Below are 57,671 nucleotides of genomic sequence, written 5' to 3' on the forward strand. Positions count from 1 at the left end.
TTCCTTTCGTTGTAGATGGCCGTCATGTCTTGGCAGTGTCCGAGGTCTTCGAGAAGAAGGAGTTTTTCGGCCGCGTCGTACCCCAAAATTTTAGGGATATGGGCGCTTACGGCGTTTTTTCTAACGGCCTGGTAGAAGTTCTTTTCGGCGCTTATGCGATCCAATGGGGCCGGGATTTGCCTGTATTTGTTGACGTAGGGCCTTGATTGTTTGGCGATAAAGGACCTTTGGTTCGTGTTGATCCTGATGACAACATTCATGTTGCCTTCGCCGGGTGCTTCGACCGATTCGATCTTTTCGCCCGAATTGAGCCAAGAGTTGACCGATAGAAAATATTCTAACTCAGGTATGGGGGTTGAAACGTCTATTGCTTTCAAAACAAGAGTTTTATGCAATATACCTCCAAAAAACAAAAAAATCCTTACGAATCGCAAGGATTTTTTGTGGTGCCTCCAGGAATCGAACCAGGGACACATGGATTTTCAGTCCATTGCTCTACCAACTGAGCTAAGGCACCATCCCGATAAGGGGCTGCAAATATAATTTCAATTTTGCGATATCCAAACATTTTATGAAAAAAAAGGTAGATCGTCTTAGCTCTTTTTTTGATCTTTGTTATATGAACTTAATAGTGGATGTGGGAAACACTTCGGTAAAACTTGCGGTTTTCGATAATGGTACCGTTATTTTTTATCAAAAGGGAGACCGCGAAAACCTGGCCGGACAGGTGAAAAAAATATGCGAGGACTATCCGCAAATTTCGTACGGCATAGTCTCCGCGGTGGGTGAACTCGACCGTAAGGTAATTGCGGTCTTAAAGGTGTTCTGCGAAGTATATGAGCTCACGCAAAGGTCGCGGACGCCCTATAAAAACTCCTATGCCACCCCCCATACCTTGGGGGTCGATAGAATGGCCTTGGCCACCGCCGCGTTTTATGGCAACCCCAAGGGAAACACTTTGGTGGTCGATGCGGGCACCTGTATCACCTACGATATGGTGAACGACTACGGGGAGTATTTGGGCGGGGGCATTTCCCCGGGGCTCCATATGCGCTATAAGGCCTTGGAGGCGCAGACCGCAAAGCTGCCGCTCTTAACGCCGAAGGTCCCCTTTGACCTGATAGGAAATTCGACCGAAAACAGTATTCACAGTGGGGTCGTCAATGGCATCTGTCACGAAATCGACGGTGTTATAGGGGATTACCGTGGGCGTTTTCGAGATTTAACAGTTATTTTAACAGGGGGTGACGCTTCATTTTTGTCAAAACGGTTAAAAAATACCATATTTGCGGATTCCAAATTTCTCCTAAAAGGGTTGAACTATCTGTTGGAATACAACAAGCATTAAATGGTCAGAAGAATAGTTTTTGTTTTAGTGTGCCTTGCCACATGGGGTTCATATGCCCAAGATGGTACCGTTTCCCCATATTCGTATTTCGGTCTGGGTGAAACCAGTGCCAATGCTACGGTAGAGAACCAAATGATGGGCGGTATTGGGGTATACGCCGATAGTATCCATGTCAACCTGAAAAACCCGGCGGCCTATAGCAAGTTGGGGGTGAGATTCGGGGAAGATTTCGGGATCACCACCTACACTGCGGGAATTTCGCATAAGGAGACCCGTTTGGAAAGTTTTGGCGACAAACAGAGCAGTGCCGTAACCAATTTGGATTATCTCTCCTTGGGTTTTAGCCTGAAAAAGGGCTTCGGCGTGGGCTTTGGCGTAATGCCGTATACTTCGGTCGGTTATAATTTTGTCGACGAGCGGGGTGCAGAGGGTTCGCGGATAATCAACGAGTATAGCGGGGATGGTGGCTTGAGCCGTCTGTATCTTTCCCTGGGTTACGAATTGTTCAAGGACTTCAGTATCGGGGTTTCGGCCAATTATAGCTTCGGGACCATTGAAAGCATTAGGGTGCAGAGTACGGAGGGTGTCCAGTATGGGATAAAGGACGAGCGTAGCTCAAAAATTGACGGAATTGATTTGAACTATGCGGTTTACTACACGCCCCAAGTGGGTGAAAAGCATACCTTGTATACATCCTTGCGCATTAATACACAGGGCAACCTTTCGGCCAGGAACACAAGGCAGATCGGCTCGTTCTCGCTGTTGACGCAGGCCGATGTGGAGGCCATTGATGTAGATTTGGAATCCCAAGGCCTAAAGGAGACCGGGATCACCATTCCTACGACGACGACGTTGGGCGTAGGTTACGGCGAGAACATGAAATGGTTCCTGGGGTTGGAATACAGTTACCAGCAGTTGGCCGATTACTCCAACGTGTTCTTGCAAATAGACAACTTGGTCTACGACGACGCAAGTAGATTGGCCCTAGGGGGGTATTTTATACCTGACCGAAGCTCTTTCGACAGTTATTTAAGTAGGGTGACCTATAGGGCGGGGGCAAGGTACGAAAAGACCGGAATGGTCATTAACGAAAAGGAGGTCAACAACTTTGGCATAACTTTTGGACTAGGTCTTCCGCTAGGTAATAATTTATCGAACCTTAACCTGGGCTTCGAACTGGGAAGAAGGGGTACTACCTCGGCCGATTTGATAGAGGAGAGTTATTTTAAGGTAAATGTAGGCCTGTCTTTGAACGATATCTGGTTTAGAAAGCGCAAGATAAATTAATGCATTAGTGTTGAGGTTTTGTTAAAAAATCGCCTTAATATTTGGCAATGTTTAAAAATAGGTTCAAAAACAACATGTTGGGGGCTATTTTATAAATTACAAATGGCTGGCTTGGCAAAAAATTAGTACATTAACCCCCTCAAAAACGGAAACCTAAACACGGGCGCCAGAACGAAGTATAGTTAAGATTGTTAGCTTTGAACGGTGGGTTGTGTTTGACTTTTTTGAAAACCAATAAAATTGAACAAATGAAAACTAAGATTTACTTCACTGCAATTATGCTTTTCGGGTTCATTGTGGCCGCCAAGGCCCAGGCCCAAAACCCAGAATGTATGACCAACCTTTCCATATATGCGGAGCACGCAAAGGTGAAAAATTACGAGGCTGCGTACACCCCTTGGAAAATGGTCTACGATAATTGTCCCGACCTGAACAAGGCCAATTTTTCGCTGGGTGAAAAGATATTGGAGGATAAAATCGAAAAGTCTTCCGGTGCGGACAAGGATAAGTACATTAAAGATTTGATGGAGCTGTACGACAACAGTGCAAAGTATTTTCCTAAAAGATACACTCCTGCAGTAGTGGCCATCGACAAGGCTTTGCTCATGTACGAAAACAAAATGGGTTCCGATGAGGAAATCTATAACATGTTGCACGATGCGTTTAAGAAGGACCCCAAAAACTTTAAAAACCCTAGGGCCTTGTACCTCTACTTCTCCAGCTTGGTAGACCTGCACAAGAGCGGCAGCAAAGACCTTCAGGAAGTTTTCGATGTGTATGATGACGTAACCGATAAAATCGAGGAAGAGAACAAGCAATTGACCAATGTGATCAGCGAGTTGCTTCCAAAGGATTCCCTTGGAACCTTGACCTCAAAAGAGAAAAGGAAATTGAAGGTGGCCACCACCAACTCCAAATCTTACGGTAAGATTGCCGGTAGTGTCGATTCCAAATTAGGGGCCTTGGCCGATTGTGAAAACTTGATTCCGCTTTACGAAAAGAGCTTTGAGGAGAAAAAAGGCGACATCACTTGGGTAAAAAGAGCGGTGGGCAGAATGTTCAACAAAGAATGTACCGACGATCCCCTGTTCCAAAAACTGTTCGAGGCCCAATTGGCCTTGGAGCCTTCGGCAGATGCCTATGTATATGGGGGTACGCTTAAAATGAAGAACGGCGACTCGCAAGGGGCCTTGGCCGATTTCGACAAAGCCATGAGTTTGGAATCCGACCCGTACAAAAAATCGAACATTGCCTATAAGGTAGCCGTAATCAACAAAAGGAAGGGCAGCAAGTCTACGGCAAGGAAATATGCGCAAATGGCCATCAATGCCAACAAGGCGAACGGTAGGGCCTATCTTTTGATAGCCAACCTGTATGCTACCAGTGCCAACGATTGTGGAAGTACGCCTTTTGAAAAACGGGCCATTTACTGGAAAGCGGCCGATATGGCCAGGCAAGCGGGCCGTGTAGATCCCTCTTTGAGCTCTACCGCTAACCAAGCGGCCAAGAGTTACGCGGCAAAAGCACCTTCCAAGACCGATATTTTCAATTCGGGCATGGCCGGTAAGACCGTTTCCTTCAGCTGTTGGGTGGGCGGCAGCGTAAAGGTGCCGAATCTATAAGATGAAACCATCGTTTAAAAATAACTGTTCACGTATTGCCATGGTATCGATCATGGCAATACTTTTTTCATGTGGTGACAACTACAAAAGATCGGGGCAAGAGAAGGTACCCTTGGTATACCCCATGGGGATAACCGAGAACTTTACCTTGACCTATACCGAGGCCAGGGAACAGTTGGGGTCCGAAGACTCGGCTACAACACGTGTGATAGCCGTTTTGAAAAGTCCCTTGAACAACGATTACGAGAATCTTAAGTTTCCCTACCGTACCTTTCCTAAAGGCCTGCTCATCGATTTTTACAACGAGCAGGGCGACAAGAGCATCATTAAGGCCGATTACGGTATCATTTATTCGGCCACAAATGTGATCGATTTACAGGGAAATGTCGTTATCGAGAGCCATGACGGTAAGAAATTGGAGGCCCCCCAACTCTATTGGGACCAAAGTAGCGATTGGATTTTTACCCAGGAAAAGTTTAAGTATACCAACCCCGAAGACGGAACGGTCATGGATGGGGAAGGAATGGATTTTAACAAAGACCTTAGTTTTTTTAATGCCCATAAGACCTTTGGTCTTATGACGATAAAGGAAGAACCAAAATGATCAATATTTTAAGATATACCGAATACCTTTACCTAGCGGTGTGTGTGTTTTCGGTTTACCGTATTTTTACCGATTGGAATATAGATAGGCAAAGCGCCTACCTCTTTGTATTCTTCGCCGTAGTGTCTATCGGTATGTTCTTGTTCAGGAGAAACTACCGTAAAAAGTTTGAACAGCGAAAACGCGATAATCAGCAGTAGTCTTGGAAACTGCCGTTTTTATAATCGTTCTGTCCCTACTGTTTTCGGCCTTCTTTTCCGGTATGGAAATCGCCTTTGTCTCGGCGAACAAGATCCATATCGAAATCGAGAAAAAACAGGAAGGGCTCTTGGCCAGGGTGTTGACGCGCCTGACGAAGAAGCCTTCGAAGTTTATCGCCACCATGCTCATCGGCAACAACATCGCCCTGGTGGTTTACGGGTTTTTTATGGGCGATGTGCTCATGCATTGGTTTCAGGGTATGTTGCCTACCACGAACAATTTTGTCAACCTTGTACTGACCGATTTTAACCTGGTGCTGCAAACGGTTATTTCTACCTTGATCATCTTGCTTACGGCCGAATTTCTTCCGAAAGTACTGTTTCAGATCTATAGCAATAGCCTGTTAAAGTTTTTGGCCGTCCCCGCCTATTTCTTCTATCTTTTGTTTTCGGTGGTTTCCGATTTCGTTATTTGGGTTTCCGACTTTATTTTAAAGGTGTTTTTCAAGACGGATGGCGATGAGGTGCAACTGTCATTTAGTAAGATAGAATTGGGCGATTACATCAATGAACAAATGGAAACGGTCAACGAGGAGGATGAGGTCGATTCCGAGATCCAAATCTTTCAAAACGCTCTCGAGTTCTCAGAGGTAAAGGCGAGGGAGGTTATGGTGCCCCGTACCGAGATCATGGCCGTTGAGATCAACGAAACGCCCAAGAACCTGGCCAAGCTCTTTACCGAAACCGGATACTCCAAAATTCTCGTCTACAAGGAGACTATCGATAATATTATCGGTTACGTACATTCGTATGAGCTGTTCAAGAAGCCCAAGACCATTAAAAGCATTCTGCTGCCCGTCGAGTATGTGCCCGAAACCATGCTCATACAGGATATTTTGAACGTTTTGACCAAAAAACGCAAGAGTATTGCCGTGGTTTTGGACGAGTATGGCGGTACTTCGGGAATAATGACGGTAGAGGATATTGTCGAAGAGCTGTTCGGCGAAATTGAGGATGAGCACGACACGACCGATTTGATCGAAGAGCGATTGGAAGATGGCAGTTACAGGTTTTCGGCCCGATTGGAGGTCGACTACCTCAATGAGACCTATCGGCTCGAACTTCCCGAAAGCGATGAATATGAGACACTTGGCGGGTTTATCGTGAATAACGAGGGCGAAATTCCCGAAAAGGACTCCGAAATACAGATCAATGGTTTTCTTTTTAAGATTCTGGAGGTCTCCAATACCAAGATAGACCTGGTTTTGCTTCAAATTGACGAAAAGGATTAGCCTTGTACCCCTCTCAAGGGCATTTTATGCCCCCATTGTATGTGGGTGCCGATGAGAAAGCGTAAAGCGCGGGGCGTAAAGTCTTTAATATTCCAAAAGAAAATACTAATTTCGCACACTGATTTTAAAACTCCTTAGATGGCAATTTTAGAGAATATAAGAAAACGGACGACCGTTTTGATTCTTATCATCGGTTTGGCACTTTTCGCTTTTGTGATTTCCGGTGTCTTTACCAACAGCAATATGAGTGGCGGTAAAGTGGGTTCGAGCATCGCCGAGGTAAATGGCGATGAAATTTCGATAGACGATTTTCGTCAAAAGGTCGATTTGGCATCGAGAAGATCGGGGCCAACGGCTTCGACCATGCAGACCGTGAACCAGGTTTATGAGCAAGAGGTACGCAATCTTATTTTGGGGCAACAGCTCGAAGATTTGGGTATCGATATAGAGCAAGACCAGATCCTGAACTATATCGCCACGATCCCGGGGTATTCGCAAAGTCCGCAGTTTCAAGATGAAAACGGCGTCTTTGATCAAAACAAATTCAGGGAATTCATAGCCGAGTTAAAGATCAACAACCCGGCCCAATACGAGCTTTGGTTGCAAGATGAAAAGGCCATTATCGAAAATGCCAGGCAACAGGCCTATTTCAATTTGGTCAAGGCCGGGGTAGGGGCTACGCTCAAGGAAGGCGAGTTCGATTATAAATTGGCCAACGACAAGATCGATATCAAATACGTCCGCATCCCTTTTTCATCCATTCCCGATAGCACCATATCGGTATCTAAGAGCGAGATTCAGGCCTATATCAACGAGCACAAGGATGATTTCAAGCAAGAGGCCGCCCGCGACATCCAATTTGTTTATTTTAACGAGAAGCCTTCGGCCGCCGATGAAAAGGCCGTGGAGGATGAAATTTTAAAGCTGCTCGACGATACCGTTGAATACAATGCCCAAACGGATAGGAACGATACGATCAAAGGGTTTAGGAATACCACCGATATGCTGGCCTTTTTAGACCGCTATTCGGATATCAAGTTCGATACCATATACAGGCCCAAAAGCCAGCTTCCCGTACGCTTCGCCGATACCTTGATGAGCTTGAAAGTGGGCGAGATATACGGTCCTTACCGCGATGGCGACTACTTTAAGGTTTCCAAAATGATGGACCGCAAGGTGAACGGTTCGGTCAAGGCAAGCCATATCTTGATTTCCTATAAGGATGCCCAGGGGGCCGGTGCCGATGTAACACGAAGCAAGGAAGAAGCGGAAGCCGAAGCGAAGCGTTTGTTGCGCGAGGCCAGAAAGAAGGACGCCAAATTCGTAGAATTGGCCAGGGACAACTCCGATGGTCCTTCTGCGCCCAATGGCGGTGACCTGGGGTATTTTCAAGAAGGTATGATGGTGCCTACGTTCAACGACTTCGCCTTTGGCAATAGCGTGGGAACCATAGGCATGGTAGAGACCGATTTTGGTTTTCACGTGGTCAAGATAGACGATAAGCAGGATATAGTCCAAATCGCCACCTTGGCCCGCGAGATCGAGCCTTCCGAAGAGACGATCAACACCTTGTTTACCGACGCTACAAAATTTGAAATGGAGTCCATTTCATCCGACAAGGCCTTTCCTGATTTGGCCAAGGAGTCGGGTTACGTCGTACGCCCCGTCAACCAAATCAAATCTACAGACGAAAACCTTCCGGGCCTATCGGCCCAGAGGAGCATTGTGCAGTGGGCCTTCAACGAAGAAACAAGCGTCGGTGACATCAAGCGTTTCGATTTGCCCAGTGGTTATGCCGTGGTGCAATTGACCAAGGTGTATGAAGAGGGTACCATGTCGGTCGAAGATGCTTCCCCGACCGTATTGCCGATCATCAGAAAAGAGCGCAAGGCGGCCCAGATCATTGCGAACAATAAGGGCAAATCGCTTGAGGAATTGGCCAAGGACAACAACGTAAACGTTTCGACGGCCACTGCACTGAACGTGAAGTCGCCTACCATTCCGGGCGCGGGATCCGAACCCACGGTCGTTGGTACGGCGTTTGCCTTGAACGAGGGAGATACTTCCGAGCTCATAGAGGGCAATACGGGCGTATTCAAGCTTACGGTTACCAAAAAGACCGAAGGGCCTAAATTGGACAATTACAGCACCTATGCCAATGCCTTGAGAAATACAAGACAGGCAAGGGTGAACACCCAGGTCTATCAAGCCTTGGAAGAGGCTTCCGAAATAGAGGACAACCGGGCAATGTTCTATTAGGACTTGAAGAAAATAATACTAAAAAAACGCCCTGTAAAACGGGCGTTTTTTTATGCAATCATTTTTGGGTAGGGAATTACGGTTTTAAAACCCTTTCCATGAAAATAAGGGGGGGTATCTTCATTGCCCGTGGCCAGGATAAAATCGCCTCCCCAGGCCCCCAAGCTTTTTAGGGTGCCGAAATAATCGGGAAACAGGGACTCTTTTACCGTGGGCAATTGGATGGTATCGGAAATCAGCTTTTCGTGCCGTTCAAGGAGCTGCTCGAAGTCGTACAAACGCGTGCAGGCCAAAACATCGCGGGTCAATGCCGATACCTGATCGACCAGGCCCTTTTTGTCGTGGGCCAAATTCCGGTACCTCCGAATGCCTTCACGGCTGTCCTGTTTTTTTTCAAGGTGGACGAAAAAGAGCTTATTTGCAAAGGTGGGATTGAAGGCCACGGTTTCAACGGCCGGTTTTTTATCGATGACCTGATAGGCAATGGGTAAGTGGTTCCGGGCGCAGGCGATATCGTATCCGCTTCCCGAAAAGCCCTTCCACAACAGTTGAAAGGCGTCGACCTGGGCCCATTGGGCCATATTGTTGATCAGGGTGGAGGAGGAGCCCAGGCCCCAGTTTCGTGGAAATTCCAAAAAGGTTTCCACGGCATATCCTCCGGCATCGGCCAGAAAACGGGGGTTCAGTTTTTTGGCCGCGCCCAATAACTTGAGAAGGGTTGCGGCCACGGCATCGTCCGGATACCTTGGGCTGTTCGAAAAGAGGGAATCCCTTTCGAACGATGCCTCAAACCAAGGAGTTCCGTTATGGTCGAGGCTTCGCCACTTTAGATATGGGGCTTTTAGGGGCTCGATTTTCATGGTCTGGCCGAAACGCGTGGGGATCGCAAGGCTCAATGCGCCATCCAATACCGCATATTCCCCCGTTAATAAGAGTTTGCCGTGGCTGTAAAAGTTGTGGCCGTCATTCATTGCGTAATTTATTGAACGCCTTTACCACTTCGTTATGGGTGGCCGTATGTTTTTTAAAGTGGTTTGTCAAGCGGGTTTTTTCGGTGTCGGTAGCGCCCAATTGGTTGAGGATGTTCAAGAGGTGCATTTTCATATGCCCTTCTTGTATTCCGGTAGTTACCAAAGAGCGGACGGCAGCAAAGTTCTGGGCCAAGCCGGCTACGGCAACAATTTGCATCAGCTCGGTGGCCGATGGTTTTCCCAAGATTTCCAAGGCCAGTTTTACCAAGGGGTGTAGGTTTGTCAATCCGCCAACGGTGCCCAGGGCCAAGGGTAGTTCGATCCAAAATTTAAAGATGCCCTTGTCTATTTGGGCATGGGTGAGGCTGGTGTAACTGCCGTTTCTGGCCGCATAGGCGTGCACTGCGGCCTCTACGGCCCTAAAGTCGTTGCCGGTGGCCAACACCACTGCGTCGATGCCGTTCATGATGCCCTTGTTGTGCGTAACGGCCCTGTAGGGCTCCACCTTGGCTATTTCGACGGCTTGAACCATCTTTTCGGCAAACTGCCTTGGCGGCATGTTGTGGCCGATTTTGAAATCGTCGATAGGGCAGCTTACCTCTGCGCGAACGACGCAGTTGGGCACGTAGTTCGACAGTATGCTCATTACTACTTCCATGCCTTTTTCTTCCTTGGTAAAGGGGGCATAGGCCCGGGCTTCCCTTTTCAGGGTTTGGGCGAAACTTTCGAGGCAGGAATTGATAAAATTCGCGCCCATGGCATCCAAGGTCTCAAAGGTACAGTGCAGTTGGTAGTAGCCGTCGAGCTTGCTGGTTTTGTCCCTTAGCTCGATGGCTGAGAGCCCCCCGCCCCTTTTCGTCATGTTCTTGGTAATCGGCAAGGCCTCCTCGATAAGCTTGGGTTTTATCGACTCAAAGAAACTCCACAATTTGCCGGGGTCGCCGCGATGGATAAAATGGACCTGTCCTATTTTTTCCGTACCCAAGACCTCGGTCTTGAAACCTCCCCTTTTCAACCAGAACTTGGCGGCTTTGCTGGCCGCCGCGACCACAGAGCTCTCTTCGATGGCCATGGGTATGGCATATAGCCTGTCGTTGATCATGAAGTTGGGGGCGATGCCAAAGGGCAGATAGAAATTGCTAATGGTGTTCTCTATAAACTCGTCGTGCAGCTGTTGCACCTTTTTATCCTCGTTCCAATAACGTTTAAGCAGTAATTTGGCTTCTTGGGCGTTTTCCGTATAATTGGCGGTCAGCCATTCTATTTTTTGGTCCTTGGTCAGTTTTGAGAACCCCTCTACCGGCTTGATCATAAAGTAAAGTTTCGAAGGCCAAAGATAATGATTAGGTGCGATACACCCATGAATCTTAAATTAGTGCCAATAGGGTTTCTTTTTACAATTGAAAGTTTAATTTTTGTAAAATTATCACTAAACTTGGGTTTTCTATTGACTTTTATAACTGATTATGCGAAAGTACTTTTTTATACTGTTCCCCCTACTTGCATTTTGTAATGTTTTATCGGCACAAGAAAAACAGATAACCGTTGAAGAGGTCTATAGGAATGGGTTCGGGACCGAAGGCTTGGATGCCCTGCGCTCGATGAAAAACGGCAAGCAGTATACGGTTTTGAACATAGACCGTTCGAACGGGGCGACCACCGTCGACAAATACGATTACGCTACCTTGGAAAAGGTCGAGACCATCGTCGGTTCGAACGATTTGCAGGGTGTCCCCGGTTTCAGGGATTATACCTTCAGTGCAGACGAGTCAAAACTGCTTTTGGCTACCGAAGTGGAGCCTATATACAGGCGTTCGACCTTGGGAGTATACTATGTGTACGACATCGAAACCAAGGAGGTGACCAAGGTGGCCGATAGAAAAATCCAGGAGCCCGCCTTATCGCCCGATGGTAAAAAAGTGGCCTACGTGGCCGAAAACAACCTTTTTCTTTTTGATATAAAATCGAAGGAGACCCGACAGCTCACCACCGACGGGGCCAAGAATAAGATAATCAACGGGATCACCGATTGGGTCTACGAGGAGGAATTCGCTTTTGTCAGGGCGTTTGCCTGGAACGCGAACGGAAGCAAAATCGCCTTTCTTCGTTTTGACGAGACACATGTACCCGAGTTTTCCATGGATATATTCGGTACCGGACTTTACCCGCAGCAGCAGGTCTTTAAATACCCAAAGGCCGGGGAAGATAACGCCGTGGTTACCCTGCATATGCTGGATGTCGAATCGGGTGATATCTCACAGGTCGATTTGGGCCAAGCCTATTACATCCCCCGGATCAAATGGATGAACCATCCCGATTACCTCAGTGTCCAGACACTGAACAGGCATCAGAATCGTCTCAAGCTCTACAGTGTCAATGCAAAGGACAAGACCACTTCCGTGCTGTTGGAGGAAACGGACGACGCCTATGTCGATATCAACGACGACCTGACCTTTTTGGCCGATGACAGTTTTATATGGCTTAGTGAAAGGGATGGGTACAACCACCTTTACCTATATAGTCAAGAAGGCAATTTGATGAATCAAATAACCCAGGGCCCCTGGGAGGTAACGAAGTATTACGGTTACGATCAGAACGAAGACAAGGTTTACTATCAATCTACCGAGAACGGCTCGATAAACCGAGGGGTTTACAGCATAGGGAGCAGCGGTATGGACAAAAAGGCCCTCGCAGCCGGGGAAGGGTTCAATTCGGCCGATTTCAGTGCCGATTTCACTTATTTTATCCATACCTTTTCCGATGCGGCCACTCCACCCGTATACACCTTGTACAAGGCCAAAAAAGGTAAAAAGATCAAGGAAATCAAGAACAACGACAAGTTGCTCGATAAATTGAAGGGCTATCAGATCAGCCCCAAGGAGTTTTCGACCATCGAGATCAATGGCAATGAGCTGAACATGTATATGATCAAGCCCAAGGATTTCGACCCCGCCAAAAAATACCCCTTATTGATGTATCAATACAGCGGGCCCGGATCTCAAAGTGTGGCCAACCAATGGATGGGCTACAGGGATTACTGGCATCAGCAATTGGCCTCCGAGGGCTACATTATTGCCTGTGTAGATGGCAGGGGTACGGGTTTTAAAGGTAGGGATTTTAAGAAATCGACTTACTTGAATTTGGTAAAGTACGAAACCGAAGACCAAATTGCCGCGGCAAAAAAACTTAGCGAACTTCCCTATATCGACGAAAACAGGACCGGTATCTGGGGCTGGAGCTTTGGCGGTCATATGGCGACCAACAGTTTGCTAAAGGGCAATGAGGTCTTTGAAATGGCCATTGCCGTTGCCCCGGTGACCACATGGCGCTTTTACGATACCATTTACACCGAACGGTTTTTGCGAACCCCACAGGAGAATCCCAAGGGTTACGACGAAAACTCCCCATTAAACTACCCCGAGCTTTTGAAGGGCGATTTCCTCCTCATACACGGTTCGGGCGATGACAACGTCCACGTTCAAAACTCAATGCGAATGGCAGAGGCCCTTATTCAGGCCAACAAGCAGTTCGAATGGGCCATTTATCCCGATAAAAACCACGGTATTTACGGGGGTAACACGCGAATACACCTATTCAATAAGATGACCGATTTTGTAAAGGAAAATTTATAGGCCGTAGAAGTTGTCGGCCGTGGCCCCAAAGATAACGGGGCCATTTCATTTGTAATACTAAACAAACTAATCAAATTATGCAGGAAGCATTAAAACCAATGCGCGAAAAGGAACTTTTTGGCCATCCGGTAGGCTTGTACGTCCTCTTTTTTACCGAAATGTGGGAACGTTTTTCTTACTACGGCATGCGTGCCATACTGGTATTGTACCTGATAGCCCAAACCACCGATACCAATCCCGGCCTGGGTTGGACGAACGCCGAGGCCCTGGCACTGTACGGTTGGTATACCATGTTGGTGTACGTGGCGTCCATACCGGGGGGGATCATCGCCGACCGCTTTTTGGGCCAAAAGAAGTCCGTCATCGTCGGTGCGGTACTCTTGGTCATCGGGCACGGTATTTTGGCCGTGGAGGCCATGTGGGCCTTCTATACGGGCTTGGGCTTTATTATCTCGGGAGTGGGGATGCTTAAGCCCAATATTTCGACCATGGTGGGCGGATTGTATAAAAAAGGCGACATTCGAAGGGATAAGGGCTTTACCATCTTTTACATCGGAATAAACGTAGGGGCCTTCCTGTCGAGCCTTATTGTGGGTTATGTGGGCGAGGTGTACGGATGGCATTACGGTTTCGGCCTGGCCGGAATTTGTATGTTGTTCGGACTTCTGCAATTCGTCCTAGGACAAAAATATTTGGTCGGGGTCGGCGACTTTTTGGGAAAATCGGAAGATCAGGAAGAGCGCGAATCCCTCAACAGGCCTTTGACCAAAATAGAAAAGGACAGGGTCATCGTACTTATTCTTTCCTTTTTGATGGTAATCGTCTTTTTTGGGGCCTTTGAACAAGCGGGCGGACTCATGAACATTTATGCGATGGACTATACCGACCGTTCCCTTTTGGGCTGGGAAGTGCCGGCTTCGTGGTTCCAGTCGCTCAATGCCTTCTTTATCATTACCTTGGGTACGGCCGTTGCCGGCTTTTGGGCCAGAAGGAAACTGAAGGGAAAAGAGGCCTCGTCCTTGTTTAAAATGATCATGGGGCTCGTCATCATGGGTACCGGCTTCTTGTTTATGAGCGCCGCGGCCACCGAATTCCAGAATGCGGGTTCCTCGGCCATGTATTGGCTGGTTTTGGCGTATTTGTTCCATACGGTGGGCGAATTGAGCCTGTCGCCCGTTTCCCTGTCCTTTGTGACCAAATTGGCCCCGGCAAAGTACGCATCGCTGATGATGGGCCTTTATTTTGCCACCACCGGCCTGGGCAATAAAGTAGCGGGACTATTGGGAGAATCGGCCTCCAAGTTCGGGGAGTTTACGGTTTTTACCGGAATCGCCGTATTCTGTATCCTTTTCGGATTGTTGATCCTTGTGTTTCTAAAGAAACTAAAAGCGCTGACCCACGGTGCGGAAGACAACGAAAGAAGTTTTGGCTAAAGGGGGCACGGTCATTGGAAAAAGATGATCGCCTACAAAAATTACGGATCGAAATAATAGGCTCCCTTTTCGCCGGTGTAGTGGAAAGGGAGCTTTTTCATGGAACAGGTCGACGACCAACGGTCGACATAGCTTCGATAGTTGCTGCCATCGGCAAGGACCACCTCGGGCCGGAGCGAATCGATCAAACGCCCTAAATTGATTTTGGGGGATTGGGTCAAGATGAGAAAATCCACCCCTTCTTCCGCGACGGGATACGCGGCCAGGCTGTCGATTATCAACACCTTTCTCTTGTGCCAATGGTAACTATTCTGAAGGGGACGATACGCGATTTGCTTGATCCGTTCGCCGACCCGGTAGCCTGAAACCAACCGGTCAAGGGCCGTACTATCCCTTGAAAACACCCTTGCCTTCTTTCCGTATCGATAAAGTAGAACCGAGTTTTTGCTTTGGTGGGCCAGGATAAGGGTTTCCTTTTGAGACGTTCTATAGGCCGTAAAGAGCGCCCACATTTGAAAACCGATGATGGCGAGCCCCAAGGTCGCTAGCCGCTTAAAATTTGGCGCACCGAGAAAGGCAATAAGGCTTAAAAGGATAATGTAGCCCAAAAGCAATTGTGCCGAATCAAAGGAAATATGCTTAAAGATAAAGGCCTCGTGCTGTGCCACCCAGGCGATGATCTGGTTCATCCATCGAATTACGGCATCGTAGGCCTCGACCAGAAAATCGGGTAAAATATGGAAGCTGGCCAGAAGAACCACAAGTAGCCCCATCCCGAGTATCAGGCCCAAAACGGGAACAATTATGAGGTTGGAAACAAAAAACAGACCCGGGAATTGATGAAAATAGAACAGGCTTAGGGGGAGTACGCCGCATTGTGCGGCGATACTTACCGAGAGCAATTGCCAAAAATAGCGGACTATTTTGTTTTTCGGATGCCAGAACTTTAATAGCACTGGATAGATCGATACAATGCTAAGTACCGCGGCATAGCTCATTTGAAAGCCCACCTGGAACAATAGGTTCGGGTCGATGACCAAAAGGATAAAGAACATCGATAGGGCCAGGATGTTGAAGGTATTGCTCGGTCGGTTCAGGAAAAGGGCATAGGCTACGAACGAGAACATGGTCACCGCCCTGACAATGGAGGCCGAAAACCCGGCCAGCAGGGCAAAGCCCCAAAGCAGGGCCACAACCAAGGCAAGCTTGAGTACCTTGCCCTTGGGCAGAAGTTCCAGAGGCCGTAGCAGAAACTGAAGGATCAGTAAAAGAATACCGATATGCAAGCCCGATAGGGCCAGGATATGTACGGCCCCGGCGTTTTTGTAATTGGTATAGGTCGTTTCTGAAATATCGCTTCGTTGGCCTAAGAGGAGGGCCTGTATGATACTGAGTTCTTCCTCGCCGAAATTATGGGCCTCCAGTTTTTTGATGATCTTGTCCCTGGTTTCCCAGGCGCGGCCGTACCAGGTCTTTGAGGGGTCGGGTCTTACCCAAAAGGCATCGGGGCGAACCTCAAGTTGATGGATTACCCCAAGATTTGCCATGTATTTGCGATAGTCGAATTGATGGGGGTTAAGGGGAGGACGGATTTCTTGTAACCTACCGTATACAATAATTTCATCATCGATTTTAAAAGGGGTTTGGGTCGGGTCCGGGCGGGTGTTGAGCAAAATTTTGCCCGAAACCTTTTGGTCTCCAAGCGCCTGGGTTACGGCAATATAGCGGTTCGAAAAATCGGTGGGTTTAAGAACTTCCCTTATTTTCAATTGCCAGATCTGACTACCGTCAAGACCCCTTTTTGAATAGTGGTCGGGCCGATTGCCGGGTTGGGCGATGGAAATGGCCAAAATGCCAATGCCAATGGTCAATAGGGAAGTGTTTATACCGAACAGTAAGGGATAGTCGGCCTTTTGGTAGCCCAAGGCCAGGAATAGAAGAAGCACTGCGTTGAGTAGGGTAGGGCCAAGGAGCCCCAATTGGAGGTGCTTGCCCAAGACAATGCCCACGACCAACAGAAAGGTCAGTTTAATGGGAATAAAACGCAAGGGCTTCATTTTGGGTCAAAGAACTCGGGTCGCCTTTACAAAAGCACTGTTCCAATATCCTTCACGCAAGGAAGAGACTATTACGCCCCTCGAAGTTGAGGCGTGTACAAACTTAATTTCGTCGTTTTCAACGGCCACGACCATGCCGACATGGTTGATTCGTTTGGCACGTTTACTGGTCCTAAAGAATAATAGATCGCCCTTTTCCACTTCGTTCAGCCGAATGCGCTTGCCTTCCTCGGCCATATGGTAAGATGTCCTGGGCAGGTCGATGTCGTTTTCGCCAAAGGCCACGTACAGGAGTCCCGAGCAATCCATCCCTTTTTTGGTGGTGCCCCCGTATTTGTACCGGACCCCGGAGTATTTCAAGGCGGTTTTGATAATGTGGTCTGCCTTGTTGTCTTTTGGGGATGAACCCTTTTTGGGTGGCGGGGCTACTTTTTCGGGTGCTTCGGGTTTGGATGCGGCAACACTTACCTTTCTCGTCTTGCTATAGGTGGTTTTCTTTTTGGAAACGCCGCAGCTGGCCACGGATAGTATAAGGAGAATGTAGAGGATTTTGCGCATGGGACCAAGGGATAAGACTTCTCTTGGATATCAAATTTAAGCATTTTCTACAATACGGGCGGCGGCATTTTCGCTGGCACCTTTTCCGCCAAGTACTTTTTCGAGCTCAAAATAGGCTTCGAATTGGGCGGTACGGGCCGGGCCGTCCAAAATTTTGGCCAGTTCAAGCTTGAGCTTTTCCGTGTTCAGATCGCCTTGGATCAGCTCTTTCACCACTTCCTTTTTCATGATGAGATTGACCAACGAAATGTATTCGAGGGTAATGATCCTTTTTGCGATGTGGTACGACAACCAATTGGCCTTGTAGCACACCACTTGCGGCACTTTGAAAATGGCGGTCTCCAAGGTGGCCGTACCGCTGGTGACCAAGGCGGCGTACGATACGCCCAATAAGTCGTAGGTTTTGTTGATGACAAAGCCCACGTTCGAATTTTTTAGGAACGGGGTATAAAAATCTTGGTCAAGACTGGGGGCCCCGGCGATTACGAATTGGTAACCGGCAAAGGAGTCGACCACCGACAGCATTACCGTCAACATTTTATGTACCTCTTGTTTTCGGCTTCCCGGCAATAGGGCGATAATGGGTTTGTCGGGGTCGAGGCCGTTTTGGGCTCGAAACTCCTTGGGGTCGGCGACCCTGTGTTGACCGATGGCATCGATAAGCGGATGTCCCACAAAATGCACGGGAAAACCGTGTTTTTTCTCGTAAAACTCTTTTTCAAAAGGAAGTATCACGTACATGGCATCGATATCGCGCTTGATATCCTTTATGCGTCCTTCACGCGATGCCCATATTTGGGGCGAAATGTAATAATTGGTCTTAAAGCCTTGTCTTTTGGCCCATTTGGCAATTCTTAGGTTAAAGCCCGAGTAATCGATGAACACGATAATATCGGGATCGAACTCGGCGATATCGGTCTTGCAGTAGGCAATGGCCTTCGTTATTTTTCTCAGGTTCAACAGTACCTCCAAGAAGCCCATAAAGGCCATTTCCTTGTAATGTTTGGCCAATACCCCGCCGGCCGCTTGCATGAGGTCGCCGCCCCAACATCGAATCTTGGCCTTGTCGTCCTTCCGTTTTAGGGCCTTGATAAGATTGGAACCGTGAAGGTCTCCCGACGCCTCTCCTGCGATTATGTAATACTTCATCTGTTGGGTTCTGAAAAAGTTCTAAAACACTTTGTAGTACAAAATGACCATGGCGGTCAAAATGGTGGCGATAAGTACCCCTTTTGCCCTTTGGTCGCGGCGTATCCTAAGAAAGGCAAAAAAGGCCAAGAGGTTCAAAATGGCGCCGAGGGCCAAAAGGCTGCCTACATGGCCCTGCTCCACGGCGGCCTCGAAAGTTTCGACGATGCCCAGGTCGGAGAACAGCACGATATAGAGCAAGGTGCCGATGGTGTTGGCGATCAGGCCTACCAGAAAACCGATGATGAGTTCTTTTTTATTGTTTGTTTTCATTCAAGATGGGTTTCAATGTTAATAGCGGTCTTTTTAAAGTTCCCAACTGTTCAATCCCTGTATGGCATGGTGGGCCGTAAGGTCGAATTGGGTCGGAACTACGGAGATATAGTTGTGGGCCAAGGCCCATTCGTCGGTGTCCTCCCCCTTGTCGAGCAACTCGAATTCCCCGGTCAGCCAGTAGTAATCGCGTCCGGAAGGGCTGGTACGCTTGTCGAATTTTTCTTTCCAGTTGGCCCGTGCCTGCCGGCAGATCTTTATGCCCTTAATGTCTTCCTTGCTTGCCTTCGGGATGTTTACGTTCAATACCACGTCTTCGGGGATTCCGTATTTCAAGGCCTTTTTTACGATGGTCTTGATCGCTTCCTCGGCAGCCGAGAAATCGGCTTCCCACGCATAATCGCACAACGAGAAGCCAATGGCGGGAATACCTTCGATACCGGCTTCGATGGCAGCGCTCATCGTGCCCGAATAGATTACGTTGATCGAGGCGTTGGACCCGTGGTTGATACCGCTGACACAGATATCGGGACGTCGGTCGAGGAGCTCTTGAAGCGCCAGTTTTACGCAGTCGGCGGGAGTGCCGCTGCAGCTGTACTCCAAGGGAGCGCCTTTTTCCTTGTCAACAACCAGTTTGGCAGAAAATAAAGTCTCGTCGACGGTTATGGCATGACCCTTTCCCGATTGGGGACTGTCGGGGGCAACGACCACTACATCGCCTATCTCTTTCATATAGCGGATCAAAGAGCGAAGTCCCGGTGCCGTAATTCCGTCATCATTGGTGACTAAGATCAAAGGTTTTTTCATAAGAGATACTTTCTGGCATAAAAATACGTTTTAGAAAACATATCGACCTACGTTCGTTTAACAAAATATTAATGCCCCCTCTTCAAAGGTGGCATGGTTTTTTCAGTATCTTAGGGAATTCATTACCTTTAAGTAAGAATTTGGTTCGCTGTACACGAACGGTAATTAAAAAATCGAAATTTAATTTATATGAAACGAAATCTAGCCTACGTACTCGGGGTAATGCTTATTTCCGTGGCCTCATGTGGATTCACAAATAAGTCTTTCGAAAATGATGATAAGGATAAATTATTGCTCGATCTTATAACCTACGTTCTACAAAAAGGCCACTACGAACCCAAAGATATCAATGACGATTTTTCGGTCAATGTGTTCAACGATTTTCTTGATGTGGTCGATCCCACCAAGCGCTATTTTCTCGATGAGGATATCAAGGAATTCGAACAGTACAAATTTCAGTTGGACGATCAGATCAAAAGCACCGATATTTCCTTCTTCAATTTGGTCTACGAGCGTTTGATGAAGCGTATGCAAGAGGCCAAGGAAATTTACCAAGAAGTATTGGCCACTCCCTTTGATTACTCAAAAAACGAAAAGATCAACATAGACTACGAAAAAATTCCCTTTGCTGCCGACCGAAAAGAACTGAAGGAACGTTGGAGGTTGCAGTTGAAGTACGCTACCTTGGGAACCTACGACTCTAAAATGAGAAGCCTCGGGAAAGCAGGGGAAGAAGAAAACGAGATCGACGACAAGCCCATGACGCCCCAAGAGGCCGAGGAATCTTCAAGGGCATCGACCAAAAAGACCTTGGACGAGTTCTTCGATTTTGTAGACGACCTTGAACGTAAGGATTGGTTCGTGCAATACATCAACACCATTGTCGATGAGTTCGACCCCCATACCTATTATTTCGCTCCCGAAGACAAGGAAAAGTTCGACGTAAGCATGTCGGGCAAATTCGAGGGCATAGGGGCGCGTTTGCAGAAAAAGCCCGAAGGGGCCAAGATCGTTGACATTATTTCGGGAGGTCCCGTTTGGCGTGATGGCCAACTGGAAGTGGGCGATCAAATCCTTATGGTGGGGCAAGAAGGTGAAGAGCCCATCAATATCGTAGGGATGCGGTTGGACGATGCGATTAAATTGATCAAGGGGCCAAAGGGAACCAAGGTAAACCTTACCGTTAGAAAAATTGACGGGTCTTTGCAGACGGTGGCCCTGACCCGTGATGTGGTGGAACTTGAGGAGTCGTTCGCCAAATCGGCCAGCATAATCAAGGACGATAAGAAATACGGCCTGATAGACCTACCTAAATTTTATGTCGATTTTGACGATTATACCGAGCGTAACGCTGCGACCGACGTGGCCAAAGAGGTAGAGCGCCTTAAGGAAGAAGGGGTCGAAGGACTGATTCTCGATCTTCGCGACAACGGGGGCGGGTCTCTAAAGACCGTGGTCGAAATGGCAGGACTTTTTATCAAGGACGGACCCATTGTACAGGTACGTTCCTCAGGCAAGGGCAAGGATGTTTATGACGATAAGGACGAGCGCATACAATGGGACGGACCCTTAGTGATTTTGGTCAACGAACTGTCGGCCTCTGCCTCCGAGATATTGGCGGCGGCGATGCAAGATTACAAGAGGGCCATTGTCATAGGAAGCAAACAGACCTTTGGAAAGGGAACCGTTCAAAACGTCATTCCCTTGGACAATATCGTTCGCAGCAACGAACACGGGGAACTGGGCGCTATCAAACTGACTACCCAGAAGTTTTATAGGATCAATGGCGGGTCTACCCAGTTGGAAGGCGTTAAGAGCGATGTGGTGGTCCCCGACAAATATAGCTATATCGACCTAGGGGAACGAGATCAGGCCAACCCCTTGAAGTGGGATAAGATATCCCCTGCGGATTATAAGCCGTGGGACGGCTATATCGATTACGAACAGACCATTGCCAATAGTACGAAGCGAATGGCGAACAACCCCCAGATCAAACTGATCGAGGAAAATGCCAAATGGTTGAAGTCGAAACAGGACGAAATGGAAATTTCCCTTAATTACGATACCTATCGCAAGGAGGAAGAAAAGGATAGGGAAAAATCGGACTACTTCAAATCGATTTCGGAATACGATTCCCAATTGTCCTTCCAATCCTTAAAGTATGAGGAGGAATTGTTCGTCCAAGACTCTGTCTTGCGGGAGAAACGCGATAGATGGCACAAGAACTTGGCCAAGGATGTCTATATAGAGGAGGCCGTAAATGTGCTTCAAGACCTTAAAATGAACAATATAAAACACGGTAAGCTGGCCGTGAAGGGATAGATAGACGACAAACGGATGGAAAAAGCCCCGGTAACCCGGGGCTTTTTTGTTTTTTATGAATATGGGCCTTGAAAATGGAAGGAGTGCCCCTGCCATTTTGGCTAGGAGGCGGCCACGTTTTTTAACTTGTCGGCATGCATCTTGCGCAACTTGGCCAATTTTGGGGTAATGACCGCACTGCAATAGCCTTGGCTTGTGTTGTTGCGATAGTAATCTTGATGGTAATCCTCGGCCTCATAAAATGGGGTGGCCTCGCTTATTTCCGTTACTATGGGGTCGTCGTAATAGGAAGCCATTTCCTTCAGTACCGTTTCGGCAATTTCCCTTTGTGTATCGTTATGGTAGAAAATAACCGACCGGTATTGGGTCCCGATATCCCCCCCTTGACGGTTCAGGGTGGTGGGGTCGTGACTGGTCATAAACACGGTCAAAAGGTCTTTGTACGAAATTTTTTTGGGGTCGAAACTTACCTGTACGACCTCGGCATGGCCCGTAAGGCCCGAACAGACTTCCTTATATGTGGGATGCCCAGGGGCATTGCCGCCACTGTATCCCGATACGATTCCCTCAACGCCCCGAATCTGCTGTAGTAGGGCTTCTACGCACCAAAAGCATCCACCGCCAAGTGTGGCTATTTCCAATTTTGTATCACTCATGGGTTAATTTTTCTTTTTGAAGTTGCAACGATTCCGAATTTATACAATAACGCAGTCCACTTGGCTCCGGGCCATCAGGAAAAACATGGCCCAAGTGGGCGTCGCAGGTATTGCACATTACCTCTACCCGAACCATGCCAAAGGAGGTGTCCCTTTCGTATTTTACGGCATTTTCCTTGATCGGTTGGGTAAAGCTCGGCCATCCCGTACCCGATTCGAATTTGATCGTGGAGTCGAACAAGGGGCTGTCGCAGCATATGCAATGGTACCTACCGGCTTCATGGGCACTGCAAAGGGCTCCCGAATGCGCGGGCTCCGTACCTTTCTTGCGGGTTACGTAAAATTGCTCCGGACTTAAAATCGCACGCCATTCGGCCTCGGTCTTTTCGACCCTTTTGTCAGGCCTTGGGTTTCCCTTTAGGCTGAAATTGATAACATCTTTCCAAGTCAGCATATCTTGACGATTTAGTTTAGAAATAATGGACAATATAGAAAAGGTTCTGGCAATAAGCTAAAGCCCGATCCAAAATAATGGTCCCTGTTTTGCTATAGGGGCTTTGTCGTAAAAAAAGAAGGAAACTTACCCTGCACCGTTCTTTGTTCCTGGCGTTGGCCCTGCCACTTGTGGCGGGCAAGGTAAGGGCAAAAGAATTCGCATTGGTTTTAAATTGTTCTATTTTTGGGCCCTATGAAAAGAAAGACGGTTTATACGGTTCTGTTGCTTTGTTGTGTGGTCGGTTTTTGGGTCTTCGATAATTTTTATACCCCCGATACCTATTCCGACCCTTCAAATGCCGGACTTCAGACTGCCATTCCCGGCGATTTCATGCCCAGCTCGACCACAGGGGATATTGTTTACCACAGCCATTTTGCTTTATCGTACAACGAGTCTTACGAACAGGCCGAATGGGTGGCCTATAGCCTAAAAAGGGAACATTTGACCGAGGATCGCCGCAAGAGGCCTTACTTTGTCGAAGACCCTAAGGTAAGGACCAAATCGGCAGATTGGAGAAACTACAAGGGGTCGGGGTACGATAGGGGCCACCTATGCCCGGCCGGGGACAGAAAATTCTCCGAACAGGCCTATAACGAAACCTTTTATACGAGTAATATCAGTCCGCAAGACCGGGCGTTTAACGCGGGGATATGGAATCGCCTCGAAATACAGGTAAGGTCGTGGGCCCGTCGTTACGGGGAGGTTTTTGTGGTTGCCGGAGGGGTGCTGGAAGAGGGACTGGAAGAAATAGGGGAAGAAGATGTGGATGTGCCGCGCTACTATTACAAAATTTTGGCCCGGCGTGAATCGGGTTCACCCAAGATTCTGGCTTTTTTATTGCCGGGCGAGGAGAGTAAACGGCCACTTGCCGCCTTTGCTGTTTCCGTTGATGAGATTGAGAAAAGAACGGGTATAGACTTTTTCGGGCAACTGCCCGATGGGCAAGAGGAAGAACTGGAGTCAAGGGCCGATACGGCCGGATGGAAGTTTTAGCCTTAAATACCCTCTTTTAACCTATTGGCGTCAAGTTTCAGAAAGATAAACAGCAAGGCGGTAAAGAACATGAGTCCTGAACCTCCATAGCTAAAAAAGGGCAGGGGAATACCGATGGTGGGCAAAACGCCTATAACCATGCCTATGTTGATAAAGTAGTGGATCAGTAATATCGAAACCACGCCATAGCCGTACATACGACTGAAATCGGTTTTTTGCCGCTCTGCCAGATAGACCAGGCGCAGGAGCAAAAGGGTAAAGAGAATTACAACGGTCGAGGTGCCCAAAAACCCCCACTCTTCGCCTACTGTGGTAAAGATATAATCGGTATGTTGCTCAGGCACGAAATCGCCCTTGGTACGGGTTCCCTCCAAAAAGCCTTTCCCGAACAAGCCACCCGATTCAATGGCTTTTTCAGATTGATAGGTGTTGTAGCCTATCGTTTTTCGTATTTGGTCCAGTTTTTTGGGGTCTTTTTCGAGACGGAGCCATAGGCTGAAGCGATCCCTATGTCGTTGCTCGAATACGTTGTTGAAAACAAAATCGACCGAAAGGGAAAACAGTATGGTAAGAATTATGGCCGCCGTTAAGGGCAGCATCGGTACCTTGAATTTTTTCTTTTTCAACAAAAAGAACAGTATCAATAAGAGGGCGATAAAGATGATAACCCAAATGGTGCCGAACATCAGTGTGGTTATAAATACAACGATAGCCAAGAGGGCTATGCCAAGATAGTATAGGGGAAGGCCCTCCCTGAATATAACAAAGGCCAGGGAGAAAAACACCAAGGCACTGCCGGGATCGGGTTGGGGAATGATCAGCAGGGCGGGTATCAATATGATACTAAAGGCATATAACTGGTCTTTTCTGCGTTTTATATCGGTTTGTATATCGCTTAGGTATTTGGCCAAGGCCAGGGCCGTGGCTACTTTGGCCAATTCGGATGGTTGCAGGTTAAAAAAGCCCAGGTCGTACCATGACGTCGCTCCGGCTATGGTTTTTCCAAATACGAACAAGCCCAGTAACAATACCATGCTTATAATGTAAAGAAGGCTTGAAAAGCGTTCGTAAAAATTGGCTTCGAGGGCCAATAGTATAACGATCGAGGCGAAACTGGCCCCGATAAAGAACAATTGCTTACCGTGCAGGGTACCAAAGTCGAAGATAGAAGAATCGCTTTCCGAAAAGGTGCTTGAATAAATATTTAGCCAACCGATGCCGATCAGTAGGAGATAAAAAAGAACGGAAAGCCAATCGACCCTCTTTAAGACACTTTTACCAGACATATTCGTTGATCTTGAATTCCTTTCCGGAATAGGGTTTGGCGTATTCGTGCTCCAAGGTTTTTTCGAGCATTCGCTTTTCGAGGTCTTTTCGGGTGATATTTCCCTTAATGTATTTTTCGATCAACAACGAGGCGATGTGGCCGGCATACCTAGAGCCGTAGTACCCGTTTTCAATGTAGACCGCCAAGGCGATCTGGGGTTTTTCAACAGGGGCGAAGGCCACGAATACCGAGTGGTCGGTAAGTTGAACGCGCACACTGTCGATTTTGGTAAAGTTCTCTACGGTACCCGTTTTGCCGGCTATTTTAATATCGGGTATCTGCAACCATCTTGCCGTTCCTTTTTCGTATACGTCTGCCATTCCTTGAATGACAGGTTCAAAATGTTTTTTGTCGATGGTGGTGTGTTTGGGCTCTACAAAATCGGGGATGTTAATATCCTTTCCGTCCACTTTTTTCAGAATGTGGGGGGTGAAGTAATGCCCCCTATTGGCTATGGCCGCTGTCATATTGGCTAGTTGGATGGGGGTTACCGCCACTTCACCTTGGCCGATCGAGTTGGATATGATGTAGGAGGGGGCCCACCTATTGTCCCCGTACCACTTATCGTAATATTCCTTGCTGGGTATCCTTCCCTTTCTTCCGGTGGGGAGGTCGTATCCGAGGTATTGCCCTAGGCCGAAACTTTTCATGTGCTTTTCCCATACATCCATTCCTTCGTCGGTAGTCTCGAATTTCTCGTATATCTTTCTAAAGGTCGCCGCAAAGTAGGCGTTGCACGATTTGTAGATTCCGTCGTTTAACTTCCGTAGGCCACCGCCACAGTGGCACCCCCTTTTTTTACGCCCTACGTAGAACCCGTTATAGCACTGTACCGTAGTATTTGGGGTGATGACGCCCTCTTGTAGGGCTACCAGGGCATTAAGGGTCTTAAAGGGCGAACCCGGGGAACCTTCCGCCAATATCGACCGGTCGAACAAGGGTTTGGCTATCGAGTCGTAATGGAGTTTACTGTAGTTTTTAGATCGTTCCCTGCCGACCAGGAGGGCGGGGTCGTAGGTGGGGCCCGATATCATGGCGAGTATTTCCCCTGTGGCCGGCTCAAGGGCGACGATGCCCCCGCGTTTGCCGTGCATTAGCTTTTCGCCATATTCCTGTAGTTCCTTGTCCAAGGTTATATTGATTTCGAGCCCCTGTTCGGGCAGGGTGTCCAATAGACCGTCCTTGTACTTGCCTATGTCCCTGTTGAATCGGTCTTTTTGAATGTACTGGACGCCCTTGCGACCGCGTAGGATATCCTCGTATTGTTTTTCAACGCCCGTGCGGCCTGTAAGCTCGCCCTGAACGTAATAGGGGTTTTTCGCCAAATCCCTTTCGTTTACTTCACTGATGTAGCCGAGTACATTGGCGGCACTGTTGGTGGCATAATACCTAAGCGACCTTTTTTGTATGTAGAAACCCTTATAGTGCCGCATTTTTTCCTGCAGCTTGGCGTAGTCTTCCTTCGAGAGCTGGGGAACAAAGACCGAAGGCAACCTAGGGGAGTACGTACGGGCCTTTCTAAGTTCTTTCTTGAACTTTTCCTTGTCTATGCCCAACAGGCCGCAAAATTCCAAGGTGTCCAGTTCCCTTACTTCCCGAGGTATGACCATCACATCATAGGCCGGGTCGTTTCCTACCAATAATTTTCCGTTTCTGTCGTATATATAACCTCGCTCGGGATAGTCGTAGACGCGTTTTATCGCTGGGTCTTCCAATACCTGATCGGGGGAGAAACTGAAAATTTGTAAATACGACAGTCTTCCCAAGAAGGTGATTCCTATGATGATGATTATGGAAGATAACAATAGTTTCTTCATCTACGATAAATTTTTAATGGCTATCCGTTGGATACCCGTTTTCTTAATCCTTCCGTACACTGAAAAGAGATCCGAACAGCAAACAGAGTATCAAGGTAGCGGTGCCCGTGGCCAAAACCTTTTTCAAAACTAAGAGGAAATTGGCCAAACTGAAAATTTCCAGCGTAAAGAAAACAAGATGGTGTACCAATATCAATAACGTCAAAAACGTAATTTGTTGTACTTGGGTGGAGTTGCTGAGCTTAAAACTCTGAAATTCGAAATTGACACCGAAAACAAAGCGCATTATGGCCGGCCTGATATAGGCTATGGTAACGGTCGAAGCGGCGTGGAGTGCCATGGTGTCGGAAAAAAAATCGATGGCGAAGCCCAAAAGAAAGCTCAGGCCGATAAAGGCTGCCCGATTTTCCTTTATGGGGTACCAATAAAGAAATAAAATGTAGACCATCGGATTGATAAACCCAAAAAAGTTGAGCCTATTGAAAATAAGCACCTGTACCAGTACGAGTAGCACAAACCTGATTACATTCAAGAAATAGTAATTACTTATCATCGGCCAAGGTCTGGTTTTCTAGTTCCAATATTTCTTCGCGGTAGTTGTTGTTGACGATATATACATTTTTGATATTGGTCATATCGTTGAAAAGACTAACGTCTATGCTGTAGAAGCTTTTTGAGGTGTTAAGGTCGAATTTGCGAATGGTGCCGATGGGGATCCCCTCGGGGAAAATGCTGCTCATACCCCCGGTAACGATGGTGTCCCCGATGGTTAGGGGAACCAGTCTGGGGATGTCGACCAACTGTACTACGTCGAAGCGCTTCATGTCCCAAATCAGGGAACCGAAATGATCGGTATTTTTAATTTTGGCGTTGATGTTCGATTTTTCGTTAAGAATACTTTGTACGGTGGCGAAATTATTGGAGGTATTTTCGACGATCCCCAAAATGCCCTTACTGGTTATAACGCCCATATCGGGCTTTATACCGTCGCGGGCACCCTTGTCTATGGTAATGTAGTTTCTCGGATGCGCAAAACTGTTTTTTATCACCTTGCCCGTAGCCACCGTATAGGTTTGTTGTACCGAGTCTAGGGTGATGGTATCGCCCCGATCGTTGTTGAACAAAAGCGTACGGAGCCTTTGGTTCTCTTCCATGAGTTTCTGGTTCTCCCGGTCGAGTCCGAAATAGGTGGTCACGCCGTTCGAGGTCTCCAGAATATTTCCGGTTATCCAATTCGAGGAATTGAAAAAACGGGATTGGTGGTACGAATGGGATTGGATGGTGAAACCCAAGGAGACGATCATCAAAAAGAGATATAGGAGAAAGTTCTTATATCGTATGATAAAATTGATGATCTGCTGCATTCGCTCAGTTTTTTATGAAACCTGCAAAGCAATTTCGAATGGAAAATACCCTCGTAAACCTCGAAATCGCCCCGAAATCGTTAAGGTCTATTTGATAAGGATGCTTTTGTAGCGCTCTAGGTTCTTAAGTGCTATACCGGTTCCCCTAACTACGGCCCGTAGTGGATCTTCTGCGATGTATACGGGTAAATCGGTCTTTTGCGACAGCCTCCTGTCAAGTCCCCGTAGCATAGAACCTCCCCCGGCCAGGTATATGCCCGTGTTGTATATGTCGGCCGCCAATTCGGGCGGTGTTTGGGACAAGGTTTCCATTACCGCATCTTCGACACGTAAGATGGATTTGTCCAAGGCTTTCGCTATTTCCCGGTATGAGATCTGTACCTGCTTTGGTTTTCCGGTCAAAAGGTCGCGCCCTTGTACCGATTTTTCATCGGGCGGCGTTTGCAGGTCTTCGGTGGCCGAACCGATTTCTATTTTTATGTTTTCTGCGGTAGCCTCGCCCACATACAGGTTGTGTTGGGTACGCATGTAGTAGATAATGTCGTTGGTAAACACATCGCCCGCAATCTTAACCGATTTGTCGCAAACAATACCACCTAAGGCAATTACGGCAATCTCGGTAGTGCCGCCCCCTATATCGACGATCATGTTTCCCTTGGGCTGCATAATATCAAGACCGATACCGATGGCTGCTGCCATGGGTTCGTGGATCAAATAGACTTCCTTGCCGTTCACACGTTCGGCCGATTCCTTTACCGCACGCATTTCCACTTCGGTAATGCCCGACGGAATACAGATCACCATGCGCAGCGCAGGTGGAAACCACTTTTTCTTTAAAGCGGGAATATTCTTGATGAACATGTTGATCATCTTTTCCGATGCGTCGAAATCGGCGATAACCCCATCCTTAAGTGGCCTAATGGTCTTTATGTTTTCGTGGGTCTTTCCCTGCATCATGTTGGCCTCTTTGCCAACGGCGATAATTTTTCCCGAAATACGGTCCCGGGCAACAATAGACGGACTGTCGACAACGACCTTGTCCATATGGATGATGAGGGTGTTCGCAGTACCTAGGTCGATAGCGATTTCCTCAGTCAAGAAATCAAAAAATCCCATTTGTAATTTTCTTTGGTTACGTTACTAGCTCGATTGGGGTGTGCTGTTCATCGACAAATGTAGTAAAATTAGTGCTTGAAATGACGGATTCCCGTCATCACCATTGACACATTGTTCTCATTACAATAATCGATGCTTAATTGGTCTTTAATAGACCCGCCCGGCTGTATAACGCTCGAAATACCATTTTTATGCGAAATTTCTACACAATCTGGAAAAGGGAAGAATGCATCGCTGGCCATAACGGCTCCGTTCAGGTCGAAATTAAAGTGTTTTGCCTTGTGAATCGCCTGATTTAGAGCGTCTACGCGAGACGTTTGTCCGGTGCCACTAGCGCATAATTGTTTGTTTTTGGCCAGGACGATTGTATTCGATTTGGTGTGTTTGCAAAGTTTGGAAGCGAAAATAAGGTCATCGAGTTCTTCTTGTGAAGGCCGTTTTTCGGTAACGTAACGCAGGTCTTCGATGGTGTCCGTTTTGTAGTCCTTGTCCTGTACCAGATAGCCGTTAAGGCAGGTTCTTACTTGGGTGCCGGGCAGTTCAATATCGTTTTGCACCAAAATGATCCTGTTCTTCTTGCCCTTTAGCACCTCTAGGGCCTCGGGTGCATAGCTGGGGGCTATGACCACCTCGCAGAACAATTGGTGGATCTCATCGGCGGTAGGCTTGTCTATTTCCACGTTGCTTATCAAAATACCGCCAAAGGCCGATACCGGGTCGCCGGCCAAGGCGTCTACATAGGCCTGGTGAATGGTTTCGCGCTGGGCAAGGCCACAGGCATTGTTGTGCTTGAGTATCGCAAAGGTCGGGGCATCGCCCTTAAACTCGTTCATTAGGTTTACGGCCGCGTCGACGTCCAGAAGGTTGTTGTACGATAATTCCTTGCCGTGCAGCTTGTCGAACATCGCGTCGAAATCGCCGTAAAAATATCCTTTTTGATGCGGGTTCTCTCCGTAGCGAAGCACTTTTCCGTTGGTTTCGCTTATTTTCAATGCCGGGGTATTCCCTTGGTTGAAGTAGTTGAAAATAGCCGTGTCGTAATGGGAGGATACGTTAAAGGCCTTGGTGGCAAAGCGTTTGCGGTCTTCCAAGGTGGTGCTTCCGTCGCCTTCGGAAATCACCTGGAGAAAATCGTCATAATCTTCCATTGACGATACGCAAAGCACATCTTTATAATTCTTGGCGGCGGCCCTGATCAAAGAGATTCCGCCAATATCGATTTTTTCAATGATGTCTTGCTCCGATGCGCCACTGGCCACGGTTTTCTCAAAGGGGTATAGGTCTACGATCACAATATCGATCTGTGGTATCCCGAACTCCGCCAACTGGGCAACATCCGTCTCGTTGTCCTGACGGTTGAGTATTCCGCCAAAGACTTTGGGATGCAATGTCTTTACCCGGCCGCCTAAAATGGATGGGTAGCTGGTAACGTCTTCGACGGGAACTACCTCTATACCCAGTTCCTTGATAAATTTCTCGGTGCCACCGGTAGAGTAAATGGTAATACCGAGTTCGTCGAATTTTTTTACAATGGGCTCAAGGCCATCTTTGTGAAATACGGAAATTAGGGCAGAAGTAGCTTTTTTAGTGCTCATGTTGTTTGCGTGGTTAACAGATTAAATGACACGCAAAAGTAATTTTTTAAAGCTTAAAAACCGCTGAGGTTATCAACAAATACGCAGAAGTTTTGAACGCCTCGGGCCCGTCAATTCGGGTCGGACGAAAAAATGGGCTGCAGAAGGCCCCAGATTCTTGGTAGAGGGGTATACGGGGCCATGGCCGATGGAAGGTTCGCTACAGGGCCTTTTCCTTGTCTTTCAACAACTTCGACACTTCCGCATTGACAAACTCCAAAAAACGCTCGTCTTCTTGGGTAAAGGGGTCGGGGGTGTTCGAGTCGATGTCTATTTGCCCGATGTTCTCGCCGTTGACGAACAAGGGAACTACAATCTCGGCCTTTACCGTAATACTACAGGCGATATAATTGTCCTGGGCCTTGACGTCGGGCACCACGAAATTCTGGTTCGATACCGCTACTTGGCCACAGATGCCCTTGCCAAACGGAATAATGGTGTGGTCCGTTGGTGCGCCGGCGTAGGGTCCTAGCTTAAGCTCTTCCTTGTCGCCGTTCTTAAAATAGAAACCCACCCAATCGTAGTGGGGCACGGTTTCCCGCAAAAGGGTACAGACCTTTTGCAGCCGTTCGTCGACTGATAGTTCATTGGCCGATAGTAGGCTTAGCGTCTTATGCCGTAACGATTCGAACATAATTTTCGTTTTGGGCAAAAATAGGTCTTTGGGGGCAATTAAAATAGCGGCCCCGGGTTTTCATTTTCCGATACCTGCAAAATAGGAAAGGGTGCCCAACGGCACCCTCTCGTATGTATATGTTATGTTGCGCCCGGTTAAGGCTGGATCTTTACATCAAAGACGATGTAGTCGTCGTTGTCGTAGCCGGGGTTGATCTCCTTTATCTTGATGAGGCCCTTTTTGCCATAGTTGTCAACGAACTCAATGACATCGCCTACGACCAATTTGCCCGTTGTTTGGTAATCTGATTTTACAATAAAATCAAGTTCACTGGACAAGGTAATGTTGTCAAATCCGGAACTAGTGAGGGTCGAAAGTTCAAAATAGGTTTCGTTCAACGTTTCGGTATCGGCGTTCTCCTCATCCTCCCCGGGTTTCAAACCTTCTACGGGATAACCAAAAGAATCGTCGTATGTAGCTGTCGAAGCAAAATAAGCATCGGTGGTGTAATAATAACCAAAATCCCAAAAAGCCCTGAATTCGGGGCCTTCATCGATTCGGTAGACCTCTTCGTTAAGGAAGGAGAAGAACGATTCTGTATTGCCGTCCTGGGCGGGGGCATATAGCTTGACGTCGCTAAAGCTCCTTACCTCTGCGGTAGGGTTGGTGCCGTTGCCCACGGTTACGGTAATCGTACCTACACCCAAGGCCAATCTTTTGGTAGGGTCCCTAAAGTCGCCCTTTCCGGTGGTCGTCCAAAAGCTGTATACTATTTCGCCATTGTCGATGTCGGGTACGGGAAGGCTAAAGGTAAAATCTATTTCCTTTTTGGTGGCACCGTCGAGGTCGATCGACCCGTCGGCCTTAGTTGCCTTTTTTAAGTCGTCGCTGTCAAGGTCGAAATTGTTGAAGGGCATGTCGCCGGTACCCCCTACATTTTGGGTAATGTACATTCTTCTTTGCGTGGTGTTCGTCGATGTAAAAATAACGCGTCCTTCGACCTCGCCACCGGCTTCGCCACTGGCTTCGGCCACAACAATGTCGTTTGAGGGGTCGCCCTCGTTAAAGACAAGGGTCGCCACATCTTCTAACGTGTCGTCGTCCGGGTTTTCTTGGTCGGTGTCGTCGGGGGTGTCAAAAACATTGCCGTCGTCGTTACTGCAACTTGTTATGAACAGCGCGAGTGTCATAATGATCACTCCCGATGAAATTTTCGATAGTAGCTCTTTTTTCATAATCGATATTAAATTTTAAGTTAATGGTGTACAAGAATTGTCCTACGGTAGTTCCGTAGGTATATATAACTCAAAACTCGGTGTAAAATTATACAGGGTTCTTAAAAACTACTTTGTTTTTGGTCCTAAGGAAAAGGATGTAGAAAGGGAAGGCATGGGCTAAAGGTGGGGATAAACTTCGTAAACATTTGATTATTTGCTATTTTTGTACTGATGAAAGAAAAGCTACATCGCGTATTTTCATGTGTTATGGCCCTGTTTTTACTGGCCTCGACCACTTCGTGGAAGGTCGAAAAACACTATTGCATGGGGCGTTTGATGGATGTTTCTCTTTTTGTTGATGTCGAGGATTGTGGTATGGATATGACCTTTATGTCCGACTCAAGGGAGACGGTCGAAAAAAAATCGTGCTGCGACGATAAGGTTATCGTATGGGAAGGTCAGGACGATGCCACAACTTCGCCCGGTTATATGGTCGATTTGGGGCAAGGCTACTTTTTGATGGCTTGCGCTTCTTCGTGGTTCGCTCCCCTTGAACCCCTAAGCTTGCATCCGGTTCCGCACGAACGGTACATTCCTCCCAAAATTGTCAAAGACATTCACTTGCTCGACGACGTCTTCTTGATTTGATTCCATTTTAGTTTTTTTCCTATCCGTATTTATAAAGTAAGGTCGATGGTATATCGATGTTCTTTGATTCGTTTCAGATTCTTATAATCTTGTAAAAACACTAAAAATGGAGATCGTCATTCATGTTAAAAATATGGTGTGCGACCGATGCAAAATGGTCGTTTCCCAATCCGTCAAGGACTTGGGCCTTACCTTGGTCAAGGTTGAGCTCGGTGCGGTGACCCTTGGGGCGGATCCCGCTCCCGATTACCGATTGCTGGGACAGGCACTCGAGGCGAAGGGCTTTGAGCTTATCCTCGACAAGAACCAAGTTCTTGTCGAGGAGATGAAATCGACGCTTATCGATTTTGTCGACCCGAACGGGAGGAGGCAAGAGGAAAACCTTTCGTCTTTTCTATCCAAAAAATTGAACAAAGACTACTCGGTTTTAAGCAAGCTTTTCAGTAAAACAGAAGGTATTTCGGTCGAAAAATACGTTATCAACCTGAAAATAGAACGGGCCAAGGAGCTGATCCAAATGAACGATTTGAGCTTTTCGCAGATAGCCTACACCTTGGGGTACAAGAGCAGTAGTCATTTGGCCCGGCAATTTAAGGCGGTTACCGGCCTGTCGATGTCGGCCTATAAGGAATCGGAAGATTGGCAACGCAAACCCTTGGACCGAATTGTATAAATCTTAACCATAATACGTCAAACTTTTGCAGACGGGCGACCGTACTTTTGTGGCGTGTTAAAAGAAGGTAGAATGAAACAGACCTATCGTATTCACGGAATGAGCTGTAACGGCTGTAGGGCCCACGTTGAGGAGACCTTGTCGAACATCGAGGGGGTGGCCAAGGTGTCGGTCGATTTGGAAAAGGCCGAAGCGGTTGTGGAAATGGACGATCAATTGTCCTTGGCCGATTTGCAAGAGGCCATGCAGAAAGATGGTGGGCACTATTCCATTCACGAGCTAGGGGCGCATCATCATGAAGTTGAAAAACCAAGGAAGGTAGAAAATGGCAATGGGGTCTTTTATTGCCCCATGCACTGTGAAGGCGATAAAACCTACACCGAACCCGGTGATTGTCCGGTTTGCGGAATGGATTTGGTGGAAGAGGTAAGTGCGGTGCCAAGCAGTGCCCAAGAATACACCTGCCCCATGCATCCTGAAGTTGTACGTGATGCCCCGGGCGATTGCCCGATTTGTGGTATGGACTTGGTGCCTAAACAGGCCGATATTTCCGCGGAGGAAAAGACCTATACTAAATTGTTGCACAAGTTTAAGGTCGCCGTGGCCTTTACCTTGCCCATTTTTATCATTGCCATGTCCGATATGATACCGGGCAATCCGTTACAAGATGTATTGGGACGGAAATATTGGAATTGGATCCAGTTCGGCCTTTCGATTCCAGTGGTTTTTTATGCTACATGGATGTTTTTTGAAAGGGCCTACCGATCGGTAAAAACATGGAACCTCAATATGTTCACCTTGATCGGTATCGGTGCAGGGGTAGCATGGTTGTTCAGTGTCTTTGCCATTTTGGTGCCCGATTTTTTTCCGCCCCAGTTCAAAACGGATCAGGGTACGGTACATGTGTACTTTGAGGCCGCCACGGTTATCTTGACCCTGGTACTTTTCGGTCAGCTTTTAGAGGCCCGTGCCCATAGCAAAACCAACAGTGCGGTAAAAGAGTTGCTCAAATTGGCGCCCAATAAAGCCGTTCGTATTGTTGAGGGTAAAGAAGAGACCATCGCCATCGACCAGATCGTAAAGGGCGATTTGCTTCGTGTAAAGCCGGGGGATAAAATTCCTGTGGACGGAATTATTACCGAAGGTGAAAGTGTGGTGGACGAATCCATGATTACGGGTGAGCCGGTACCTGTTCAAAAAGAGGAGGGCGCTACGGTGCATTCGGGAACCATAAACGGCAAGGGGTCTTTTGTGATGAAGGCCGAAAAAGTGGGGGCGGAGACCTTGCTTTCACAGATTATCGATATGGTCAACAAGGCCAGTCGTAGTCAGGCACCCATTCAGAAACTGGCCGATAAGATCTCGGGTTATTTTGTGCCGACGGTAGTCTTTGTTTCGGTGGCCACCTTTATAGTTTGGGTCATTTTTGGTCCCGAACCCGTCTATGTTTATGCCTTGGTAAATGCCATTGCCGTATTGATCATTGCCTGCCCCTGTGCTTTGGGTCTGGCTACGCCGATGTCGGTAATGGTAGGTGTTGGCAAAGGGGCGCAATCGGGCGTCTTGATAAAAAATGCCGAGGCCCTCGAGCGTATGGCCAAGATAGATACCCTGGTCATAGATAAGACAGGGACCATTACCGAGGGAAGGCCTTCGGTGGAAGGGCTGTATGCAGTTGCCGGTTTTGACAGCAACAAGGTATTGCAATATATCGTTTCCTTGAACCAATACAGTGGGCACCCGCTGGCCGATGCTACCGTGCAATACGGTAAGGCCCAGGGCGTAGCTGTCTTAAAGGTGCTTGATTTTGATTCCGTTACCGGAAAAGGGGTACGGGGGAAAATTGGTGGTGAATCCGTGGTTTTGGGCAATGGGCAAATGATGGTCGGGTCCGGAGTCCTTATTTCCGAGGCCTTAAAATCCGAGGTCGAGGTATATCAAAAACAAGGTAAGACGGTGTCGTATCTGGCAGTAAACGATAAGGCGGCAGGATATGTGGTGATTGGCGACAAGATCAAGGAAACCAGTAAAAAGGCCATTCAAAAATTGCAGGATTCCGGTATCGCCGTGGTTATGTTGACAGGTGATGACAGGAATACGGCAAAGGCGGTTGCCGACGCATTGAACCTGGCCGATTTTAAGGCGGGTATGCTTCCGCAAGACAAACTTGCCGAGGTAGGGCGTCTGCAGGCCCAAGGAAAAAAAGTGGCCGTGGCCGGAGATGGTATCAATGATGCGCCGGCATTGGCCCAGGGCGATGTGGGCATCGCCATGGGCACGGGTACCGATGTGGCTATCGAAAGTGCGGCGATTACCTTGGTAAAGGGCGATTTACACGGTATTGTAAAAGCTTATGGGTTGAGTCGTGTGGTTATGGAAAATATCAAGCAGAATCTCTTTTTCGCCTTGATCTACAATACGGTGGGCATACCGATAGCCGCTGGGGTATTGTACCCGGTATTTGGCTTGTTGTTGTCGCCCATGATTGCGGCCTTGGCCATGAGCTTTAGCTCGGTTTCGGTCATAGCGAACGCCTTGCGTTTGCGGACCAAAAAAATAGATGAATAGTATTGAATAAAATATAAATGAATAAATATATAGTTGTATGGGTGGCGACCCTGTTGCCGTGGTTGGCTTTTTCACAGGAAAAGGTCGAAGGAATGGTTGTCGATTCGGGGGCGTCAAATGAACCGGGGCTTCCGGGTGCCAACGTGTATTGGATGGATTCCCAGATCGGGGTGGTAACCGATATTGACGGAAAATTTTCCATTCCCTATAAAAAAGAGTACAATAAATTGATCGTGAGTTATGTCGGATATGAGTCCGATACCTTAACGGTCAACGCCCCCAAGACACTTCGGTTGCGGTTAAAGGCTTCCAATACCTTGGATGAGGTGGTAGTGCAGCAACAACGGGACGATATTCAGAAAGCCTATTTTAGTCCGCAGAACGTGGTTACGGTAAACAGTGCCGAACTGCTAAAGGCAGCTTGTTGTAATTTGGCGGAGAGTTTTGAGACCAACCCTGCCATAGATGTGAACCTGTCCGACGGTTTAACGGGCACCAAGCAAATCCAGATGTTGGGATTGACCAGTCCGTATTTATTGATTACCCAAGAAAACATTCCTATGGTCCGTGGGGCTTCGCAGGCATACGGCCTCACCTTTACGCCCGGAACCTGGATCGAAAGTATCCAGATTACCAAGGGGGCCGGAAGTGTAGTGAACGGATATGAGAGTATTTCGGGCCAGATCAATACCGAGTTGGTAAAACCCCTTACCGACAATGCCCTTTTTGTGAATGGGTATGGGAATGAAAACGGACGCTATGAGCTGAATACGCATTTCAATAAAAAGCTTAATGAAAAGTGGAGTACTGGACTGTATATTCACGGAAACAAAAGAACCCAAAAGGAAGATGATAACGGAGACGGCTTTCTCGATGCTCCCCTGGCCGACCAGATCAATGTAATGAACCGATGGCAGTATCAAGATCCCGAAAAGGGATGGGTGAGCTTTTTTAACGTGCGGTTCTTGAATGATGGGAAGCAGGTCGGGCAGGTAGATTTTAATCCTGGCACCAATAAGTTTACGACCCATGCATGGGGTAGTGAAATCAACACCCGAAGGTTCGATACTTCCTTGAAACTGGGCTACGTTTTTCCTGAATTGCCTTTTCAGAGTTTCGGCTTTCAAACGGCCTATAGCCTCCATAAGCAGGATTCGTACTTTGGATTTAGGACCTATGATATCAACCATGAGAGCATATACACCAATTTGCTCTTTAATTCGATTATCGGCGATACCCGAAATAAGTTTAAGACAGGACTTTCCTTTGCCTATGACGGCTACGATGAGCTGGTGAATACGGCGGATTACTCACGCGAAGACAGGTCCGTTGGTGCTTTTATGGAGTACAGTTACGAGAATCTGGAAAAGGTAAGCTTGACGGCGGGCCTTCGTGTAGACAACCATAATAGGTTGGGCACTTTTGTAACCCCGAGGTTCCATATACGTTATACGCCATGGGGGCAGGGGAGCCTAAGGGGGTCTTTCGGGCGGGGCAAGCGTGCGGCCAACATCTTTGCCGAAAACCAGCAATTGTTCGCATCGTCGCGGCAAATCAATATCTTGAACGAAGGAGGGGAGGTTTACGGTCTGGAGCCCGAAGATGCCTGGAACTACGGAGTGAGTTTCTTGCAAGGGTTCAATTTTCTGAACAGAAAGGGCGACATCGCCCTCGATTATTATATAACCGACTTTAAGAACCAGGTGGTCGTCGATTGGGAAAACCCACAAGAGGTGTCCTTCTACAATTTGGATGGCGATAGCAAGGCGAAAAGTTTTCAGGTTGAGGTAAATTACGAACTCTTGACAGGACTTGATTTTCGTACGGCTTATAAGTATTACGATGTGTCGACGGATTACAAGAGCGGTAGATTGCAAAAGCCCTTGCAGGCCCAGCATCGACTTTTTGCCAATTTAGGGTATAAGACCAAGATGAAGGAAAACGGTTCGCAGTGGAAATTTGACTATACCCTGCACAGTATGGGGGAAAAGAGATTGCCCAACACCGCCTCAAACCCTGTGGCCTATCAACTGGCCGCATATTCGTCGCCGTACAACCATATGAACGCCCAGATAACAAAAGTGTTCTCAAATGCGTTTGAAGTATATGTAGGGGCTGAAAACCTGTCGAACGTACAGCAAGACAATCCGGTATTGGGGGCCGATGATCCCTTTGGCCCTAATTTTGATACCACTATCATATACGCGCCTATAATGGGCCGAATGTTCTATGGCGGATTCAGGGTTAAGATTTAAGGACTATAAACAAACACAAATAATATGAAGACAACGATCGTAACAATGGTAATGACCCTTATGGTCATGGTGACATTTGCACAGGACAAGAACAAGAAAATGACCTTTGATGTCAACGGTAAATGTGCCATGTGCAAGGCGCGTATAGAAAAGGCGGCCCTTAATGTAAAAGGGGTCAAGTACGCTTCATGGGATATAGCTTCACATCAATTGTCCCTTATCATGGATGAACGAAAAACGGACCCCATGAAAATTAAATCGGCCATCGTGGCCGTCGGACACGATACCAAGGAGCTCAAGGCTACCGAAGAGGCCTATGAGAGTGTGCACCCTTGTTGTCGATATAGGGAAGACAATACCGATGATAGCGGGCATCACTAAAATTATGGTGCTGTAAATTAGTTTCTTATGTCGGGTTTCGGGCAAGGTTGGCCTATGCGAATTATTTTTGGTTAATTTTTTCCCAAAGCGGATATCACGTGACAAAATGTAGCCTACCTTAGATTTGCTTTATTTAATTATAGAAACTATGGCACAAGCAAAGAATGCAGGTAAACCATCTGCCAAGCCTTCACCGGCAAAGTCCGGTAAAAAGGCTGCTCCGAAAGCTGCTCCTAGAAAGAAGTAGTCGGTCGACCCGGTAGGGTCTGGACGTCGGACAGGAAAACCATCCCTTAAAAAAGGATGGTTTTTTTGTTTGGTGTAGGGACATAAAAAAAACCGCTCTTGTACGTTCAAGAGCGGTTTAATATTATAATATTGAAGCACAAACCGATTTATAATCGGCTGTGGTGCCTCGCTACTACATCATGCCTGGCATTCCACCTCCACCCATTGGTGGTGCGGCAGGAGCATCTTCTTTAATGTCTGTCAAGGCACACTCGGTGGTCAAGATCATACCGGCAACTGAAGCGGCATTCTCAAGGGCGACACGGGTTACCTTTTTGGGGTCGATGATACCGGCTTTCATCATTTCGACGAATTGTTCCGATTTGGCATCGTATCCGTAGTCGGCCTTGCCTTCCAAAATTTTAGAGATAACGACAGAACCTTCGCCACCTGCATTTTCTACGATGGTACGAAGTGGTGCTTCAATGGCACGGGCCACGATCTGAAGTCCGGTTCCTTCGTCCGAATTCTCAACGTTTACCTTGTCCAATACGGTCTTGGCACGAACCAAGGCCACACCACCACCGGCAACGATACCTTCTTCGACGGCAGCCCTAGTGGCATGCAATGCATCGTCGACTCGGTCTTTCTTCTCTTTCATCTCAACTTCCGAGGCGGCGCCTACATAAAGTACGGCAACACCACCGGCCAATTTGGCCAAGCGCTCTTGAAGTTTTTCCTTGTCATAATCGGAAGTAGTGGTCTCTATTTGCGATTTGATCTGGTTGACACGGGATTTGATGTCTTTTTGGTTGCCACCTCCGTTTACAACGGTCGTGTTGTCTTTGTCGATGGTGACCTTTTCACAAGTACCCAACATATCCAATGTGGTGTTGTCCAAAGAGAAACCTCTTTCTTCCGAAATTACGGTACCTCCGGTAAGAATGGCGATGTCTTCCAACATGGCCTTTCTTCTATCGCCAAAGCCAGGGGCTTTTACGGCTGCGATTTTTAGCGAACCTCTTAATTTGTTTACCACCAAGGTAGCCAAAGCTTCGCCGTCAACATCTTCGGCAATGATCAATAGGGGCTTGCCTGATTGGGCAACGGGTTCCAAAACAGGAAGCAAATCCTTCATGGCCGAGATTTTCTTGTCATACAACAAAATGTATGGGTTCTCCAAGTCGGCTGTCATTTTTTCGGAGTCGGTAACAAAGTAGGGAGAAAGATAGCCCCTGTCGAATTGCATACCTTCGACAACATCGACGTAGGTGTCGGTACCTTTGGCCTCTTCTACGGTAATAACGCCTTCTTTTCCAACTTTTCCGAACGCCTCGGCAATCAATTCCCCGATGGTGTCGTCGTTATTGGCCGAAATCGAAGCCACTTGCTTGATTTTTTCAGAGGAATCGCCAACTTTTTTAGATTGTTTGGCCAAGTTTTCCACTATGGCATCAACGGCTTTGTCGATACCTCTTTTTAGGTCCATTGGGTTGGCGCCGGCGGCGACGTTCTTCAAACCTTCCTTTACGATCGCTTGTGCAAGGACGGTAGCGGTAGTGGTACCGTCACCGGCCAGGTCGTTGGTTTTTGAAGCGACTTCCTTCACCATTTGGGCACCCATGTTCTCAAGGGCGTCGGCCAGTTCGATTTCCTTTGCAACGGTAACACCGTCCTTGGTCACCTGTGGGGCACCGAAAGACTTGCTGATGATTACGTTTCTACCCTTGGGGCCCAAGGTTACTTTTACTGCATTAGCCAACGCATCGACACCTCTCCTGAGGCCATCACGGGCGTCTATATCAAATTTTATATCTTTTGCCATAATTATAACTTGTTTTTTTTATTAAAAACTCCAAATAACGAGTACTACCGGGTTAGGTTGTTTATTTGGAATTCGGGTTGTGTTTTTATAGAAATGGTGCTAGCTTAAATTATTGCCAAAACATCACTTTCGCGCATCATAAGGTAATCTACGCCCTCAAGCTTGAGTTCGGTACCTGCATACTTGCCATAGAGAACGGTGTCGCCGACTTTAACGGTAACTTTTTCATCTTTGGTGCCAGGTCCCACAGCTACCACCTTGCCTTGTTGTGGCTTCTCTTTTGCTGTGTCGGGAATGTAGATGCCGGACGCAGTTTTTGTCTCGGCGGCCATAGGCTCGATAAGTACTCGATCGGCCAATGGTTTAATGTTCACTTTTGCCATATTTATAGTTTTTAGTTTGAAATAATATTAATCTCCTCTGCTACTTGGCAGAAATTATGCCACGTGATAAAAACTGACACATTGTTAAAACAAAAATGCCAGCTTGTCATTAAGCTGGCATTTTTGTTATGCTTTGTACCGTAATTATAGGCTGTCGGACGGATTGGCCGCTGGTGCCGGTGCCTCTTCGGGCACGGTTTCCGGTACTGTTTCCGGAACGACCGTCTCGATGTCCCCGCCGTTGAGCAGCTTGGAGTCGCTCGTGCCAAAATTGCCTTTAAGGGCCACGTTGGAAGCCAAAATCAGAACGACCAACAGGATGGCCAAGGTCCATGTGCTTTTATCGAGAAAATCGCCGGTCTTTTTTACACCGCCGACTACTTGACTGCCCCCACCTCCAAAAGAAGAGGATAGCCCGCCACCTTTAGGGTTCTGTACCATAATGACCAGGACCAATAAAAAACAGACAATTATAATAAGGATCAAAAAAATGGTAAACGTGCTCATAACTTCCTTACTTGTTATCGAGTTGAATTCTTTCAACCGCTTTGATTCGGTCTGCAAAGAAACCACTTTTTTCCGGATATTTCAAACTTAAAATTTTGTAGGCCTGAATGGCTTTTTTGTACTTTTTTTGTTCCAAATATACCTTGGCCAATGTCTCGGTCATCAATTCTTTCTTGTCGATCTTGACCGAATCGGCGATAGCTACCTTAGGGGCTTCCTTGTTGGGGCTGATTTTTGGGTTTTCGGCGATGAACTTGTCTATCAATTCGAATTTTTTCTTCTTTAAGACGTCTTCCTCCAAGGGGAAATTTGTGGTCCCTTTGGTCTTTGTCGGCTCGGGGGCGGTATGTTCGGGCTTTTCTTCATCGCGCTTGACCGATTTGAACGCCGTTAACTGGAGCCATTCGCCAAAGGAGTATTTTTCCTTTTTCGTGAAGGGCAGGGGATGGCCCATTTCCAGCTCTTTTTGGGCCCTTGCCTTCGAGGCTTTGATCTCTTCGTCTATCTTAGGGTCTTTCGAGGTAAAGAGCTTGGGGTCTAGAATGGTTTCGGCCTCTTCTTTTGAAAGGGGGATGGGGGTGTCTTTGACTTGCTCCTTTTTCGGGTGTTTTTCTGTCGCCTTGACCTCCTCCGATACGATGTCGGTTTCCGCCAAAGTGTCCTTCTTGCCCGAGATGGTATCGGCTATGGTGTTTTGCAGGAATTCTTGCGAGGTTATAAAATCGAACAGTACGTCGCGGTCGGCGGTATAGGCGGCGGTCAATTTAAGGGCATTGTTGTACTTGAAGCTGTTCAGGTTTTTAAGGCCTTTGAGGTGCAGTGCCCGGGCCGCTTGAAAATACGGATACTCTTCGAGTACCTCCTCCAGCTGCTTGGTCTGGATGGGCGTAACCACCTTATCGGGGTTCTGGAGCAAATATGTAAAATCTTTTACATTCATGTTCGGTGCTGCACTACAGGCTTCGGTCTTTGCTACCAATCGGCCAAAGAGGCGTTAAAGATATCCTGGGTTATACGTTCGAAGATAACCTCGAGGGCTTCGTCCTTTACCGATGATAATTGAACGCTGTCGTCGTAATCGTAGAAAAACGAAAAGCGCTGCTCGAAATCGGCATCTTCCTTGGTCTTGTTGTAAAAACGCACATTTACGGCCATCGACAGCCTGTTCTGGGCCGCGGTTTGGTTGGCTGTGGCGCTCATGGGCGAAATGCGATATTCCACAATTTCCCCTTCATATAAAAGGTCTCCGTTCGAGCTGACCAGGTCGAGGCTGGTCTGGTTAAGGATCCGGTCTTGCAGGGCCAGGGTAAAATCGCGTTCGAGGCCGGGTTCAAAGGTAGACCCCGGATTTTGGGTCGCGTAATTCTGAAATGTAGGTATCGTAAAGGTGGTGGCCGTACCCACATTGCCCCCTGTAAAATTGTATACGCCGCAACCTTGTAGGCAAATGGCGGTAAGTGATAATACCAGGTATGTTTTTAATCGTTTCAATGCTCGCTGTGTTAAGGGTTAAAGGTCGTACTGTTTGATCTTTCTGTAAAGGGTGCGCTCCGATATACCGAGTTCTGCGGCTGCCGCCTTGCGTTTTCCCTTGTTGCGCTCCAACGACTTTCTGATCAATTCTACCTCCTTTTCCTGTAAAGATAGGGTTTCTTCTTCCTCTATTTCCTCGGCAAAATGGTATTTGTCCTCTACCGGGGGACGGCTCGACGTGTGCTCGGCCTGGGGCTCGGGCAAGTGAAGGACTTCGAGGGCCGAGCGCCCATCGTCTTGTAGATCCTCACCATTTTCCCCGTAAATCTTGCGAATTAGGCCCTGGTTTTCTTCCTGCACCTTTTCGCCGTCGTTGTTTTTCATGAGTTCGAGCGTCAACTTCTTAAGGTCGTTCAGGTCGCTCTTCATGTCGAAAAGCACCTTGTACAAGATTTCCCTCTCGTTGCTGAAATCGCTTTCGGACTTCTTCTGGCCTACCACGGCCGGCAGGTTGGTACCGTTCGAACTGGGCAAGTAGCTGTTAAGGGTTTCCCACGAAACCGAACGGCTGGCTTCAAGTACGGAAATCTGTTCGGCGATATTGCGCAATTGCCTAATGTTGCCGGGCCAACGGTATTTGACCAACAGGTCGATGGCATCGTCTTCCAGCCGAATGGTGGGCATTTTGTACTTCTGCCCGAAGTCGGAGGCGAATTTTCGAAACAGCAGATGGATGTCGCCCTGCCGCTCGCGCAAGGGCGGAATATTGATTTCAACGGTGCTGAGCCTGTAGTAAAGGTCTTCGCGGAATTTCTCGCGCTTGATCGCCTCGAACATGTTGACGTTGGTGGCGGCCACGATCCTGACGTTGGTTTTTTGCACCTGTGAGGAGCCTACCTTCAAGAATTCGCCGTTTTCAAGAACACGCAATAGGCGCACTTGGGTGGTTAGGGGCAATTCGCCGACCTCGTCGAGAAAGATGGTGCCGCCATCGGCCACTTCAAAATATCCGCTGCGGGTTTGCGTGGCACCTGTAAAGGCCCCTTTTTCATGGCCGAAAAGCTCACTGTCTATGGTTCCTTCGGGTATGGCACCGCAGTTTACCGCAATGTATTTCGCGTGCTTGCGGTGCGATAGGGAGTGGATTATTTTCGGTATGGCCTCTTTGCCCACCCCGCTCTCCCCGGTAACCAATACCGAGATATCGGTAGGGGCTACCTGTACCGCCTTCTCGATGGCCCGATTGAGCTTCGGGTCGTTTCCGATGATCTCAAAGCGTTGCTTTATGGCTTGTATGTTTTCCATAGTACTAGAAAACCCACATATCGTGGGACTGTTTTTTTTGATTAACGCGCTTCCTTCAAAACGAAGGGACGAATCACATTAAACGTTGTTGTCAGAATAACCGACGGCCTTTCCGATGAGGGTGGCCGATGTGCAATCGTCCATCCGGACCATTACAAAATCGCCAACCTTGTAATTTTCCTTGGGAAATACGGCGACCGTATTCTGGGAGTTTCTTCCCATCCAATGTTCCTCCGATTTTTTTGAGGTTCCCTCGATCAAAACCTCTTGGACTTTTCCTAGGTGTTGCTCGGTGCGTTCCTGGCAGTGGCGACGTTGTAGTTCGATTATCTCAGCCAACCTTCTCTTCTTGACCTCGGCGGGTACGTCATCGGTCAATTTTCTTTCGGCAAGGGTTCCCGGTCTTTCGGAATAGGCGAACATAAAACCGTAATCGTACTTCACGTACTCCATCAGCGACAAGGTGTCTTGATGGTCTTGTTCGGTTTCCGTTGGAAATCCGGTGATCATGTCTTGCGATATGGCACAATCGGGTATTATGGCCTTTATGTTGTCGATGAGTTCAAAATACTCCTCCCGCGTATGCAGGCGGTTCATCGCCTTTAAGATACGGTTGCTCCCGCTCTGAACGGGCAGGTGTATGTAATTGCAGATGTTCTCGTACTTGGCCATGGTACGGATCACGTCCAAGGTCATGTCCTGGGGGTTGGAGGTCGAGAAACGAATGCGCATGCGGGGCTGTGCCAAAGCTACCTTTTCCAGTAGTTGTGCAAAATCGACCGCCGTGGCCTTCTGCATTTCGGAGGCCTTGGCAAAGTCCTTTTTTAGGCCGCCGCCATACCACAGGTAGCTGTCGACGTTCTGTCCCAGCAGGGTAACCTCCCTATAGCCCTTTTCCCACAGGTCGTTTACCTCGTCGACGATCGATTGCGGGTCCCGACTGCGTTCGCGGCCCCGGGTAAAGGGTACGACGCAGAAGGTGCACATGTTGTCGCATCCCCGGGTAATGGATACAAATGCCGTAACGCCGTTGGAGTTCAGCCTGACAGGGGCTACATCGCCATAGGTCTCGTCTTTTGAAAGTATGACGTTTACCGCGTTCCTTCCCTCGTCTATCTCTTGAATGAGGTTGGGCAGGTCTTTGTAGGCATCCGGACCTACCACCATATCAACTATTTTCTCCTCTTCGAGAAATTTGTGTTTTAAACGCTCGGCCATACAGCCCAAGACCCCCACTTTCATGTGGGGCCTGTCCTTTTTGATGGCATTGAATTTCTCAAGGCGCTTTCTGACGGTCAGTTCGGCCTTTTCCCGAATGGAGCAGGTGTTCACCAATACAAGGTCTGCTTCCTTCAGCTCCTGTGTCGTATTGAAGCCTTCGTTGGAAAGAATGGACGCTACTATCTCACTGTCGGAAAAATTCATCTGACAGCCATAGCTTTCAATGTAAAGTTTCCGACTGTTGGTGTTTTTTTTCTCCAACGATAGGGCGGAGCCCTGAACCGATTCGTCAATTGTTTTTTCCATACGCTGTTTTTCCCTATCAAAAATACGGGCAGCAAATATAGGGCTTTAAACAGTTTTATGACAAATTGACAGTGAATTTTAATACTATTTTATAACAAGGGCAAGAAGTACGTATTTGGAGCCTGATTTAAATAATTCTTAGTAATTTGGGAAAAACCTTGACGTATGGATTTTGAACAGACGATTGCCCGTATAGCCCATAGCGAACCCCTTGATTTTGGGAGTATTTTTAGCCGCTCCATCGAGCTCTTTAAAAAAGTGTGGCTGCAGGGTTTCTTGGTCCTTCTCCTCACCTTCGTGCTGATACTTCCTTTTTATATCCTGTTGTACGGCCCTATGCTGATGGCAGGGATTACGGATCCCGAAATGTTGGGGCGCGATGAAATGGATCCGGCCCTTATGCGGGCCATGATCGTGCTGGTCCCGGTGGTTGTACTTGGTGTCATGACGGTTTCTACCGCCCTCAACGCAGCGTTTTTGAGAATCTGCATGTTGAAGGATACGACGGGCGATGGGCCCGACGATTACTTTTATTACTTCAGGGAGGGAAGATGGAAGAAAGGCTTTTTTCTTGGGCTTGTCATATTGGGGCTTTCCCTATTGGGCGCAGCGCTCTGTGGTATTGGGATTTTGTACTTTATCGTGCCCATTTCGTTGATGCCGGCCTTTTACGCGTTCAACGAATCATTGACTCCCATTGAAATCGCCAAGGCCAGCTTTCGATTGGGGAACAAAAATTGGCTGACCATCTTCGGCCTGATTATCGTAATGGGGCTCTTGGCCGAACTGGGGGTGTTTTTGTGTTTGGTCGGTGTGTTCTTTACCGCCATGCTCGCCAAAATACCCACATACTTTATATATAAGGATGCCGTGCAAACGGAACGGGAAGGTTGATCAATTTGGCTTCGTGGGGCTTCCGTAAACGCAACTATTGGTAAAAAAATACATCTAGTACAAAAGAAGAACCAATACCGAGTGTTATGAAAAAGAGTTTTTACCTATTGCTTGTGGTGCTGACTACGGTCTTTGTTTCCTGTTCCGATGACGAAGGCGATGGCCTTAAAAAAGAATATTTGATCGCTACCCCCATTACCTCCGACCTGAGACAATTCAAGGAAGAGGCCGTGGCGGTAAGCGAACCTGTGCCGATTCAACAATCGGGCAAAATATATGCCTATAAGGAATATGTTTTTGTAAACGACGTCAACCGGGGCTTCCACATATTGGACAATAGTAATCCTGAGGCACCGGAGAACGTTGCCTTTATCAAGCTTGAGGGCAATAACGACATCTCGGTCAAGAACGATCGTTTGTATGCCGATAGTTATGGCGATTTGGTCATTTTTGATATTGCCGATATTGATAATATTCCCGAGGCCAAGCGAATAGAGAATGCGATTTACCAGCAATATTGGTGCACCGTAGGCTTTGATGTCGACTGGCCAGAGGCGGATTATTACGACTACGGTGACTTTGATGCGGGTTCGGAGGCCATAATTGGTTGGGAGGTAAAGACCGAAAGCTTGTCGGAAGAGGAATTTGGAAACCGGTTTGGGTATCCCGACATAGACTTGGCCTGGGAGTCGTTCAATGCCGATTCGTCCGCAGGGGAGCCAACGGTCGGTCAAGGCGGGTCACTGGCGCGGTTCAAGATCGTGGGCGACTACCTGTACGCGGTGGACTGGTCGAGCATCAGTATTTTTGATATTTCCGATTTGGACGACCCAAAGGTACTTGACGATGTGTATACCGAAGCTGCCATAGAGACGATCTACAACCAGGGCGACGTTCTTTTTTTGGGAGGCCCCCAAGGTATGTACATATACGATATCAGTGTGCCCAGTAAGCCGGCCTTCGTCGGGGAGTTCGTGCACGGAACGGCCTGCGACCCCGTGGTGGTGGATGGCGATATCGCCTTTGTGACCCTAAGGGGCGAAAACTCGTGCGGGGGAACCGAAAGCGGGCTGTATATTGTCGACCTGACCCATTTGGCCAGTCCCGAGCTCAGAAAATTTTATCCTTTGGAAGGGCCGTACGGACTTGGCTTTAAAGACGACAAATTGTTCATATGCGACGGGGCGGCAGGTCTGAAGGTCTACGATAAGAGCGATGTCGACGACCTCAAGTTGCTAAATCAATTTGAAGATATCGTTACCTACGATGTAATACCTATGGAAAATTCACTCTTGATGATCGGCGATAAGATGTTGTACCAATACGAATACCTCGAAGGGGATATTCGCTTGATAAGCACCTTTGACCTGAATTGACAAGGCATAATAAATCCGCTCAGCGCCCCGTTATATCGGGGCGTTTTTTGTCCCTATACTATATGGTATAGGGGCGAATTAAAAATTTCAATTACTTTTGTTGCATCAAAAAACCGTGAATGGCCAAGAATTTAGTAATAGTAGAGTCCCCAGCAAAGGCGAAGACCATAGAGAAATTTTTAGGAAAGGATTATAAGGTGGAGTCCAGTTTCGGGCACATTGCCGATTTGCCTTCCAAAGAACTAGGGGTAGATGTCGACAACGATTTTCAGCCCAAGTATATCGTTGATAGCGACAAAAAAGCCCTTGTGAAGAAACTACGGGACTTGGCCAACAAAGCGGAGACCATTTGGTTGGCGAGTGATGAAGACCGCGAGGGGGAAGCCATTTCCTGGCACTTGGCCGAGACCTTGAAACTCGATAAAAGCAAGACCAAGCGAATAGTCTTTAACTCCATTACCAAAAATGCGATTCAAAAGGCTATTGAAAACCCAAGGGAAATAGATTATAACCTTGTCAATGCCCAACAGGCACGGCGGGTACTTGACCGTTTGGTGGGATACGAACTTTCGCCCGTACTATGGAAGAAGATCAAGCCGGGCCTGTCGGCCGGTAGGGTGCAATCGGTAGCGGTAAGGCTGATCGTGGAGCGCGAAAGGGAGATAGAGGCGTTTACCCCCGAGGCTTCCTTCAGGGTGTCCGCCGAATTCAAGACCTTGGATGGCAACGTTTTTTCCGCCAAACTGAACAAAACCTTTTCCTCGAAACAAGAGGCCGAGGCATTTTTGAGAAGTAACATAGGAGCTGAGTTTTCGGTAGGCAGCTTGGATAAAAAGCCCGCCAAGAAATCCCCGGCGGCACCGTTTACGACCTCTACCTTGCAACAGGAGGCTTCCCGAAAACTTTACTTTTCGGTGGCACGGACCATGCAGGTGGCCCAGCGCTTGTACGAGGCGGGACTTATAACGTATATGAGGACCGATAGCGTCAACCTTTCAGGGGAGGCCATCAATGCGGCCAAGGAGGCCATCATAAACAATTACGGGGAAAGATATAGCACCGTTCGTAACTTTAAGGGCAAGTCAAAGGGGGCCCAAGAGGCACACGAAGCTATTCGTCCGACCGATATAACCAACCAGTCCCCATCATTGGAGCGCGATCAAATGAAGCTGTACGAGCTTATTTGGAAACGCACCATCGCCTCACAGATGAGCGATGCCGAGTTGGAGCGGACCAATGTCAAGGTTGCCGCGAGTACCCATTCGGAACAGTTTACGGCCAACGGCGAGGTAATCAAGTTCGACGGTTTTCTCAAAGTGTATATGGAAGGGGTCGACGAAGAAGACCTTGCAGAGGAGCAAGAAGGAATGCTCCCGGCCATGAAAGTGGGCGAGGCATTGAAAAATAACTATATAACGGCCACTGAACGCTTTTCAAGGCCGCCGTACCGTTTTACGGAGGCCTCCTTGGTCAAGAAACTGGAAGAGTTGGGCATTGGCCGGCCTTCTACCTACGCTCCCACGATTTCTACGATCCAAAACAGGGGATACGTGGAAAAGGGTACCGTAGAGGGTACGCAACGCAATTATGTACAATTGCTTTTGGAAGCCGGGGAGGTGCAAGAGAAAAAACTTTCCGAAATGGTCGGTTCCGATAAGGGAAAACTGGTGCCCACCGATATCGGTATGATCGTAAACGACTTCTTGGTAAGCCATTTTGCCAATATTTTGGACTACAACTTTACGGCCAAGGTCGAGGAAGATTTTGATGAGATAGCCGAAGGAGATGAGGATTGGCAGAAGGTGATGAAGGACTTTTACAAGGATTTTCACCCCATGGTGCTCGATGTTCAGGAAAATGCCGACCGGGCCAGTGGCGAACGTATCTTGGGCGAAGACCCGGCGACGGGACGCCAAGTGTCCGTGCGCTTAGGGCGGTTCGGGCCGATGGTACAGATAGGTACGGTAGATGATGAGGAAAAACCCCGGTTCGCCAGCCTTTTGCCCAGCCAGTCCTTGAACACCATTACCTACGAAGAGGCCATGGAACTCTTTAAACTTCCGAGAAAACTAGGGGTTTACGAAGGCGAGGAGGTTGAGGCGAACGTGGGAAGGTTCGGCCCCTATGTGCGTTTTGGCAAAAAATTCGTGTCCCTCGAAAAAGGGGAAAGTGCCTTCGAGGTCGATTTTGAACGTGCGGTCGAACTTATCAAGGAAAAACAAAAGGCCGATGCGCCCATCTATGTTTATGAAGGCAAGGAGGTGACCAAGGGCACCGGTCGTTTCGGGCCCTTTATCAAATGGGACGGTATGTTCATCAACGTCAATAAAAAGTACGATTTTGACAACCTTTCGGAAGCCGATATCATCGAGCTCATCGAGGCGAAAAAGCAAAAGGAAATCGACAAGGTCGTGCAGAACTGGGAAGATGAAGGCATACGTATCGAAAAGGCACGTTGGGGGCGGCACAATATCATCAAGGGCAAGACAAAGGTAGAATTGGCCAAAACCGTAGATGCGGCCAAGATGTCGTTGGAAGAGGCCAAGGCCTTAATTGAAAAAAAGGCACCAAAGAAAAAGGCCAAGGCCAAACCCAAGGCCAAGAAAAAATAGACCGCGACCATTGAAAGTGGGTCTGCAATACTATCGGAAAAGACACCTTGGCCTGAAACACGGGCCAAGGTGTCTTTGTGTTTTGGCCCTTGTGGATCGTGGTTCTTGGGGGACTTTGGTCCAAAAAAGGAAATTTATTCCCTTAATAAAGGACGATTGGCGCGCGTTACTTCATTGTCGGTTATTATCTTTGGCAAATCGAAGACCCTGGGTCTTTAGCGAAGTAATTTTTAGTATTGGATGGAATTAGATTTTTTGGTGCCCGTCGAAGATAAGGTATTGGCACACTGTGAGCTATTGCCGCAACAAGCCTTGGGCAAGCATTTGAGGATTCATACCCAGCGGGACGGCCTGCCCGACCTGAAGGGGGTTGACATAGCCATTATAGGGGTGAACGAGTCGAGAAACGCCTTTGAGAAGAAACCCGAGAAACTGGATATATCGGGCATACGCATCCAGCTCTACAAACTGTTGATGGGCAACTGGAATTCAACCTTGGCCGATATTGGCGATATTGAGGAAGGGGCTACGGTCGAAGACACCTATTTTGTGGTCAAGAATACCTTGGCCGCCCTGATCAAGGAAGGTATCGTGCCGGTGATAATCGGGGCCACACAAGACATTACCTATCCGGCCTATCGCGCTTTCGACGGGATCAAGGACCTGGTCAACCTGGTGGCCGTAGACAGTCGTTTTGATTTTGGTATGGATGACGAATTGATTTCATCGCACTCGTACATGAGCAAGATCATTACCGAAAAACCCAATAACCTTTATAACTTTTCCAATATCGGCTATCAGAGCTATTTTAATGCACAGGAGGAAATGGACCTGATGGAGCGCTTGTTCTTCGATGCCTATCGGTTGGGGGATCTGGGTGCCGACATATCCTTGGCCGAGCCCGTTCTGCGAAATGCGCACATGGTAAGTATGGATGCCCGGGCCGTAAGGGCCAGTGAAATAGGACTGCTCGATAACTTTTCGCCCAATGGCTTCACGGGAAGGGAGATCTGTGCCATTTCGAGATATGCCGGTTTCAGTGATAAGGTGATGGTCTTTGGGATCTATGAAATGGAGAATGCCATGCAATCGTCCCAGCTTGTTGCCCAGATAATTTGGTATTTCATCGAAGGATATAATTTTCGGATTACCGAATCGCCGCTGGAGGAAGCGGAGAACTTTACCAAGTACAATGTGCCCTGCGATACCGAACAACTGGTGTTTTACAAGAGCAACCTGACCGATAGGTGGTGGGTTGAGGTACCTTCTATTTTGTCTTCGCACACTAAAACGAATGCCGTTGCGTTATTACCATGCACAAAAACGGACTATTTGCAAGCTTGCGACCAAAATATCCCAGAAAGATGGCTGAAGGCTTACAAAAAAGGGTTCAATTAAAGAGGCTATGGTTTAAAAGGCTTTTGTACAAGGGCTTCAGCTACCATGGCGGGATGTAATAACAGTGTCAAAAAAAATAAAGTATAATTGCCGTTGATACAATAATTTAAATAAATCACAGTTTTAGAGTGTAGAATTAAATCATAGTATTTGCAGTTAATAACCAGAATCGAAATTTAACCTAAAGTATGAAAAAGCTATTGTTATCATCTATAGCGTTTGTTTTTTTGCTCAGTAGTTGTGGGTCAAGAACAAAAGGAGAGCTAGTCGGGGCCCAAGGCAAAAAATGGTATCCGGAGAAACCCTATGGGATGGTGCTCATTCCAAGAGGTTCCTTTATAATGGGTAAGACCGAGGAGGACCAGGCTAAGATCATGAACGCACCCACAAAGACCGTTACGGTCAGATCGTTCTATATGGATGATACCGAAATTACGAATAGCGAGTATCGCCAGTTCGTAGAATGGGTAAAAGACTCCATTACCAGGACCAGGTTGGCCATTTTGGCCGATGAGCTTGGCTTGGGCCCGGAAGATGGGGGTATTGGTGAATACGCCTTCAAGGATGCCGATACGACCAAACTTTCGGCCTATGACAAGTATATGCTGGATAATTATGCCGGTATGGGCGAGACTGGTTATGAGGGAAGGGCGTTGAACAAAGACCAAGACCTGGTTTGGGATATTTCGGAGTATCCCGATGAGTATTATACCGAGGTGATGGATTCTTTGTACATCCCGGAAGAGGAGTCGTACAATGGTCAGCGTACCATCGACGTCACCAAGTTGAAGTACAAATACAGTTGGATGGATATTGAAGCCGCGGCCCGCTCAAGGACGGGTAGCAGAAAGGATTTTATCCGTCACGAAGAATTGGAGATTTATCCCGACACCACGGTTTGGATCCGCGATTTCGAATATTCCTATAACGAGCCGATGCACAACGATTACTTTTGGCACGATGCCTATAGCGACTATCCTGTTGTAGGGGTGTCATGGGACCAGGCGAGGGCCTTCTGTAATTGGAGGACCAAGTTGAAGAACGACGACCAAAAGAGCCGGGGCAAACAGTTTGTCAACCAGTTCAGGTTGCCTACCGAGGCCGAATGGGAGTATGCCGCCAGAGGTGGTATCGAAGGAGGGACCTATCCTTGGGGCGGTCCGTACGTAATAAGCGATACCGGTTGCTTTATGGCCAACTTTAAGCCCCAGAGGGGCGATTATGCCGCAGATGCCGCCCTGTATACCGTAGAGGCGAAATCTTATGAGCCAAACGACTATAACCTGTACAATATGGCGGGTAACGTTTCTGAGTGGACCAACTCGAGCTATGATCCGAACTCCTACGAATTCGTTTCGACCATGAACCCCAACGGTGGTGATGCCGCCAATGCCAGAAAGGTTATTCGCGGTGGTTCTTGGAAAGACGTTGCTTACTTCCTACAGGTAAGTACCCGCGATTACGAATACGCCGATTCGGCCCGTAGCTATATAGGGTTCAGGACCGTTCAGGATTATATGGGGGAAGAAGATTCGACCCAATAAAATAATAAAATAGGGAACCAAGCCCCAAGGGGAAAGGGTCCCGGCAAATAGTTAAAGTTCAAATACACCGTTCCGGATCGCAATTGAGAAATGCGATTGGGGACAATAGTTCCAAACATTAAACCAAATCTTTATTTTTAACATTAAATTTCAAATTAAATCTTAAATTATGGCACAGTCAAAATCAACAAAAAAACTGTTTAACATGGCCTACGGCCTTGGAGCATCGGTAGTAATCATTGGTGCATTGTTTAAAATCCTTCACTGGGAGCTTGGCCCCTTAAACGGTGGTGTCCTACTTGCCATCGGTCTTATTACCGAAGCGCTTATTTTTGCTATTAGTGCCTTTGAACCGGTAGACGACGAATACGATTGGTCTTTGGTATACCCAGAGTTGGCCGGAGGTGAATCGCAACAAAGAAAGAGCAGTGAAGCTGCCGAGATCAAGGAAGCAGAGGCCTCATTGTCGGCTAAACTGGACAACTTGCTGAAAGAAGCCGGTGTCGATGCCAACTTGATGGAGAGCCTAGGTACCAGCATTAGGAATTTCGAAGGTGCCGCCAAAGGTATCGCCCCGACCGTCGATGCAATGGAATCTACAAGAAAATATTCCGAGGAAATGTTGCAGGCCGCCGCTCAAATGGAGTCTTTGAACAGCCTGTACAAAGTTCAATTGGAGAGTGCGAGCAAACAAGCCTCGGTCAACGAAGAAGTGGTGCAGAACGCCGCGGCACTTAAAGACCAAATGGAATCCTTGGCAACCAACCTTTCTTCCTTGAACGGAGTATACGGTGGTATGTTGAGCGCAATGACCAGAAACTAATTAGATATTAGTATCCCCAAATCATTAATTAATCAAATCTAATTAGAAAACATGGCAGGAGGAAAACAAACACCACGTCAGAAGATGATCAACCTAATGTATCTGGTGTTCATCGCAATGTTGGCGTTAAACATGAGTAAGGAAGTACTTTCGGCTTTCGGTATTATGAACGAAAGACTAGAGGCTTCCAACGCCAAAACAATAGAAAGTAACGAAGCCTACTTGGCTAATTTGGAAACCAAGGCATCGGAAGATGCCGCCAAGTATAAGAAGTTATACGAAGACGCCCAGAAGATCAAGGCTATGTCCAAAGAGTTTTACGATTATTTGGACGGTCTTAAGACCGAGATGATGGAAGGCGTCGAAGATCCCAAGGATTATATGGTAATGGACAAGTCCGATTACCTAGACCAAAAGTTCTTCCAAGGAGATGGCCTTTCAGAAGGTGGAAAAGAGTTCTTGAAGCGCATCCACGATTACCGCGACCAGGTTTCGGCCATGGTGCCCAAAGGAATCAAGTCTTCGGTAGAAGCTAGGTTCGAAACCGGTGACGAGAACGGAAAAGTGGAAACGCGCGACGGTTCCAAGGTCGATTGGATCAAATATCACTACGAAGGATTCCCTCAAGTGGCTTCTTTGGCTAAATTGACTGCGCTGCAAGCCGATATAAAGGCTACCGAAGAGTCTGCCTTGAAGGCTATGCTCGAAGGTGAGTTGAGCGATCAGGTTTCCTTGAAGAACTTCCAGACCTCTTTGTTCGGTAGTAAGTCCGCTTACTACAGTGGAGAAAAATACGATGGTAAGATCATTATCAGCAAAACGGACAACAGCTCCAAGCCTGTAAGGGCCGAGTTGACCTTGGACGGACGTAAACTTACCGAAGGAACCGATTATAGGTTGGAAGAAGGTGGGGTCAAAATGTTGATCAGCGCCGGTTCTCCAGGAGACCATGTTGTAAAGGGAAAACTTTTCTTCCAACAAGATGGGGAAGAGATCGAAGTGCCTGTGAACAATACCTTTGCTACCATCAGCAAGCCTAATGCCGCCTTGATCGCCGCCGACAAGATGAACGTTGTCTATAGGGGCGTTGCCAACCCGATGTCCATCTCTATTCCGGGTATACCCAACAACAAGGTAAAAGCTTCGGCTCCAGGTCTTAAGTCCGTTGGAGGCAGTAAGTACGTAATGAACCCAGGTAAGGGTAGAACGGTTACCATTACCGCTTCAGGTACATTGCCTGATGGCCAAACGGTTTCGTCTAAGTCCGAATTCAGGATCAAGGATATTCCAAGGCCTGCAGGTACCGTAAGCAAGCAAGATGGTACGGTTAAGTTGCCAAGGGCCAACATGGAGATAGCTACTATCGGAGCTATGTTGGAAGACTTTGACTTTGATCTGAACCTCGCGGTTAGCGGATTTAAGTTCAAGGTGCCCGGCCAGCCTACCGTAAGTGTAAAAGGCAACAAGTTGAACGGTATGGCCAAAACAGCCTTGAAAAGGGCTAAAAGGGGAGATGTGGTTCAGATATTCGATATCGAGGCCTACATCACCAATAACAAGAGTTACAAGTTGAAAAAAGTATCTCCTGTAGTCGTGGAGATCACAAACTAATATTAAGTGAAAAACCGGGCAGCCATTGGTTGCCCGGTAATTTTAAAATTGACAAACATGAATTGGAAGAATGTTTTAGTAATCGGAGCAGTAACTTTGTTACCTGTTTCCATGATGGCCCAGGCGAACATCCTAAACGCCAAAAAGCCGGAGGAAATCGGAATAAAGACCGAGGCCCAGAAGGCTTTGGACAACGATGCACCCTTGGAATACGGTTATGTCGACGATCGTGACATACTTTGGTCCAAGACGGTTTGGGAGGTCATCGACCTTGATGAAAGGGTGAATTTCCCTTTGTATTATCCGACCGACACCGTTGATATAGGTAGCGACAGAAGATCCCTGTACGATGTGTTGTTAAGGAGCATTAAAAATGGTGAGCTCGAAGACGTCTATGCCGATTCGTACTTTACCGATAAGCGAAAGTTTTCCGACCTTGAGGCTACTTTGCAAAGGGTCGATACCACCGATTATGGATACGAACAGATCAATGCCGGTGAAGAACTTTCTCCCGAGTACGTCATGAAAAGAAGCATTACGGCCGCCGATAT

The 57,671-nt window shown here is 47.7% G+C and carries 49 protein-coding genes and 1 tRNA gene (2 of these 50 cut by a window edge); 24 read left to right on the forward strand and 26 right to left on the reverse strand.

What is annotated here, in order from left to right; genetic code table 11:
• Together BUB37_RS04830 and BUB37_RS04835 are read right to left on the reverse strand one after the other, a co-directional pair.
• Window positions 1–377, reverse strand: partial view of a phosphotransferase gene (locus BUB37_RS04830; RefSeq protein WP_072989857.1) — the 5' portion only. It extends 598 nt beyond the left edge of the window; only the first 377 of its 975 coding nucleotides appear in the window; its start codon is at window positions 375–377; the stop codon falls past the left edge of the window.
• Window positions 378–444: 67 nt separating this feature from the next.
• A tRNA-Phe gene (locus tag BUB37_RS04835) sits at window positions 445–517 on the reverse strand.
• Window positions 518–619: 102 nt separating this feature from the next.
• Between BUB37_RS04835 and BUB37_RS04840 the strand changes: the two genes are divergently transcribed.
• The 7 genes from BUB37_RS04840 to BUB37_RS04870 all read left to right on the forward strand — a co-directional run bounded on the left by BUB37_RS04840 (window position 620) and on the right by BUB37_RS04870 (window position 8,612).
• The gene (locus tag BUB37_RS04840; protein ID WP_072989860.1) at window positions 620–1,348 is read left to right on the forward strand and encodes a type III pantothenate kinase; all 729 of its coding nucleotides are present in this window, start codon (window positions 620–622) and stop codon (window positions 1,346–1,348) included.
• Window positions 1,349–2,635, forward strand: coding sequence for a BamG family beta-barrel-assembly machinery protein (locus BUB37_RS04845; protein ID WP_072989312.1), 1,287 nt, complete (start codon window positions 1,349–1,351; stop codon window positions 2,633–2,635).
• A gap of 248 nt (window positions 2,636–2,883) precedes the next feature.
• Window positions 2,884–4,257 (forward strand): tetratricopeptide repeat protein, encoded by a 1,374-nt coding sequence (locus tag BUB37_RS04850; RefSeq protein WP_072989317.1) that lies wholly within the window; start codon window positions 2,884–2,886, stop codon window positions 4,255–4,257.
• A gap of 1 nt (window position 4,258) precedes the next feature.
• Complete coding sequence (gene lptC, locus BUB37_RS04855) at window positions 4,259–4,861, forward strand: LPS export ABC transporter periplasmic protein LptC (protein ID WP_072989320.1); 603 nt, start codon at window positions 4,259–4,261, stop codon at window positions 4,859–4,861.
• Complete coding sequence (locus tag BUB37_RS04860) at window positions 4,858–5,061, forward strand: hypothetical protein (RefSeq protein WP_072989324.1); 204 nt, start codon at window positions 4,858–4,860, stop codon at window positions 5,059–5,061. Before lptC ends, BUB37_RS04860 begins: the two co-directional genes overlap by 4 nt.
• 2 nt (window positions 5,062–5,063) lie before the next feature.
• Window positions 5,064–6,353, forward strand: a complete 1,290-nt coding sequence (locus BUB37_RS04865) for a hemolysin family protein (protein WP_072989328.1) — start codon at window positions 5,064–5,066, stop codon at window positions 6,351–6,353.
• Window positions 6,354–6,491: 138 nt separating this feature from the next.
• Window positions 6,492–8,612 (forward strand): peptidylprolyl isomerase, encoded by a 2,121-nt coding sequence (locus BUB37_RS04870; RefSeq protein WP_072989332.1) that lies wholly within the window; start codon window positions 6,492–6,494, stop codon window positions 8,610–8,612.
• 50 nt (window positions 8,613–8,662) lie between these two features.
• Here the strand turns inward: BUB37_RS04870 and BUB37_RS04875 are convergent, their stop codons facing one another.
• The gene (locus tag BUB37_RS04875; RefSeq protein ID WP_072989335.1) at window positions 8,663–9,583 is read right to left on the reverse strand and encodes a GYDIA family GHMP kinase; all 921 of its coding nucleotides are present in this window, start codon (window positions 9,581–9,583) and stop codon (window positions 8,663–8,665) included.
• Window positions 9,576–10,895 (reverse strand): hydroxymethylglutaryl-CoA reductase, degradative, encoded by a 1,320-nt coding sequence (locus tag BUB37_RS04880; protein ID WP_072989339.1) that lies wholly within the window; start codon window positions 10,893–10,895, stop codon window positions 9,576–9,578. The genes BUB37_RS04875 and BUB37_RS04880 overlap by 8 nt, the downstream gene beginning before the upstream one ends.
• 154 nt (window positions 10,896–11,049) lie before the next feature.
• On the opposite strand from BUB37_RS04880, the gene BUB37_RS04885 reads away from it, so the two are divergent.
• Window positions 11,050–13,215 carry a S9 family peptidase gene (locus tag BUB37_RS04885; RefSeq protein WP_072989342.1) on the forward strand — a complete coding sequence of 722 codons (2,166 nt, stop codon included), beginning with the start codon at window positions 11,050–11,052 and terminating at the stop codon, window positions 13,213–13,215.
• A 77-nt stretch (window positions 13,216–13,292) separates the two neighbouring features.
• Window positions 13,293–14,648 (forward strand): peptide MFS transporter, encoded by a 1,356-nt coding sequence (locus BUB37_RS04890; protein ID WP_072989345.1) that lies wholly within the window; start codon window positions 13,293–13,295, stop codon window positions 14,646–14,648.
• A gap of 41 nt (window positions 14,649–14,689) precedes the next feature.
• Here the strand turns inward: BUB37_RS04890 and BUB37_RS04895 are convergent, their stop codons facing one another.
• Genes BUB37_RS04895 through surE form a run of 5 tightly spaced genes read right to left on the reverse strand, consistent with a single transcriptional unit; the run spans window position 14,690 to window position 19,531 of the window.
• On the reverse strand, window positions 14,690–16,705 hold the full coding sequence (locus tag BUB37_RS04895) for a ComEC/Rec2 family competence protein (protein ID WP_072989349.1): 2,016 nt from the start codon (window positions 16,703–16,705) through the stop codon (window positions 14,690–14,692).
• 6 nt (window positions 16,706–16,711) lie between these two features.
• Window positions 16,712–17,263, reverse strand: coding sequence for a C40 family peptidase (locus BUB37_RS04900; protein WP_072989352.1), 552 nt, complete (start codon window positions 17,261–17,263; stop codon window positions 16,712–16,714).
• Window positions 17,264–17,299: 36 nt separating this feature from the next.
• A complete protein-coding gene (gene lpxB / locus BUB37_RS04905; protein WP_072989355.1) occupies window positions 17,300–18,412 on the reverse strand; it encodes a lipid-A-disaccharide synthase in 1,113 nt (370 codons plus the stop codon).
• A 21-nt stretch (window positions 18,413–18,433) separates the two neighbouring features.
• The gene (locus BUB37_RS04910; protein ID WP_072989358.1) at window positions 18,434–18,724 is read right to left on the reverse strand and encodes a hypothetical protein; all 291 of its coding nucleotides are present in this window, start codon (window positions 18,722–18,724) and stop codon (window positions 18,434–18,436) included.
• Window positions 18,725–18,757: 33 nt separating this feature from the next.
• Window positions 18,758–19,531: a 5'/3'-nucleotidase SurE gene (surE, locus tag BUB37_RS04915; RefSeq protein ID WP_072989361.1), complete on the reverse strand. Its 774-nt coding sequence runs from the start codon at window positions 19,529–19,531 to the stop codon at window positions 18,758–18,760.
• A 189-nt stretch (window positions 19,532–19,720) separates the two neighbouring features.
• Here surE and BUB37_RS04920 point away from each other — a divergent pair, with 189 nt between their 5' ends.
• Window positions 19,721–21,853: a carboxy terminal-processing peptidase gene (locus BUB37_RS04920; RefSeq protein WP_072989363.1), complete on the forward strand. Its 2,133-nt coding sequence runs from the start codon at window positions 19,721–19,723 to the stop codon at window positions 21,851–21,853.
• Between the two features lie 101 nt (window positions 21,854–21,954).
• On the opposite strand, the gene msrA is transcribed toward BUB37_RS04920, so the two are convergent.
• A complete protein-coding gene (gene msrA, locus BUB37_RS04925) occupies window positions 21,955–22,509 on the reverse strand; it encodes a peptide-methionine (S)-S-oxide reductase MsrA (protein WP_072989366.1) in 555 nt (184 codons plus the stop codon).
• Complete coding sequence (msrB, locus tag BUB37_RS04930; protein ID WP_072989370.1) at window positions 22,502–22,963, reverse strand: peptide-methionine (R)-S-oxide reductase MsrB; 462 nt, start codon at window positions 22,961–22,963, stop codon at window positions 22,502–22,504. Before msrB ends, msrA begins: the two co-directional genes overlap by 8 nt.
• Window positions 22,964–23,197: 234 nt before the next feature.
• On the opposite strand from msrB, the gene BUB37_RS04935 reads away from it, so the two are divergent.
• The gene (locus BUB37_RS04935) at window positions 23,198–23,998 is read left to right on the forward strand and encodes a DNA/RNA non-specific endonuclease (RefSeq protein ID WP_072989373.1); all 801 of its coding nucleotides are present in this window, start codon (window positions 23,198–23,200) and stop codon (window positions 23,996–23,998) included.
• 2 nt (window positions 23,999–24,000) lie between these two features.
• Here BUB37_RS04935 and rodA read toward each other — a convergent pair whose 3' ends face one another.
• From rodA to BUB37_RS04975, 8 genes are all read right to left on the reverse strand, one after another.
• Window positions 24,001–25,284, reverse strand: a complete 1,284-nt coding sequence (gene rodA, locus BUB37_RS04940) for a rod shape-determining protein RodA (RefSeq protein WP_072989375.1) — start codon at window positions 25,282–25,284, stop codon at window positions 24,001–24,003.
• Window positions 25,274–27,142, reverse strand: coding sequence for a penicillin-binding protein 2 (gene mrdA / locus BUB37_RS04945; RefSeq protein WP_072989378.1), 1,869 nt, complete (start codon window positions 27,140–27,142; stop codon window positions 25,274–25,276). Before mrdA ends, rodA begins: the two co-directional genes overlap by 11 nt.
• A gap of 43 nt (window positions 27,143–27,185) precedes the next feature.
• On the reverse strand, window positions 27,186–27,695 hold the full coding sequence (locus BUB37_RS04950; protein WP_072989382.1) for a rod shape-determining protein MreD: 510 nt from the start codon (window positions 27,693–27,695) through the stop codon (window positions 27,186–27,188).
• On the reverse strand, window positions 27,685–28,506 hold the full coding sequence (mreC, locus tag BUB37_RS04955) for a rod shape-determining protein MreC (RefSeq protein WP_072989385.1): 822 nt from the start codon (window positions 28,504–28,506) through the stop codon (window positions 27,685–27,687). The genes BUB37_RS04950 and mreC overlap by 11 nt, the downstream gene beginning before the upstream one ends.
• 87 nt (window positions 28,507–28,593) lie before the next feature.
• The gene (locus BUB37_RS04960; RefSeq protein ID WP_013992538.1) at window positions 28,594–29,622 is read right to left on the reverse strand and encodes a rod shape-determining protein; all 1,029 of its coding nucleotides are present in this window, start codon (window positions 29,620–29,622) and stop codon (window positions 28,594–28,596) included.
• Between the two features lie 68 nt (window positions 29,623–29,690).
• A complete protein-coding gene (purH, locus tag BUB37_RS04965) occupies window positions 29,691–31,217 on the reverse strand; it encodes a bifunctional phosphoribosylaminoimidazolecarboxamide formyltransferase/IMP cyclohydrolase (protein WP_072989388.1) in 1,527 nt (508 codons plus the stop codon).
• Between the two features lie 199 nt (window positions 31,218–31,416).
• The gene (locus tag BUB37_RS04970) at window positions 31,417–31,890 is read right to left on the reverse strand and encodes a GAF domain-containing protein (protein ID WP_072989391.1); all 474 of its coding nucleotides are present in this window, start codon (window positions 31,888–31,890) and stop codon (window positions 31,417–31,419) included.
• Between the two features lie 137 nt (window positions 31,891–32,027).
• A complete protein-coding gene (locus BUB37_RS04975) occupies window positions 32,028–33,107 on the reverse strand; it encodes a hypothetical protein (protein WP_244526732.1) in 1,080 nt (359 codons plus the stop codon).
• Between the two features lie 213 nt (window positions 33,108–33,320).
• On the opposite strand from BUB37_RS04975, the gene BUB37_RS04980 reads away from it, so the two are divergent.
• The 5 genes from BUB37_RS04980 (at window position 33,321) to BUB37_RS05000 (ending at window position 39,614) form a co-directional block, all read left to right on the forward strand.
• On the forward strand, window positions 33,321–33,737 hold the full coding sequence (locus BUB37_RS04980; RefSeq protein ID WP_094766531.1) for an HYC_CC_PP family protein: 417 nt from the start codon (window positions 33,321–33,323) through the stop codon (window positions 33,735–33,737).
• 106 nt (window positions 33,738–33,843) lie between these two features.
• The gene (locus BUB37_RS04985; RefSeq protein WP_072989395.1) at window positions 33,844–34,410 is read left to right on the forward strand and encodes a helix-turn-helix transcriptional regulator; all 567 of its coding nucleotides are present in this window, start codon (window positions 33,844–33,846) and stop codon (window positions 34,408–34,410) included.
• 72 nt (window positions 34,411–34,482) lie between these two features.
• Complete coding sequence (locus BUB37_RS04990; protein WP_072989398.1) at window positions 34,483–36,978, forward strand: heavy metal translocating P-type ATPase; 2,496 nt, start codon at window positions 34,483–34,485, stop codon at window positions 36,976–36,978.
• A 17-nt stretch (window positions 36,979–36,995) separates the two neighbouring features.
• The gene (locus BUB37_RS04995; protein WP_072989401.1) at window positions 36,996–39,233 is read left to right on the forward strand and encodes a TonB-dependent receptor; all 2,238 of its coding nucleotides are present in this window, start codon (window positions 36,996–36,998) and stop codon (window positions 39,231–39,233) included.
• A 24-nt stretch (window positions 39,234–39,257) separates the two neighbouring features.
• Window positions 39,258–39,614 (forward strand): heavy-metal-associated domain-containing protein, encoded by a 357-nt coding sequence (locus tag BUB37_RS05000; protein ID WP_013992530.1) that lies wholly within the window; start codon window positions 39,258–39,260, stop codon window positions 39,612–39,614.
• Window positions 39,615–40,035: 421 nt separating this feature from the next.
• On the opposite strand, the gene groL is transcribed toward BUB37_RS05000, so the two are convergent.
• From groL to miaB, 7 genes are all read right to left on the reverse strand, one after another.
• Complete coding sequence (gene groL / locus BUB37_RS05005) at window positions 40,036–41,667, reverse strand: chaperonin GroEL (protein WP_072989405.1); 1,632 nt, start codon at window positions 41,665–41,667, stop codon at window positions 40,036–40,038.
• Between the two features lie 104 nt (window positions 41,668–41,771).
• Window positions 41,772–42,050 (reverse strand): co-chaperone GroES, encoded by a 279-nt coding sequence (locus tag BUB37_RS05010; protein WP_072989409.1) that lies wholly within the window; start codon window positions 42,048–42,050, stop codon window positions 41,772–41,774.
• 144 nt (window positions 42,051–42,194) lie between these two features.
• Complete coding sequence (gene secG, locus BUB37_RS05015; RefSeq protein ID WP_072989869.1) at window positions 42,195–42,557, reverse strand: preprotein translocase subunit SecG; 363 nt, start codon at window positions 42,555–42,557, stop codon at window positions 42,195–42,197.
• 7 nt (window positions 42,558–42,564) lie between these two features.
• Window positions 42,565–43,536 carry a hypothetical protein gene (locus BUB37_RS05020; RefSeq protein ID WP_317616544.1) on the reverse strand — a complete coding sequence of 324 codons (972 nt, stop codon included), beginning with the start codon at window positions 43,534–43,536 and terminating at the stop codon, window positions 42,565–42,567.
• Window positions 43,530–44,048 carry an LptE family protein gene (locus tag BUB37_RS05025; RefSeq protein WP_072989413.1) on the reverse strand — a complete coding sequence of 173 codons (519 nt, stop codon included), beginning with the start codon at window positions 44,046–44,048 and terminating at the stop codon, window positions 43,530–43,532. Before BUB37_RS05025 ends, BUB37_RS05020 begins: the two co-directional genes overlap by 7 nt.
• Window positions 44,049–44,066: 18 nt before the next feature.
• Window positions 44,067–45,335 (reverse strand): sigma-54 interaction domain-containing protein, encoded by a 1,269-nt coding sequence (locus tag BUB37_RS05030; RefSeq protein WP_072989418.1) that lies wholly within the window; start codon window positions 45,333–45,335, stop codon window positions 44,067–44,069.
• Window positions 45,336–45,413: 78 nt separating this feature from the next.
• Window positions 45,414–46,862: a tRNA (N6-isopentenyl adenosine(37)-C2)-methylthiotransferase MiaB gene (gene miaB / locus BUB37_RS05035; RefSeq protein ID WP_072989421.1), complete on the reverse strand. Its 1,449-nt coding sequence runs from the start codon at window positions 46,860–46,862 to the stop codon at window positions 45,414–45,416.
• Window positions 46,863–47,027: 165 nt separating this feature from the next.
• On the opposite strand from miaB, the gene BUB37_RS05040 reads away from it, so the two are divergent.
• From BUB37_RS05040 to porN, 8 genes are all read left to right on the forward strand, one after another.
• Window positions 47,028–47,756, forward strand: a complete 729-nt coding sequence (locus tag BUB37_RS05040; protein WP_072989425.1) for a hypothetical protein — start codon at window positions 47,028–47,030, stop codon at window positions 47,754–47,756.
• An 86-nt stretch (window positions 47,757–47,842) separates the two neighbouring features.
• Window positions 47,843–49,132, forward strand: coding sequence for an LVIVD repeat-containing protein (locus BUB37_RS05045; RefSeq protein WP_072989428.1), 1,290 nt, complete (start codon window positions 47,843–47,845; stop codon window positions 49,130–49,132).
• Between the two features lie 119 nt (window positions 49,133–49,251).
• Complete coding sequence (gene topA, locus BUB37_RS05050; protein ID WP_072989431.1) at window positions 49,252–51,744, forward strand: type I DNA topoisomerase; 2,493 nt, start codon at window positions 49,252–49,254, stop codon at window positions 51,742–51,744.
• Window positions 51,745–51,984: 240 nt separating this feature from the next.
• Window positions 51,985–53,142: a formimidoylglutamase gene (locus tag BUB37_RS05055; protein ID WP_072989434.1), complete on the forward strand. Its 1,158-nt coding sequence runs from the start codon at window positions 51,985–51,987 to the stop codon at window positions 53,140–53,142.
• Window positions 53,143–53,330: 188 nt separating this feature from the next.
• Complete coding sequence (gene porK / locus BUB37_RS05060; protein ID WP_072989437.1) at window positions 53,331–54,686, forward strand: T9SS ring complex lipoprotein PorK/GldK; 1,356 nt, start codon at window positions 53,331–53,333, stop codon at window positions 54,684–54,686.
• A gap of 169 nt (window positions 54,687–54,855) precedes the next feature.
• Window positions 54,856–55,509 carry a type IX secretion system motor protein PorL/GldL gene (gene porL, locus BUB37_RS05065; RefSeq protein WP_072989440.1) on the forward strand — a complete coding sequence of 218 codons (654 nt, stop codon included), beginning with the start codon at window positions 54,856–54,858 and terminating at the stop codon, window positions 55,507–55,509.
• Window positions 55,510–55,560: 51 nt separating this feature from the next.
• On the forward strand, window positions 55,561–57,120 hold the full coding sequence (gene porM, locus BUB37_RS05070) for a type IX secretion system motor protein PorM/GldM (protein WP_072989444.1): 1,560 nt from the start codon (window positions 55,561–55,563) through the stop codon (window positions 57,118–57,120).
• Window positions 57,121–57,177: 57 nt separating this feature from the next.
• Window positions 57,178–57,671 carry the 5' portion of a type IX secretion system ring subunit PorN/GldN gene (gene porN / locus BUB37_RS05075; RefSeq protein WP_072989449.1) on the forward strand. The gene runs 409 nt beyond the window's last position, so 494 of the gene's 903 nt are visible here — the first part of the coding sequence; the start codon lies at window positions 57,178–57,180; the stop codon falls past the right edge of the window.

This window comes from Pseudozobellia thermophila, from assembly GCF_900141855.1.
Taxonomy (GTDB): Bacteria; Bacteroidota; Bacteroidia; order Flavobacteriales; family Flavobacteriaceae; genus Pseudozobellia; species Pseudozobellia thermophila.

Coding starts and splice junctions, on each gene's coding strand:
- BUB37_RS04975 (WP_244526732.1), bottom strand. CDS start 33,107: ATGAAAAAAGAGCTACTATCGAAAATTTCATCGGGAGTGATCATTATG.
- BUB37_RS04910 (WP_072989358.1), bottom strand. CDS start 18,724: ATGAAAACAAACAATAAAAAAGAACTCATCATCGGTTTTCTGGTAGGC.
- groL (WP_072989405.1), bottom strand. CDS start 41,667: ATGGCAAAAGATATAAAATTTGATATAGACGCCCGTGATGGCCTCAGG.
- BUB37_RS04995 (WP_072989401.1), top strand. CDS start 36,996: ATGAATAAATATATAGTTGTATGGGTGGCGACCCTGTTGCCGTGGTTG.
- BUB37_RS04935 (WP_072989373.1), top strand. CDS start 23,198: ATGAAAAGAAAGACGGTTTATACGGTTCTGTTGCTTTGTTGTGTGGTC.
- BUB37_RS04895 (WP_072989349.1), bottom strand. CDS start 16,705: ATGAAGCCCTTGCGTTTTATTCCCATTAAACTGACCTTTCTGTTGGTC.
- BUB37_RS04960 (WP_013992538.1), bottom strand. CDS start 29,622: ATGGGATTTTTTGATTTCTTGACTGAGGAAATCGCTATCGACCTAGGT.
- BUB37_RS04840 (WP_072989860.1), top strand. CDS start 620: ATGAACTTAATAGTGGATGTGGGAAACACTTCGGTAAAACTTGCGGTT.
- BUB37_RS04980 (WP_094766531.1), top strand. CDS start 33,321: ATGAAAGAAAAGCTACATCGCGTATTTTCATGTGTTATGGCCCTGTTT.
- BUB37_RS04860 (WP_072989324.1), top strand. CDS start 4,858: ATGATCAATATTTTAAGATATACCGAATACCTTTACCTAGCGGTGTGT.
- BUB37_RS04990 (WP_072989398.1), top strand. CDS start 34,483: ATGAAACAGACCTATCGTATTCACGGAATGAGCTGTAACGGCTGTAGG.
- BUB37_RS04920 (WP_072989363.1), top strand. CDS start 19,721: ATGAAACGAAATCTAGCCTACGTACTCGGGGTAATGCTTATTTCCGTG.
- BUB37_RS04870 (WP_072989332.1), top strand. CDS start 6,492: ATGGCAATTTTAGAGAATATAAGAAAACGGACGACCGTTTTGATTCTT.
- BUB37_RS05030 (WP_072989418.1), bottom strand. CDS start 45,335: ATGGAAAACATACAAGCCATAAAGCAACGCTTTGAGATCATCGGAAAC.
- porK (WP_072989437.1), top strand. CDS start 53,331: ATGAAAAAGCTATTGTTATCATCTATAGCGTTTGTTTTTTTGCTCAGT.
- lpxB (WP_072989355.1), bottom strand. CDS start 18,412: ATGAAGTATTACATAATCGCAGGAGAGGCGTCGGGAGACCTTCACGGT.
- msrA (WP_072989366.1), bottom strand. CDS start 22,509: ATGAGTGATACAAAATTGGAAATAGCCACACTTGGCGGTGGATGCTTT.
- miaB (WP_072989421.1), bottom strand. CDS start 46,862: ATGGAAAAAACAATTGACGAATCGGTTCAGGGCTCCGCCCTATCGTTG.
- secG (WP_072989869.1), bottom strand. CDS start 42,557: ATGAGCACGTTTACCATTTTTTTGATCCTTATTATAATTGTCTGTTTT.
- BUB37_RS04885 (WP_072989342.1), top strand. CDS start 11,050: ATGCGAAAGTACTTTTTTATACTGTTCCCCCTACTTGCATTTTGTAAT.
- rodA (WP_072989375.1), bottom strand. CDS start 25,284: ATGTCTGGTAAAAGTGTCTTAAAGAGGGTCGATTGGCTTTCCGTTCTT.
- msrB (WP_072989370.1), bottom strand. CDS start 22,963: ATGCTGACTTGGAAAGATGTTATCAATTTCAGCCTAAAGGGAAACCCA.
- mrdA (WP_072989378.1), bottom strand. CDS start 27,142: ATGAAGAAACTATTGTTATCTTCCATAATCATCATCATAGGAATCACC.
- BUB37_RS04890 (WP_072989345.1), top strand. CDS start 13,293: ATGCAGGAAGCATTAAAACCAATGCGCGAAAAGGAACTTTTTGGCCAT.
- lptC (WP_072989320.1), top strand. CDS start 4,259: ATGAAACCATCGTTTAAAAATAACTGTTCACGTATTGCCATGGTATCG.
- purH (WP_072989388.1), bottom strand. CDS start 31,217: ATGAGCACTAAAAAAGCTACTTCTGCCCTAATTTCCGTATTTCACAAA.
- BUB37_RS04850 (WP_072989317.1), top strand. CDS start 2,884: ATGAAAACTAAGATTTACTTCACTGCAATTATGCTTTTCGGGTTCATT.
- porL (WP_072989440.1), top strand. CDS start 54,856: ATGGCACAGTCAAAATCAACAAAAAAACTGTTTAACATGGCCTACGGC.
- BUB37_RS05000 (WP_013992530.1), top strand. CDS start 39,258: ATGAAGACAACGATCGTAACAATGGTAATGACCCTTATGGTCATGGTG.
- BUB37_RS04875 (WP_072989335.1), bottom strand. CDS start 9,583: ATGAATGACGGCCACAACTTTTACAGCCACGGCAAACTCTTATTAACG.
- topA (WP_072989431.1), top strand. CDS start 49,252: ATGGCCAAGAATTTAGTAATAGTAGAGTCCCCAGCAAAGGCGAAGACC.
- BUB37_RS05010 (WP_072989409.1), bottom strand. CDS start 42,050: ATGGCAAAAGTGAACATTAAACCATTGGCCGATCGAGTACTTATCGAG.
- BUB37_RS05055 (WP_072989434.1), top strand. CDS start 51,985: ATGGAATTAGATTTTTTGGTGCCCGTCGAAGATAAGGTATTGGCACAC.
- BUB37_RS04880 (WP_072989339.1), bottom strand. CDS start 10,895: ATGATCAAGCCGGTAGAGGGGTTCTCAAAACTGACCAAGGACCAAAAA.
- BUB37_RS04950 (WP_072989382.1), bottom strand. CDS start 27,695: ATGATAAGTAATTACTATTTCTTGAATGTAATCAGGTTTGTGCTACTC.
- BUB37_RS05045 (WP_072989428.1), top strand. CDS start 47,843: ATGAAAAAGAGTTTTTACCTATTGCTTGTGGTGCTGACTACGGTCTTT.
- BUB37_RS04845 (WP_072989312.1), top strand. CDS start 1,349: ATGGTCAGAAGAATAGTTTTTGTTTTAGTGTGCCTTGCCACATGGGGT.
- BUB37_RS04970 (WP_072989391.1), bottom strand. CDS start 31,890: ATGTTCGAATCGTTACGGCATAAGACGCTAAGCCTACTATCGGCCAAT.
- surE (WP_072989361.1), bottom strand. CDS start 19,531: ATGAAAAAACCTTTGATCTTAGTCACCAATGATGACGGAATTACGGCA.
- BUB37_RS04900 (WP_072989352.1), bottom strand. CDS start 17,263: ATGCGCAAAATCCTCTACATTCTCCTTATACTATCCGTGGCCAGCTGC.
- BUB37_RS05040 (WP_072989425.1), top strand. CDS start 47,028: ATGGATTTTGAACAGACGATTGCCCGTATAGCCCATAGCGAACCCCTT.
- mreC (WP_072989385.1), bottom strand. CDS start 28,506: ATGCAGCAGATCATCAATTTTATCATACGATATAAGAACTTTCTCCTA.
- porM (WP_072989444.1), top strand. CDS start 55,561: ATGGCAGGAGGAAAACAAACACCACGTCAGAAGATGATCAACCTAATG.
- BUB37_RS04985 (WP_072989395.1), top strand. CDS start 33,844: ATGGAGATCGTCATTCATGTTAAAAATATGGTGTGCGACCGATGCAAA.